At 31.2% G+C, this 56659-nt stretch carries 62 protein-coding genes, 4 tRNA genes and 2 pseudogenes (1 of these 68 cut by a window edge); 47 read left to right on the top strand and 21 right to left on the bottom strand.

The annotated features are described in order from the left end of the window. Positions 1-593, bottom strand: the beginning of a protein-coding gene (gene ilvD, locus AJN70_RS04495) for a dihydroxy-acid dehydratase (RefSeq protein WP_052949447.1). Its footprint begins 1084 nt before the window's first position; the window shows 593 of its 1677 coding nt (coding positions 1-593); the start codon lies at positions 591-593; its stop codon lies beyond the left edge, outside the window. 158 nt (positions 594-751) lie between these two features. Here ilvD and AJN70_RS04490 point away from each other — a divergent pair, with 158 nt between their 5' ends. The 3 genes from AJN70_RS04490 to AJN70_RS04480 all read left to right on the top strand — a co-directional run bounded on the left by AJN70_RS04490 (position 752) and on the right by AJN70_RS04480 (position 2311). Continuing rightward, positions 752-1399: a ferritin family protein gene (locus tag AJN70_RS04490; protein ID WP_002855562.1), complete on the top strand. Its 648-nt coding sequence runs from the start codon at positions 752-754 to the stop codon at positions 1397-1399. A 64-nt stretch (positions 1400-1463) separates the two neighbouring features. Continuing rightward, positions 1464-1703, top strand: coding sequence for a ComEA family DNA-binding protein (locus AJN70_RS04485; RefSeq protein ID WP_044778569.1), 240 nt, complete (start codon positions 1464-1466; stop codon positions 1701-1703). 32 nt (positions 1704-1735) lie between these two features. Next, the gene (locus AJN70_RS04480) at positions 1736-2311 is read left to right on the top strand and encodes a ribonuclease HII (protein ID WP_044778570.1); all 576 of its coding nucleotides are present in this window, start codon (positions 1736-1738) and stop codon (positions 2309-2311) included. Here the strand turns inward: AJN70_RS04480 and AJN70_RS04475 are convergent, their stop codons facing one another. The 3 genes from AJN70_RS04475 to AJN70_RS04465 form a co-directional block, all read right to left on the bottom strand. Then, complete coding sequence (locus AJN70_RS04475) at positions 2312-3757, bottom strand: glutamate synthase subunit beta (protein ID WP_070295534.1); 1446 nt, start codon at positions 3755-3757, stop codon at positions 2312-2314. It abuts the gene before it with no gap. A gap of 9 nt (positions 3758-3766) precedes the next feature. After that, on the bottom strand, positions 3767-8257 hold the full coding sequence (gene gltB / locus AJN70_RS04470; protein WP_070295533.1) for a glutamate synthase large subunit: 4491 nt from the start codon (positions 8255-8257) through the stop codon (positions 3767-3769). Between the two features lie 134 nt (positions 8258-8391). Beyond that, a complete protein-coding gene (locus AJN70_RS04465; protein ID WP_070282612.1) occupies positions 8392-9699 on the bottom strand; it encodes a Na+/H+ antiporter family protein in 1308 nt (435 codons plus the stop codon). A gap of 203 nt (positions 9700-9902) precedes the next feature. On the opposite strand from AJN70_RS04465, the gene AJN70_RS04460 reads away from it, so the two are divergent. Both AJN70_RS04460 and AJN70_RS04455 read left to right on the top strand, forming a co-directional pair. After that, positions 9903-11141, top strand: coding sequence for a sulfite oxidase (locus AJN70_RS04460; protein WP_070282614.1), 1239 nt, complete (start codon positions 9903-9905; stop codon positions 11139-11141). Positions 11142-11146: 5 nt separating this feature from the next. Further along, on the top strand, positions 11147-11488 hold the full coding sequence (locus AJN70_RS04455; protein WP_002853099.1) for a monoheme cytochrome C: 342 nt from the start codon (positions 11147-11149) through the stop codon (positions 11486-11488). Between the two features lie 25 nt (positions 11489-11513). Here AJN70_RS04455 and gyrB read toward each other — a convergent pair whose 3' ends face one another. The 3 genes from gyrB to dnaA form a co-directional block, all read right to left on the bottom strand. Beyond that, a complete protein-coding gene (gyrB, locus tag AJN70_RS04450; protein WP_070295532.1) occupies positions 11514-13823 on the bottom strand; it encodes a DNA topoisomerase (ATP-hydrolyzing) subunit B in 2310 nt (769 codons plus the stop codon). Positions 13824-13851: 28 nt separating this feature from the next. Next, entirely contained in the window at positions 13852-14919 is a 1068-nt protein-coding gene (gene dnaN, locus AJN70_RS04445) for a DNA polymerase III subunit beta (protein WP_002855594.1), read from the bottom strand. Between the two features lie 159 nt (positions 14920-15078). Continuing rightward, positions 15079-16401 carry a chromosomal replication initiator protein DnaA gene (gene dnaA, locus AJN70_RS04440; protein ID WP_070295531.1) on the bottom strand — a complete coding sequence of 441 codons (1323 nt, stop codon included), beginning with the start codon at positions 16399-16401 and terminating at the stop codon, positions 15079-15081. A 95-nt stretch (positions 16402-16496) separates the two neighbouring features. On the opposite strand from dnaA, the gene ruvC reads away from it, so the two are divergent. From ruvC to AJN70_RS04415, 4 genes are all read left to right on the top strand, one after another. Next, a complete protein-coding gene (gene ruvC, locus AJN70_RS04435; protein WP_011050020.1) occupies positions 16497-16979 on the top strand; it encodes a crossover junction endodeoxyribonuclease RuvC in 483 nt (160 codons plus the stop codon). A 203-nt stretch (positions 16980-17182) separates the two neighbouring features. After that, positions 17183-19759, top strand: a complete 2577-nt coding sequence (gene flgE / locus AJN70_RS04430; protein WP_070295530.1) for a flagellar hook protein FlgE — start codon at positions 17183-17185, stop codon at positions 19757-19759. A gap of 248 nt (positions 19760-20007) precedes the next feature. Next, on the top strand, positions 20008-20391 hold the full coding sequence (gene queF, locus AJN70_RS04420) for a preQ(1) synthase (protein ID WP_070209957.1): 384 nt from the start codon (positions 20008-20010) through the stop codon (positions 20389-20391). Between the two features lie 137 nt (positions 20392-20528). Next, a complete protein-coding gene (locus AJN70_RS04415; protein ID WP_070295529.1) occupies positions 20529-21176 on the top strand; it encodes an outer membrane beta-barrel protein in 648 nt (215 codons plus the stop codon). Positions 21177-21211: 35 nt separating this feature from the next. Here AJN70_RS04415 and AJN70_RS04410 read toward each other — a convergent pair whose 3' ends face one another. After that, the gene (locus tag AJN70_RS04410) at positions 21212-21841 is read right to left on the bottom strand and encodes a hypothetical protein (protein ID WP_002860843.1); all 630 of its coding nucleotides are present in this window, start codon (positions 21839-21841) and stop codon (positions 21212-21214) included. Positions 21842-22303: 462 nt separating this feature from the next. On the opposite strand from AJN70_RS04410, the pseudogene leuD reads away from it, so the two are divergent. Then, positions 22304-22691 (top strand): annotated as a pseudogene (leuD, locus tag AJN70_RS04405) (3-isopropylmalate dehydratase small subunit); the annotation flags it as partial. Here leuD and AJN70_RS04400 read toward each other — a convergent pair. The 3 genes from AJN70_RS04400 to AJN70_RS04390 all read right to left on the bottom strand — a co-directional run bounded on the left by AJN70_RS04400 (position 22671) and on the right by AJN70_RS04390 (position 23383). Then, complete coding sequence (locus AJN70_RS04400) at positions 22671-23201, bottom strand: GNAT family N-acetyltransferase (protein ID WP_070295528.1); 531 nt, start codon at positions 23199-23201, stop codon at positions 22671-22673. The pseudogene leuD and the gene AJN70_RS04400 sit on opposite strands and share 21 nt — an antisense overlap. Positions 23202-23228: 27 nt before the next feature. Then, positions 23229-23304, bottom strand: a tRNA-Val gene (locus AJN70_RS04395). Positions 23305-23307: 3 nt separating this feature from the next. Continuing rightward, positions 23308-23383: transfer RNA gene (locus AJN70_RS04390), tRNA-Ala, on the bottom strand. A gap of 118 nt (positions 23384-23501) precedes the next feature. Here AJN70_RS04390 and AJN70_RS10055 point away from each other — a divergent pair. The 6 genes and pseudogenes from AJN70_RS10055 to AJN70_RS04365 all read left to right on the top strand — a co-directional run. Next, positions 23502-23783: pseudogene (locus AJN70_RS10055) on the top strand (DNA topoisomerase); the annotation flags it as partial. Next, positions 23760-24239, top strand: a complete 480-nt coding sequence (locus AJN70_RS04385; protein WP_410002268.1) for a topoisomerase DNA-binding C4 zinc finger domain-containing protein — start codon at positions 23760-23762, stop codon at positions 24237-24239. The pseudogene AJN70_RS10055 and the gene AJN70_RS04385, both read left to right, overlap by 24 nt. Then, a complete protein-coding gene (locus AJN70_RS04380) occupies positions 24236-26587 on the top strand; it encodes a hypothetical protein (RefSeq protein WP_070295527.1) in 2352 nt (783 codons plus the stop codon). Before AJN70_RS04385 ends, AJN70_RS04380 begins: the two co-directional genes overlap by 4 nt. Before the next feature lie 167 nt (positions 26588-26754). Further along, a complete protein-coding gene (locus AJN70_RS04375) occupies positions 26755-27093 on the top strand; it encodes a hypothetical protein (protein ID WP_070295526.1) in 339 nt (112 codons plus the stop codon). Then, positions 27090-27437 (top strand): hypothetical protein, encoded by a 348-nt coding sequence (locus AJN70_RS04370; RefSeq protein ID WP_070295525.1) that lies wholly within the window; start codon positions 27090-27092, stop codon positions 27435-27437. Before AJN70_RS04375 ends, AJN70_RS04370 begins: the two co-directional genes overlap by 4 nt. Continuing rightward, positions 27425-27718 (top strand): hypothetical protein, encoded by a 294-nt coding sequence (locus AJN70_RS04365; protein WP_070233456.1) that lies wholly within the window; start codon positions 27425-27427, stop codon positions 27716-27718. The genes AJN70_RS04370 and AJN70_RS04365 overlap by 13 nt, the downstream gene beginning before the upstream one ends. A 95-nt stretch (positions 27719-27813) precedes the next feature. Here the strand turns inward: AJN70_RS04365 and AJN70_RS04360 are convergent, their stop codons facing one another. The 5 genes from AJN70_RS04360 to AJN70_RS04345 all read right to left on the bottom strand — a co-directional run bounded on the left by AJN70_RS04360 (position 27814) and on the right by AJN70_RS04345 (position 30587). Next, the gene (locus tag AJN70_RS04360; protein WP_053872655.1) at positions 27814-28203 is read right to left on the bottom strand and encodes a hypothetical protein; all 390 of its coding nucleotides are present in this window, start codon (positions 28201-28203) and stop codon (positions 27814-27816) included. Position 28204: 1 nt separating this feature from the next. Continuing rightward, the gene (locus tag AJN70_RS04355) at positions 28205-28999 is read right to left on the bottom strand and encodes a Fic family protein (RefSeq protein ID WP_004305857.1); all 795 of its coding nucleotides are present in this window, start codon (positions 28997-28999) and stop codon (positions 28205-28207) included. Positions 29000-29208: 209 nt separating this feature from the next. Continuing rightward, a complete protein-coding gene (locus tag AJN70_RS09855; RefSeq protein WP_079729000.1) occupies positions 29209-29367 on the bottom strand; it encodes a hypothetical protein in 159 nt (52 codons plus the stop codon). A 173-nt stretch (positions 29368-29540) separates the two neighbouring features. Continuing rightward, positions 29541-30041 carry a glycosyl transferase family 90 gene (locus AJN70_RS09850; protein ID WP_250540855.1) on the bottom strand — a complete coding sequence of 167 codons (501 nt, stop codon included), beginning with the start codon at positions 30039-30041 and terminating at the stop codon, positions 29541-29543. A gap of 458 nt (positions 30042-30499) precedes the next feature. Further along, positions 30500-30587 (bottom strand) — tRNA-Ser (locus AJN70_RS04345). Positions 30588-30722: 135 nt separating this feature from the next. Between AJN70_RS04345 and AJN70_RS04340 the strand changes: the two genes are divergently transcribed. Further along, positions 30723-30799 (top strand) — tRNA-Met (locus AJN70_RS04340). 13 nt (positions 30800-30812) lie between these two features. On the opposite strand, the gene AJN70_RS04335 is transcribed toward AJN70_RS04340, so the two are convergent. From AJN70_RS04335 to AJN70_RS04325, 3 genes are read right to left on the bottom strand one after another with little or no spacing between them, the layout of a single operon-like run. Beyond that, positions 30813-30911, bottom strand: coding sequence for a hypothetical protein (locus AJN70_RS04335; RefSeq protein WP_002869298.1), 99 nt, complete (start codon positions 30909-30911; stop codon positions 30813-30815). Then, positions 30908-31978 (bottom strand): 23S rRNA (adenine(2503)-C(2))-methyltransferase RlmN, encoded by a 1071-nt coding sequence (gene rlmN, locus AJN70_RS04330; protein WP_070295524.1) that lies wholly within the window; start codon positions 31976-31978, stop codon positions 30908-30910. Before rlmN ends, AJN70_RS04335 begins: the two co-directional genes overlap by 4 nt. A 22-nt stretch (positions 31979-32000) precedes the next feature. Next, positions 32001-32537, bottom strand: coding sequence for a purine-nucleoside phosphorylase (locus AJN70_RS04325; RefSeq protein WP_002870453.1), 537 nt, complete (start codon positions 32535-32537; stop codon positions 32001-32003). A gap of 79 nt (positions 32538-32616) precedes the next feature. On the opposite strand from AJN70_RS04325, the gene rsmA reads away from it, so the two are divergent. The 24 genes from rsmA to secY all read left to right on the top strand — a co-directional run bounded on the left by rsmA (position 32617) and on the right by secY (position 46120). Further along, the gene (gene rsmA, locus AJN70_RS04320) at positions 32617-33417 is read left to right on the top strand and encodes a 16S rRNA (adenine(1518)-N(6)/adenine(1519)-N(6))-dimethyltransferase RsmA (RefSeq protein WP_002870454.1); all 801 of its coding nucleotides are present in this window, start codon (positions 32617-32619) and stop codon (positions 33415-33417) included. After that, positions 33386-35380 (top strand): ribonuclease J, encoded by a 1995-nt coding sequence (locus AJN70_RS04315; protein ID WP_079861334.1) that lies wholly within the window; start codon positions 33386-33388, stop codon positions 35378-35380. Before rsmA ends, AJN70_RS04315 begins: the two co-directional genes overlap by 32 nt. A gap of 34 nt (positions 35381-35414) precedes the next feature. Then, on the top strand, positions 35415-36176 hold the full coding sequence (locus AJN70_RS04310) for a pseudouridine synthase (protein ID WP_070295523.1): 762 nt from the start codon (positions 35415-35417) through the stop codon (positions 36174-36176). A 197-nt stretch (positions 36177-36373) separates the two neighbouring features. Beyond that, the gene (rpsJ, locus tag AJN70_RS04305; protein WP_002779353.1) at positions 36374-36685 is read left to right on the top strand and encodes a 30S ribosomal protein S10; all 312 of its coding nucleotides are present in this window, start codon (positions 36374-36376) and stop codon (positions 36683-36685) included. Positions 36686-36694: 9 nt separating this feature from the next. Continuing rightward, positions 36695-37270, top strand: coding sequence for a 50S ribosomal protein L3 (gene rplC / locus AJN70_RS04300; protein WP_002779987.1), 576 nt, complete (start codon positions 36695-36697; stop codon positions 37268-37270). Continuing rightward, positions 37267-37881, top strand: coding sequence for a 50S ribosomal protein L4 (gene rplD, locus AJN70_RS04295; protein WP_002791636.1), 615 nt, complete (start codon positions 37267-37269; stop codon positions 37879-37881). Before rplC ends, rplD begins: the two co-directional genes overlap by 4 nt. Before the next feature lie 2 nt (positions 37882-37883). Next, positions 37884-38165 carry a 50S ribosomal protein L23 gene (locus tag AJN70_RS04290; RefSeq protein WP_002856384.1) on the top strand — a complete coding sequence of 94 codons (282 nt, stop codon included), beginning with the start codon at positions 37884-37886 and terminating at the stop codon, positions 38163-38165. A gap of 1 nt (position 38166) precedes the next feature. Next, a complete protein-coding gene (rplB, locus tag AJN70_RS04285; RefSeq protein ID WP_002825501.1) occupies positions 38167-38997 on the top strand; it encodes a 50S ribosomal protein L2 in 831 nt (276 codons plus the stop codon). 1 nt (position 38998) lies between these two features. Further along, positions 38999-39280, top strand: a complete 282-nt coding sequence (rpsS, locus tag AJN70_RS04280) for a 30S ribosomal protein S19 (protein ID WP_002851509.1) — start codon at positions 38999-39001, stop codon at positions 39278-39280. A 10-nt stretch (positions 39281-39290) separates the two neighbouring features. Beyond that, the gene (rplV, locus tag AJN70_RS04275) at positions 39291-39716 is read left to right on the top strand and encodes a 50S ribosomal protein L22 (protein ID WP_002860832.1); all 426 of its coding nucleotides are present in this window, start codon (positions 39291-39293) and stop codon (positions 39714-39716) included. Further along, the gene (gene rpsC / locus AJN70_RS04270; protein WP_002851138.1) at positions 39716-40417 is read left to right on the top strand and encodes a 30S ribosomal protein S3; all 702 of its coding nucleotides are present in this window, start codon (positions 39716-39718) and stop codon (positions 40415-40417) included. The genes rplV and rpsC overlap by 1 nt, the downstream gene beginning before the upstream one ends. Positions 40418-40419: 2 nt before the next feature. After that, entirely contained in the window at positions 40420-40845 is a 426-nt protein-coding gene (gene rplP, locus AJN70_RS04265; protein WP_002779441.1) for a 50S ribosomal protein L16, read from the top strand. After that, positions 40832-41017, top strand: coding sequence for a 50S ribosomal protein L29 (gene rpmC, locus AJN70_RS04260; protein WP_002851566.1), 186 nt, complete (start codon positions 40832-40834; stop codon positions 41015-41017). The genes rplP and rpmC overlap by 14 nt, the downstream gene beginning before the upstream one ends. An 11-nt stretch (positions 41018-41028) precedes the next feature. Continuing rightward, positions 41029-41280 carry a 30S ribosomal protein S17 gene (rpsQ, locus tag AJN70_RS04255; RefSeq protein WP_002851549.1) on the top strand — a complete coding sequence of 84 codons (252 nt, stop codon included), beginning with the start codon at positions 41029-41031 and terminating at the stop codon, positions 41278-41280. Further along, positions 41280-41648: a 50S ribosomal protein L14 gene (rplN, locus tag AJN70_RS04250; protein WP_002779438.1), complete on the top strand. Its 369-nt coding sequence runs from the start codon at positions 41280-41282 to the stop codon at positions 41646-41648. The genes rpsQ and rplN overlap by 1 nt, the downstream gene beginning before the upstream one ends. Next, on the top strand, positions 41648-41881 hold the full coding sequence (rplX, locus tag AJN70_RS04245) for a 50S ribosomal protein L24 (RefSeq protein WP_002779437.1): 234 nt from the start codon (positions 41648-41650) through the stop codon (positions 41879-41881). The genes rplN and rplX overlap by 1 nt, the downstream gene beginning before the upstream one ends. A gap of 3 nt (positions 41882-41884) precedes the next feature. After that, on the top strand, positions 41885-42430 hold the full coding sequence (gene rplE, locus AJN70_RS04240; RefSeq protein WP_070284951.1) for a 50S ribosomal protein L5: 546 nt from the start codon (positions 41885-41887) through the stop codon (positions 42428-42430). A 1-nt stretch (position 42431) separates the two neighbouring features. Further along, positions 42432-42617, top strand: coding sequence for a type Z 30S ribosomal protein S14 (locus tag AJN70_RS04235; protein ID WP_002851478.1), 186 nt, complete (start codon positions 42432-42434; stop codon positions 42615-42617). Between the two features lie 9 nt (positions 42618-42626). Beyond that, on the top strand, positions 42627-43022 hold the full coding sequence (gene rpsH / locus AJN70_RS04230; RefSeq protein ID WP_002860830.1) for a 30S ribosomal protein S8: 396 nt from the start codon (positions 42627-42629) through the stop codon (positions 43020-43022). A gap of 78 nt (positions 43023-43100) precedes the next feature. Next, a complete protein-coding gene (rplF, locus tag AJN70_RS04225) occupies positions 43101-43637 on the top strand; it encodes a 50S ribosomal protein L6 (RefSeq protein WP_002851302.1) in 537 nt (178 codons plus the stop codon). Between the two features lie 9 nt (positions 43638-43646). After that, complete coding sequence (rplR, locus tag AJN70_RS04220) at positions 43647-44003, top strand: 50S ribosomal protein L18 (protein ID WP_002860829.1); 357 nt, start codon at positions 43647-43649, stop codon at positions 44001-44003. Positions 44004-44014: 11 nt separating this feature from the next. After that, positions 44015-44458, top strand: a complete 444-nt coding sequence (rpsE, locus tag AJN70_RS04215; protein WP_002779428.1) for a 30S ribosomal protein S5 — start codon at positions 44015-44017, stop codon at positions 44456-44458. A 4-nt stretch (positions 44459-44462) separates the two neighbouring features. Next, complete coding sequence (gene rplO / locus AJN70_RS04210; protein ID WP_044778600.1) at positions 44463-44855, top strand: 50S ribosomal protein L15; 393 nt, start codon at positions 44463-44465, stop codon at positions 44853-44855. Continuing rightward, positions 44855-46120 (top strand): preprotein translocase subunit SecY, encoded by a 1266-nt coding sequence (gene secY, locus AJN70_RS04205; RefSeq protein ID WP_002860827.1) that lies wholly within the window; start codon positions 44855-44857, stop codon positions 46118-46120. The genes rplO and secY overlap by 1 nt, the downstream gene beginning before the upstream one ends. A 27-nt stretch (positions 46121-46147) precedes the next feature. Here the strand turns inward: secY and AJN70_RS04200 are convergent, their stop codons facing one another. Beyond that, on the bottom strand, positions 46148-47419 hold the full coding sequence (locus AJN70_RS04200) for an MFS transporter (RefSeq protein ID WP_002892040.1): 1272 nt from the start codon (positions 47417-47419) through the stop codon (positions 46148-46150). 174 nt (positions 47420-47593) lie between these two features. Between AJN70_RS04200 and topA the strand changes: the two genes are divergently transcribed. The 6 genes from topA (at position 47594) to AJN70_RS04170 (ending at position 54725) form a co-directional block, all read left to right on the top strand. After that, positions 47594-49696, top strand: coding sequence for a type I DNA topoisomerase (gene topA / locus AJN70_RS04195; protein ID WP_070209939.1), 2103 nt, complete (start codon positions 47594-47596; stop codon positions 49694-49696). A gap of 1 nt (position 49697) precedes the next feature. Continuing rightward, the gene (locus tag AJN70_RS04190; protein WP_002855968.1) at positions 49698-50534 is read left to right on the top strand and encodes a biotin synthase; all 837 of its coding nucleotides are present in this window, start codon (positions 49698-49700) and stop codon (positions 50532-50534) included. Further along, positions 50515-51690 (top strand): cation:proton antiporter, encoded by a 1176-nt coding sequence (locus tag AJN70_RS04185; RefSeq protein WP_070273944.1) that lies wholly within the window; start codon positions 50515-50517, stop codon positions 51688-51690. Before AJN70_RS04190 ends, AJN70_RS04185 begins: the two co-directional genes overlap by 20 nt. Before the next feature lie 114 nt (positions 51691-51804). Next, positions 51805-53073 carry a citrate synthase gene (locus AJN70_RS04180; RefSeq protein ID WP_070240235.1) on the top strand — a complete coding sequence of 423 codons (1269 nt, stop codon included), beginning with the start codon at positions 51805-51807 and terminating at the stop codon, positions 53071-53073. An 80-nt stretch (positions 53074-53153) separates the two neighbouring features. Then, the gene (locus AJN70_RS04175) at positions 53154-53918 is read left to right on the top strand and encodes a 3'(2'),5'-bisphosphate nucleotidase CysQ (RefSeq protein WP_070295522.1); all 765 of its coding nucleotides are present in this window, start codon (positions 53154-53156) and stop codon (positions 53916-53918) included. 39 nt (positions 53919-53957) lie between these two features. Then, on the top strand, positions 53958-54725 hold the full coding sequence (locus tag AJN70_RS04170) for a hypothetical protein (RefSeq protein ID WP_083262317.1): 768 nt from the start codon (positions 53958-53960) through the stop codon (positions 54723-54725). 3 nt (positions 54726-54728) lie between these two features. Here the strand turns inward: AJN70_RS04170 and AJN70_RS04165 are convergent, their stop codons facing one another. Next, positions 54729-56483: a hypothetical protein gene (locus tag AJN70_RS04165; protein WP_070295520.1), complete on the bottom strand. Its 1755-nt coding sequence runs from the start codon at positions 56481-56483 to the stop codon at positions 54729-54731. Between the last annotated feature and the right edge of the window lie 176 nt (positions 56484-56659).

The raw sequence follows: 56659 nt of genomic DNA, 5'->3' as shown, positions 1-56659 counted from the left end.
GCCGTAAACATTCCCGAGCAAGATCCACCACTTGGACAGGCTGAACATTCTATGTCTTTAAATTCTTCTTCGCTAATTTTTTTGGCTTCATAAGCCCCTACAGCTTCAAAAACAGAGCTAAGACTGATCTTTTCTCCTTTTTTGGTTACTCCTGAAGCCATAGGCCCACCACTTACAAAAATGGTTGGAACATTAACCCTTAAAGCTCCCATTAACATACCAGGAGTGATTTTATCGCAGTTTGGGATACAGATTAAAGCATCAAGTTGATGAGCATTCATCACTGTTTCAATGGAATTTGCGATAATTTCACGACTTGGTAAAGAATAAAGCATACCTTCATGCCCCATAGCTATACCATCATCTACACCTATGGTATTAAACTCAAAAGGCACACAACCATTTTTGCGTATCTCATCTTTAATGATTTTAGCATAATCATTTAAAAAATAATGCCCTGGGATTATGTCTATATAGCTATTTGCTACACCTATAAAAGGTTTGTCAAAATCTTCATCTTTCAAACCACAAGCACGAAGTAAAGAACGATTAGGTGCTTTTAAATGTCCTTTTTTTATCGCATCGCTTCTCATTGTAACTCCTGATAATAATTTTTTAAAATTATATTTAGCAAAGCTTAATTTTTGTGAAATTTATTTTGATATACATTTTCATAAATGATAAAAATTATTAATTGACAAAAATATTTTTTTATAATACAATGCTTTTTGATAATCAAAAAGGAGTCAAAATGAGACAATATGAAACCTATAAATGCCAAAAATGTGGCAATGAAGTAGAAGTTCAAAATGTAGGCGGTGGTAAACTTAGTTGTTGTGGTGAAGAAATGAAATGTATCACTACAGATTTAACTGCAGTAAATTTGATGAAAGCTTTTGCAGGCGAATCTATGGCAAGAAACAAATACGATTTGTTTGCTGATGTAGCTGAAGAAGAAGGTTGGCACGCGGTTGCTAGACATTTTAGAGAAGCAGCTGAAAATGAAAAATGGCATGCAAGAGCAGAATTTAAAGCTTATCATGAAATCGTTGATGGCAAACCTTTAGAGGTAACTACAAAAAATCTAGTAAGTGCTGCAGAAGGTGAAAACTATGAGCACACAACTATGTATCCAAATTTTGCAAAAATTGCTGAAGATGAAGGCAAAAAGGCTATAGCGAGATTATTTACAGCTATTGGCAAAGTAGAAATCGAACACGAAAGAGAATATCTAGCGCTTAAAAAAATGCTTGAAGAAGAAGAATTTTTTAATAGCGAAGTAGAAGAATTATGGGTTTGTGAAGTATGCGGACATATACATCGTGGTAAAAAAGCTCCAGCAGCCTGTCCTTTATGTAAAGCACCAAAAGAGTATTTTAAACGCGAATTTTTGGGTTAAGTTAAGAAATTCTTATCCTTTTTAAGATAATATTACAATTATTTTTTAATAAAAGGATAATAAAATGAAAAAATTACTATTTTTATTTTTTGCTTTAACGGCTTTTCTCTTTGGTGCTGTAAATATCAACACTGCAACGCTAAAAGAATTAAAAAGTTTAAATGGTATTGGCGAAGCTAAGGCTAAAGCAATTTTAGAATACCGCAAAGAAGCAAATTTTACAAGTATTGATGATCTTAAAAAAGTTAAAGGCATAGGTGATAAGCTTTTTGAAAAAATCAAAAATGATATCATAGTAGAATAAAAGGGCATTTTTGCCCTTCTTTTTAGAAAAATTTGAAAACTTTATTTGACACAAAAGAACTTTTAAACGAATTTGACATAAATTTAATTGGTATTGATGAAGCAGGACGCGGTGCTTTGGCAGGTCCTATGATGATGGCAGCTTGCAAACTGAACAAAAAACTTCATGGGTTGTGTGATTCTAAAAAACTAAGCGAAAAAAAACGCGAAGAACTTTATGAAATCATCATCAAAAATTCAAACTATCTCATACTTGCTTTTTCTTCAGAGCAAATCGACGCACTAGGCTTAAGCACTTGTTTAAAAACAGGCTTAAAGCTTATAAAAAAGCATTTTAAAACAGAAAATAACTTCTTATATGATGGAAAGACCAACCTAGGTATAAATGGGATAAAAACACAAATCAAAGCCGATACTAGCATTTTGCAAGTAAGTGCAGCTAGCATACTTGCAAAAGTTAGTAAAGATAGGGTGATGAATTTCTTAGCTAAAGACTTTCCTTGTTATGAATTTGAAAAAAACAAAGCCTATGGCACAAAAGCTCATAAAGAACTTATAGCTAAATTTGGAATTTGCAAACTCCACCGAAAAAGTTTTAAACTTTTATGATTATTTTGCTAAATTTTGATGCAAACTCAAAGCACATTCTATACCATCTTTTATAGCCCAAACAACTAAAGATTGTCCTTTTCTAGCATCTCCACAAGCAAAGATTTTTTTATGAGTGGTTTGGAAATTTTCTGTGCTTATGTTGTTTTTCTCATCTAATTTCACTCCAAAATTTTTAGAGATAGCTTCTTCGCACCCGCTAAAACCCATAGCTAAAAGCACTAAATCCGCTTTATAAGTTTTTTTAGAATTTGAAAATTCGACATTTATAGCTTTGCCTTCTTTAAACTCGCGTTTTAAATCATTTGCTTCAACGCCTTCTACATGAGTTTTTCCTAAAAATTTCTTTGTCATTTTTTGATATTCCCTAGGATCTTTGCCATATACAGCAATGGCTTCTTCTAAACCATAATCAGTAGTAAAAATGTCAGCTTTTAAAGGCCAAGGATTGTTTTGGCTTCTTTGCAAAGGTCTTTTTGGACTTCTTTCAAAACGCACTATAGATTTAGCCCCTTGTCTTGTCGCTACAGCGATACAATCCACACTTGTATCCCCACTTCCTATAACCAAGACATTTTTACCTTTGGCCGTATCTGCACCCTTGCCTGTTTTTAACAAAGTTTTGGTATTTTGCGTTAAAAAATCAAGGGCAAATTCAACCCCTTTTAGCTTTCTACCTTCTATATCAAGATCTATAGGCTTACTTGCTCCTGTACAAAGCACCAAAGCATCAAATTCTTTTAGAAGTTTTGAAACCTTATCTTTGCTGTCTATATTTTCATTCACTTTAAATTCAATCCCGCTTTTTTTAAGCAAATCCACCCGTCTTTGAACTATACTTTTATCAAGCTTCATATCAGGGATGCCATACATCAAAAGTCCGCCTATTTTATCGCTTCTTTCAAAAACACTTACTTTATAACCTAGTGAATTTAAAGTATTAGCACAAGCAAGTCCAGCGGGTCCACTTCCTATGATAGCGATTTTTTTGCCATTGTATTGCTTAGGTTTATTTACTCTTACTAAATTTTCTTTAAAAGCATTTTCTATAATGGATAATTCATTATTTTTGATACTCACACTTGTACCATTTATCGCACACACACAAGAATCCTCACAAGGAGCAGGGCAAACACGACCGGTAAATTCAGGAAAAGGATTAGTAAGTTCAAGTCTTTCATAAGCTTCTTTCCATAAAGAATGATAAATAAGATCGTTCCATTCAGGAATGAGATTGTTTAAAGGACAGCCTATATCTTTTCCTTCGCTCATCACGCCCGTATGACAAAAGGCCACACCACAATCCATACATCGTCCGCCCTGAATTTCTTGTTCTTTTTTATCCAAAGGTATAGTAAATTCTTTGTAATTTAAAATCCTTTCTTTAGGAGCAATTTTTTTAAAATCCATTCTTTTAAAGTCTAAAAAACCTCTTGCATTTCCCATTTTTACTCCTTATTTTTGCGTGATTTTCAAAAATGCTGCTAAATTTGGATCTTTTTCATTTTTACAAAGATCAAGCATTTTTAACATCTTTTCATAATCTCTTGGCATGACTTTAAAAAAGTCTTTTTTATCGAATTTTTCTAAAATATCTTTAGCCTTTTTAGAATCTGTATAAGCGATATGTTTTTCTATCACAGCTTTTAATTCTTTTTCATCCTTAGCATTAAGATCTTTAATATCCACAAGCTCGGTATTTACATGAGCTTCATTGTGTCTTCCAAAAATATAAACAACGCCCCCACTCATACCAGCAGCGAAATTCGCACCCACATCTCCAAGAACTACAACTTGCCCACCTGTCATATATTCACAACCATGCACGCCTGTTCCTAAAACCACAGCTAAAGCTCCTGAATTTCTTACACAAAATCTTTCCCCTGCTATACCATCTAAATACACTTCACCTTTTGTAGCTCCATATAAACAAGCATTTCCTGCGATGATATTTTCTTCAGGCGAAAAAGTAGCTTCATTTGAAATTTTTGCTATGATTTTACCACCACTTAAACCCTTGCCTAAATAATCATTGCTATCGCCTATAATCTCAAGTTTAATGCCCTTTAACAAAAACGCTCCAAAGCTATTGCCTGCATTGCCTATAGCTTTGATATGGATACTATCTTCATCTAAAGCATCTTTTCCATAAGTTTTTAAAATTTCACTTGAAAGCATAGTTGCAAAAGTACGACTTTGATTTCCTACTTCTAAAGAAAGTTTGATAGGCTCTTTTTTCTCCACAGCATTTTTACAAAGTGGTAGTAAAATTCTATAATCAATCGTTTTTTCAAGTTTATTGTCTTTATAATCTTTAAAATGCACAGCAGTTCTATTATAAGTAGGCAAGGATTTTAAAATTTTATCTAAATTTAGCTTTCCTGCTTTACCTTGCACACTTTTTTGGCGGAGTTTATCCACACGACCTATCATATCATCTAGGCGTTCAAAACCAAGCCTTGCCATGTATTCTCTAAGTTCCTCGGCTATAAAATACATGAAATTAATCACATCATCCACTTTGCCTTTGAAACGATCTCTAAGTTCTATATCTTGAGTAGCTATACCAAAAGGACAGGTATTTAGATGACAAACTCTCATCATCGTACAACCTAAAACAATCAAAGGCGCGGTTGCAAAACCAAATTCTTCAGCTCCTAAAAGTGCCGCTATGGCTAAATCACGCCCATTCATAAGCTTTCCATCAGTTTCTAATCTTACCCTATCTCTAAGCTTATTTAAAATCAAAGTTTGATGTGTTTCAGCCAAACCTAACTCCCAAGGAATTCCTGCATGCGGTATAGAAGTTCTAGGACTTGCACCTGTACCTCCATCATAACCTGAAACAAGGATTAAATTCGCTCCTGCCTTAGCCACACCTGCAGCAACCGTTCCTATGCCATTTTCGCTTACAAGTTTTACTGAAATTTTAGCGTCTTTGTTAGCATTTTTTAGGTCATAAATAAGTTGAGCTAAATCTTCTATAGAATAAATATCATGATGAGGAGGTGGGGAAATAAGCGTCACACCTGCAGTAGAATGTCTAGCCTTAGCTATCCAAGGATAGACTTTAAAGCCCATTAATTGTCCGCCTTCACCTGGTTTTGCGCCTTGAGCGACTTTGATTTGAATTTCTTTTGCATGACTTAAGTAGTTTAAATCCACGCCAAAACGCCCACTTGCTACTTGCTTAATGGCTGAGTTTTTATCCACACCCTCTTTGATTTCATAGCGTTCTTCATCCTCGCCACCTTCACCTGAATTTGATTTAGCACCTATTTTATTCATAGCCTGTGCTAAACACTCGTGTGCTTCTTTAGAAATAGAACCATAACTCATCGCTCCTGTTCTAAAGCGTTTAACTATACTTTCTACGCTTTCAACCTTATCTATACTGATAGCTTCACTAAAATCAAATTCCATCAAAGAACGCAAATTAACTTGTTTTTCATCTACTAAAGCCGAGTATTTTTTAAAGCTTTTATAGTCTTTGTTGCGGCAGGCTTGCTGAAGATTAAAAATCACAAGCGGATCGATTAAATGTTCTTCTTTAGCACTTCTAAAACCATGAATTCCTTTAGAATCTAAAGCCTTATGTGTATCGTTAAAAGCATATTTGTGTAAAGCAATGAGCTCTTTTTCAAAATCTTCTAAATCCATACCTTCAATGCGTGAAGTTGTAGAAGTGAAGTATTTATCAATCACCTTAGAGCTTAAGCCCAGACATTCAAAAAGTGCAGAGCCATTATAACTTTGCAAGGTAGAAACTCCCATTTTAGAAGCAATTTTGACTATGCCACTTGAACTTGCCTTGATGAAATTTTCTACCGCCTTTTCATAACTTAAATTTAAATCTTTATTGGCAATGAGTTTTTGTATGCTCTCATAAACCAAATAAGGATTAATAACAGTCGCACCATAGCCTAAAAGACATGCAAAATGATGAATTTCTCTAGGTTCACCACTTTCGATGATAAGACTTGTGTGTGTTCTTAAATTTTTTCTTACTAGATGATTATGCACTCCAGAAACAGCAAGCAAAGCGGGGATATAAGCGTTTTTTTCATCCACTCCTTTATCGCTTAAAATGATAATAGAAACACCTTTTTTAACCTCATCTTCTATCTTAACACAAAGTTCATCTAAAGCCTTTTCTAAAGTTTTTTTAGAATAATCATAAAGTATAGAAAATTCTTTAACTTGAAATTTATTTAAAGCCTTAACTTCAAAAAGTTCTTCATTACTTATCACAGGCAAGGCTATTTTTACACGTTTTGCATTGTTTTCATCGGGTTTTAATAAATTGCCTTCACTTCCTAGATAAATCCTTGTAGAAGTAACGATCTCTTCTCTTATGGCATCAAGAGGAGGGTTAGTTACTTGTGCAAAAAGTTGTTTAAAATAATTATACAAAGGTTGATAAGTTTTAGAAAGTATAGCCAAAGGAGTATCTACACCCATAGCTGCTATAGCTTCTTTACCATTTTGAGCCATAGCAGCCACACTCATTTTAAGCTCATCATAACTCCAACCAAAAGCTTTTTGGAGTTTTAAAACCTCATCTTCTTTTAAAAACTGATGTTTATAAACTCCGCTTTTTTGTTTTTCAAGTTCAACTAAATTTTTAAGCCATTTTTTATAAGGCTTAGCATTAGCATAATGCTCTTTGATTTCATTATCAGCTATAACCCTACCTCTTGCTGTATCAACGAGTAAAAGTTTTCCAGGTTCTAAGCGTTTTTTAGCTTTGATATTTTTTTCATCAAGTTTTAAAGCCCCTGTTTCACTTGAAAGTATGAGCATATCATCTTTTGTAAGATAATACCTTGAAGGACGAAAACCATTTCTATCCAAACTCGCCCCCATAATCACTCCATCAGTAAAAACTATAGCAGCAGGTCCATCCCAAGGCTCCATCAATAAAGAATGATACTCATAAAAAGCACGCTTTTTGCTTTCCATATTTTCATTTTTATGCCAAGGTTCTGGCACCATCATCATAAAAGCTTCTTCTAAAGTGCGACCATTTAGAGCTAAAAATTCTAAAGTATTATCAAACATTGCAGAATCACTGCTAGGTTTAGCTATGATGGGAAAAATTTCATCTAAATTTTCAAAATACTCACTTTGCATCAAGCCTTCTCTAGCTCTTATGCTATCAACATTTCCGCGTATGGTATTAATCTCTCCATTATGCACCATATAACGGTTTGGATGGGCTCTTTCCCAACTTGGGAAAGTATTAGTCGAAAAGCGAGAATGCACCAAAGCAATGGCTGATTTCATATTGACATCTTTAAAATCAAGATAAAAATCGCTCAATTGAGTTGAAAGAAGCATTCCTTTATAAACTATGGTGCGTGAAGAAAAACTTGAAAAATAAAATTTTGGCACATTAATAGCTCTTTTTTCTATAAGTCGACGCGTACTATAAAGCACTCTTTCAAACTCAAGTCCTGCACTTATTTTACTTGGTTTTTTCACAAAGGCTTGTAAAAAATAAGGCATAGCTTTTAAAGCACTTGCACCTATATCGCTAGGATTAAAAGGCACTTCTCTAAAACCTAAAAATTCAAGTTTTTTATCCTTTAAACCTTGTAAAAATATTTCTTTTGCTTCTTCTTTTGCATCAGTATTGGGTGATAAAAACATCTGTGCTACACCATAATCACCCTTTTTAGGAAGTTCAAAACCCAATTCTTGAGTTTTAAAAAAATCATGTGGAATTTGGATCAAAATCCCTGCCCCATCACCTGAATTTTCTTCAGCTCCTGCACCACCTCGGTGTTCAAGATTCATCAAAATTTCTAAAGCATCACAAATAACCTTATAAGAGGCAATACCGCGTATATTAGCAATTGCAGCGATACCGCAGGCATCATGTTCGTTCTTTGGGTGATATAAACCTATGCTTTGATTATTTTCTAGGATATTTTCTAAATCCATTCTGCTCTCCTTATAAGACTGATTTAAATTTTGTTAGCTTTATAAAGGATTATAGCATATATTTTTTTAAAATCGATATAATTTTTATCTTAAAAATAAATAAATTAAAAAATATTTTGATAGATTTGTAAAAATTATAAAAACATGGCGATAATACTACCTAAAATCAATAATGGGCCATTATAAAAAATAAAAGTTGGTATGCAAGTATCTTTAATGTGATCGTGTTGTTTATCAGCATTTAATCCTACAGTAGTTCCCATGGTTGTTTCACTAGCTGGACTTCCTGCATCTCCTAAAGCTCCTGCTACTCCTAAGATAAATATAATAAGTGCTGTACTAAAACCAAGTTCCAAACAAATAGGACAAAAAAGCGTAGCTATGATAGGTATAGTTCCAAAAGAAGTACCTATACCCATAGTGATGATAAGTCCTATTAAAAGCATAAAAAATACTGCTAAAAATTTACTTTGTTCCATCCAAGGAACGACTGAATTTACAAGCTCTACTACTGATCCACTTTCTTTTAAAACTTCTCCATATCCTGCAGCAACAAGGATAACAAAAGCTATAAAACCCATCATTTTAAGCCCATCATCAAAAACTTCATTGACTTTTGAAAATTCAACTCCACCCAAAATAACCATTAAAACAAAACCCAAAAGCCCTGATAAAGGTAAATTCATAGTCAAAATTTGCAAAATTAAAGTTAAAACAAGCCCAGCTAAAACGCCCCATTCCTTACGAGTCATTTCAAGATTTTCTAAATTTACTTTAGCAATTTCTACTTCTTGATATTCTCTTGGCTTACGATAAAACACAAAAAGCGCTAGAAAAAGTCCTGTTATCATACAAATAGCAGCAAAATACATAGTATTTGTAACATCATTTAAAGATACACTTACATTATTTGCATTTAAATTATCTTTTAAAAGATCTTGAAAAGTAAGTCCAAAGCCTACTGGCAAAACCATATAAGGCGTAGTAAGTCCAAAAGTTAAAGCACAAGCAACCGCTCTACGATCGATTTTAAGTTTATTAAAAAGACTTAAAAGAGGTGGAATTAACAAAGGTATAAAAGCCACATGAATAGGAATTAAATTTTGAGAAAAACAAGAAATCAAAGCTATAAACAAAAGCAATAAATATTTTTTATGAGATATAAAATGGCTTACTATCTTAATCAAATATGCAGTTAAATTTGTCTTTGAAATCGCTGCGGCAATGGCTCCTAAGAGTATATAGCTAAGAGCTGTTTTTAAATTTTCTTTCATTCCGCTTATAAGTATATTCATAGTATCTACGAGTTCAAGATGAGAAAATACACCTGCAACAAGAGCTGAAATCAAAAGACTCAAAAGCACATTAAAACGAAGCAAACAAAGTAAAGTCATCAAAACAACACTGATAATGATAGGATTAGTAAGTAAAGTCAAAATCATTCCTTAAATAATTTTAAAAATTTAATTGTAGAAAAAACTTAGTTAAAATGTAATAAAACTCGAACATATGATGATTTTATTTAATATGTAAAATTATAAAAATAATTAATTTTTTTAATTTAAATAATTAATATAATTAATTATTTAAATTTTTAAAATTTATAATAAAATAAAAGATTATATACATATTTAAGGATATTTCAATGAAACAGAACGATCAAAAAGAAAATCGTAGAGACTTTCTAAAAAATATAGGACTTGGTTTATTTGGCATTAGTGTATTGTCAAATTTTTCTTTTGAGAATTTTTTAGGAAGTAAGGCTTTGGCAAAAGAATTACCTGATTTTAAAATAGAAGGTAAAAAAGATCTTATCTATCATGGTGAAAAACCATTAACAGCAGAAACTGAAATTTATGCTCTTGATTCTGATTTTACAAAACCTGAAAATTTCTTTGTTAGAAATAATGGCTTACCACCAAGCCTAGAAACGATAAAAGAAAGACTTCATAAAGGTTGGACTTTAGAAATCGATGGAGAAAGTATTATCAATAAAAAATCTTACACCATAGAGGATTTAAAAAATAAATTTAAAACCTATACTTATGCCTTAACAGTTGAATGCGGTGGAAATGGTAGATCTGAAGTTATACCTAGCACAAAAGGAACTCAATGGGGTTATGGTGCAGTAGCTTGTGGTAGATGGACAGGAGTGCGTTTAAAAGATATTTTAAAAGATTGTGGCATCAAAAATGATGCGGTGTATATCGGATATTATGGTATAGATACAAAATTAAACGGTGAAGAAACTTCACCTATTAGTAGAGGGGTTCCTATTTCTAAAGCTTTACAAGATGAAACTTTAATTGCTTGGGCTTATGAAGGTAAAGATATTCCTTTAGTTAATGGCTATCCGCTTAGACTTGTTTGCGGTGGTTATCCTGCAAGTACAAGCGGTAAATGGCTTTATAAAATTTCAGTAAGAAATAAAATTCATGATGGTGAAAAAATGGAAGGTTCTTATAAAGTTCCTGTAAATCCAGTAAAACCAGGAGATTTTAACTATAAAGGCGAGATGAAAATCATAGAATCAATGCCTATAAGATCTGTAATTACCAATATCAAAAATGGTTCTGAAATAAAAGCAAATAAAAAATTTGAAGTTAGAGGTAAAGCTTGGGCTGGCGAACTTGAAGTTAGTGAAGTTTATGTAAGCAATGATTATGGCGTAACATGGACTAAAGCAAAAGTAGAAAAACCATTAAATAGATTAGCATGGCAAAAATGGAGTGCTCAAATATCAATACCGACAAAAGGATATTATGAAATTTGGGCAAGAGCTATCGATAGTCAAGGTAACAGTCAACCTATGGTTTTAGCACAGTGGAATCCAGGAGGATATATCAATAATGCATGCCATAGAGTTAATGTTTATGGAGTTTAAGTATGGTGAAAAAAATTATATTGATCTTAGCATTGTTTTTAAGTGCAAGTTGGGCTCAAAATCTTGAAATTAACCCTGATACAGGATTGATTATCGATCCTGATTCACCTTTAGTGGAAGCAAATTGTTTAGCTTGTCATGGATCCAATCTCATTACCAACATGCACGCAAGTAGAAAAGCTTGGTTAGCAGCTATAAGATGGATGCAAGATAGTGAAGGACTTTGGGAAATAGAACCTGAAGATGAAGAAAAAATTTTAAATTATCTTGAAAAATATTATGGAGAAAAATACGATACAAGAAGAAGAATTCCTCTAGCTATACTCTTACAAAACAAAACTCATTGAAGAAATCATTTCTTCAATGATAAATTTACACATCCAAATGTTTTACATCTTTAGCGTGTGCTTGGATATAATCGCGTCTTGGTTCAACCTCATCACCCATAAAGAGATTAAAGGTATCATTTGCACTTTGTGCATCTTCAATAGTAATTTTTAAAAGTCTTCTTACACTTGGATCCATTGTGGTTTCCCAAAGTTGCTCAGGATTCATTTCCCCTAAACCTTTATAGCGTTGTATAGTAGCGCCTTTTTTAGCATTGGTTTCAACATCTTCAAGAACTTCTAAAATATCTTTATCAAATTTCAAGCCTCTGTCTTTAATCTTATCAAAAATATAATTTGCTTCTTCATATAATGGATGAGTGAAAAGTTCTTCGTTGATCACAAGTTCTTCTAAGCCATTTTGAGTTTGAACGAAAGCTCGAATTTCATTTTCATTGATATAATGATTTAAGATATTGTGTCCTTGTGTTTCTAAAAATTGTTTGATTGCACTAAATAATTCTTCATTATTTCCTTTGACTAAATTTGAATTTTCTATCATATAGCGTATTACAGAAATTACATTAAAACGCTTTTCAAGATCTTTTAAAATCACACGATAAGCTGCGACGATTTTTAAATAATCTTTTAAATCATTCATTCCTATACCTTCATAGTTTAAACCTTCTATTCCCGTTTCTATCAGGTATTCACTCAAAGCTTTTTCATCTTTTAAATAAATTTGCTTTTTAGCTTTTTTATAAAGATATAAAGGTGGTTGTGCTAAATAAATATGTCCATTTGCCACAAGTTCATTCATAAAACGGAAGAAGAAAGTTAAAAGCAAAGTTTGTATATGTGATCCATCAACATCCGCATCTGTCATGATGATAATTTTATGATATCTAAGTTTTGAAAGATCAAAATCTTCACCTATACCACAGCCAAAAGCGGTAATCATATTTTGAATTTGCTCAGATTTTAAAATTTTATCCAGTCTTGCTTTTTCAACATTTAAAATTTTACCACGCAAAGGCAGTATAGCTTGGAAAGATCTTTCTCTACCTTGTTTTGCAGAACCTCCTGCAGAATCCCCTTCCACAAGATAAATTTCACTTTCACTTGGATCTTTACTTTGACAATCAGCTAATTTCCCTGGTAAAGTTCCTACGCTTAAACTTTCTTTTTTACGCGTTAATTCTCTAGCTTTTTTCGCTGCTTCTCTTCCACGTGCTGCCATTAAAGCTTTGTTCATTATAGCTTTAGCTTCGATAGGATTTTCTTCAAAATATTTAGTCAAATACTCAAAACTTGCTTTTGAAACTATAGGACGCACATAAGTTGAACCAAGTTTTCCTTTGGTTTGTCCTTCAAATTGTGGTTCAGGCACCTTTACACTTACAACAGCGATCAAACCTTCACGCACATCTTCACCCGTGATTTTATTATCCTTTTCTCTAGCACTTGCATTTGCTTCTATATAGTTACTTATCACACGAGTTAAGCCCATTCTAAAACCAGCTTCGTGTGTTCCACCATCTGGGGTTTTGATATTATTTACAAAAGAGAGTAAATTTTCACTATAAGTATCATTGTAAAGCAAAGCTATTTCAACATTCACATCTTCTTCATCTACGCTAAAGAAAATTGCTTTAGTTAAAGCTTCTTTTTTATTTAAGTCTGTAACAAACTGAGAAATTCCACCTTCAAAGTGAAAACTTTCATGTTTGCCTACGCGGTTATCTTTAAAATTTATAGTGATTTTTGGATTTAAGTATGCAAGTTCACGAAATCTTTTAGCCAAAATTTCATAATCAAATTCAGTTACTTCAAAAATTTGATCATCAGGCCAAAATTCTATAGTTGTTCCTGTTTTTTTACTTTTTCCTATCACACCAAATTCACTGATAACTTTACCTTCTGAAAATTCTTGACGATAAATTTCTCCATTTCTTTCAACTGTAGCTACAAGTTTTTTAGAAAGTGCATTTACAACCGAAACCCCAACACCGTGCAAACCGCCTGAAACTTTGTAAGTATCTTTATCGAATTTTCCCCCTGCATGAAGGACAGTTAAAACAACAGTTAAAGTTGGCATATTTTCAGTTGGGTGCATATCAACAGGAATACCACGACCATTATCACTAATTATACAGCTTCCTTCAGTAGTGATTTCTACATCTATAGTATCACAATGTCCTGCCATAGCTTCATCGATAGAATTATCCACAACTTCATAAATCATATGATGAAGTCCGCCTATGTTTGTATCTCCTATATACATACCTGGGCGTTTTCTAACAGCTTCTAAGCCTTTTAGGACTTTAATATTACTCGCACCGTAATTTTCTTGCATATTTTTCCTTTATCTTTTACTTGTTTTATTACAAAATCATAGGCATGATAATCATTGATAGTCCTTGGGATTTGACTATAAATGCTGAATTAGGTTCATTTACACTTAAAGTGAATTTTTCTTCTTCTATAGAAGTTAAGAAATCAAGTAAATATTTGATTTTTATAGTAAGATTAAATTCTTCACTTACTCCTGTTTGAATTTCAAGCTCTGTTTTTGCTTCCATATTGTCTAAACTTATACCTTCAAAGATGATTTTATCTTTGTTAAAATGAAGTTTCATTTTTTCAGTTACAACGCTGATTTTTTTAAGACTATCTATAAAATCTTCAGTTGAAAAACTGAGTTCTTGTTTGAAAGTTTTTGGTATAACTTTTTCATAATCTGGAAATTTATCGTTAATAAGTTTTGTAAAGAATTCGAAATTTTCATTTTTAGCGATAAGCATATTTTGATCATAAAAAATTTCTATTTTTTCATAGAAAAGTTTTTGCATTTCCATGATAGCCTTTTTAGGGATACTAAAACTAAATTCTTGATTATTTGCTTTTTCTAAAGTATAGATTGCAAGGCGTTTTGTATCAGTTCCTACGAAGTTAATTTTATCTGTTTTTATATCTAAAAATGCACCATTTAAGGAGTATTTTGGATTGTTTGTATCAATACTTGGTAATATCTTTTTAAGAGAACGACTTAAGTCACTTGAATCAATGTCAAATTGGTTTTTTCCTTCTGTATTTGGAAAATTTGGAAAATCTTCATGATTAAACATAGGAAGTTTGTATTTTGTGCTTTTTTGTCTTATAAATAAGAAATTATCAATGGTTTCTAAAACAACTTCTTCATTATTTAAGCTTTTAATAACATCTGCAATACTTTTTGCGTTTGCAGTAGCAAAACCACTTGATTCTACGCGGATTTTTTTTATTTTATAGTTGATACCTATTTCATAATCACTAGCTCTAATAAGAAGTTTATCTTCATCAGCATGAAAAAAAAGATGAGAAGTAATGGTGCTTGAGTCTTTTTTTTCTACATAAGCATTACATAAAATCACTGCAGATTCTAAAGTATTTTTATTGATACTTAACTTCATTTTTTCTCCTTGGTTTATTTTAATTTTAAATTCGTTGTAATAATAAGCTTGTTGAAATTGTGAAATTCTTCAAAGCAAAATAATCAAATTTGTATTTTATCATACTTTGCTTAATTTCTTTTTTTCACACCCTAGAATTTATTTTTCACATCCTTTCACTTAACTTTGACTTTTAACAAGAATTTTGTTTTTAAGTTCTTCGATTTTTGCTTTTAAAGAAGCATCATTTTCTATCATTTCTGTGATTTTTTTAACATTATGTGAAATAGCCGTGTGATCTTTCATTTCAAAATAATTTGCAAGTTGTGGCATAGTCAAAGCTGTAAGTATCCTAGCTAGGTAAATCACAATGCGTCTTGCTGTGACTATATTTTGAGTTTTTTTATTGGATTTCACATCACTTGGTTTGATGTTAAATTCCTTACATACCAAAGATAAAATGTCATCTATAGTGATATTTTCTTTCTTTTCTTTGATATGATCTTTCATCACACTTTTGGCAAGTTCGAGTGTGATTTCTTGTCCTAGTATGGTTGCATAAGCATTTAAACTTATAATGATACCTTCGATTTCTCTTATATTATCCCCTAAAGAAGTGGCGATATAGTTTATGATATCATTAGAAAGATTGATATCATTAAATTCACATTTTTTTCTTATGATGGCTATTTTTGTATCTAGTTGAGGTGGAGTTATATCAGCTATGATCCCATGTGCAAAACGACTTTTTAAGCGTTCGGTTATACCTTTTAGCATGTTGGGTGGATTGTCTGAAGTCATGATGATTTGTCCATCGTTATTTTTGATTTCATTAAATATAAAGAAAAATTCTTCTTGAATTTTATCGGTTTTTCCTAAAAACTGCACATCATCTATAAGCAAAACATCGCAGTTTCTATACTTTTCATGAAATTTATCTAAAGAGCCACTTTTTAAATTTGAAGTAAAATCATTGATAAAATTTTCACTGGTAGCGTAAATAACTTTTTTTCCCATTTCTAAGCTTGCATTTCCAACTGCTTGAAGTAAATGTGTTTTTCCAAGTCCTGTAGGCCCATAAACAAAGATAGGATTATAAAGTTTTCCAAGCTTGTCTTTATGTGTTATAGCTTTACATGCTCCATAAGCGTATTTGTTAGAATCCCCCACAACAAAACTTTCAAAAGTAAAAGAAGGATTTAAAATCGTGCTTTGTGCCTTTATATGAGCTATGTCGATTTTTGTGCTTTTGTTACTTTGTTTAGCACTTTGTGCTTGTATGTTTATGATAGCTTTATTTCCGCTTTGCACTTCATAAAAATGCGCAATTTTTTTGCCGTATTTTGTTTGTATGAATTTAGCCATGAGTTCATTTGGAGCGTTAAAAACCAAAAGATCTGCTTTGCTTTGCTTTTCGTTGAATTTTAAATTTGATAGGTAGTTTTCGTATTCATTTTCGCTTAATTCTTTTTTTAAATTTTCAAGTATTTGGCTTGGATTCATAATCTCTCTTTAAATTTTGCATAATGTATAAATTTTATCTTAAATTTCATAAAAAAAGGTTAAAATCCGCTTTTGTATTTTATTTTTCAAAAGGTATGAATTTGAAAATTTTAGGTATAGATCCAGGTTCGAGAAATTGCGGTTATGCTATCATAGAAGCCAACAAAGGAAAAAACATTCTCATAGAAGCAGGACTTATAAAGATAAAGCCGAGTACCTTACAGTATCAAATCACAGAGCTTTGTGAGGGTTTGGATTTAATTTTTAAAAACCATTCTTTTGATGAGGTAGCCATAGAAGATATCTTTTTTGCTTACAATCCAAAGACCGTTTTAAAACTCGCACAATTTCGTGGAGCTCTATCTTTAAAAATTCTTCAAATTCATGGAGATTTTGCAGAATACACTCCCTTACAAGTGAAAAAAGCCGTTACAGGAAAAGCTAAAGCAACCAAAGAACAAGTTGCTTTTATGGTAAAAAGACTTTTAGGACTTAGTAAAGATATCAAGCCTTTAGATATCACAGATGCTATCGCAGTGGCTTTAACCCATGCAGCAAATTTAAGAGTTAGGGTATGATTTTGGTAATTTTCATTACATAAAAGTCCAAAGCTTCATAAACTCCTAAAATACCTTTAAATTTTTTCTATATTTTTTATAAAATTTCCTAAAAAATTTTAAAAGTTGGAACAGAACTTGCTTGTAAAAATTCACATAAAACGCAAAAGTTTTTTAAAGCCAAAGCGTTAAAATTTAAAGCAATATTTTATAAAGGATTTAAGATGATGAGATCACTTTGGTCTGGCGTAAGCGGACTACAAGCACATCAAGTTGCGATGGATGTTGAAGGTAATAACATTTCAAATGTTAATACCACTGGTTTTAAATACTCTCGTGCAGATTTTGGGACTATGTTTAGCCAAACTGTGAAAATCGCTACAGCGCCAACTGACGGAAGAGGTGGATCAAACCCACTTCAAATCGGTCTTGGTGTTTCAGTAAGTTCTACAACTAGAATTCACTCTCAAGGTTCAGTTCAAACTACAGATAAAAACACTGACGTTGCTATCAATGGTGATGGTTTTTTTATGGTAAGTGATGATGGGGGTCTTACAAACTATCTTACAAGAAGTGGGGACTTTAAGCTTGATGCTTATGGAAATTTTGTAAATAATGCAGGCTTTGTGGTTCAAGGATGGAATATAGACTGGGGTACTCAAAGTATAGATAGTTCAAGAAGCCCACAAAATATTTTCATCGATCCAGGTATGCATATCCCTGCAGCACAATCAACCGAAGTGGCAATAAAAGCAAATTTAAATAGTGGGCTTAGTATAGGCACAGCTAGCACCCCTTTATATGCACTTGATTCTGTTCATGGATATAATGTAAAAACAAGTGAAACTAAAGATGAAAACGATACAGGAACAACTCAGTTTTATACTACTTCTAAAAATTCAGTTGAAGTAACTGAAAAAGGTGTGGATGCGGCTTCTTTATTTAATTCTAATGGTCAAGGGCTTAATCTAAGAGATGGACAAGGAATTTGGGTTTCGTATTCAGATGCAAAGTATTCAACTAATCAGGCAGGTTTAAATGCTTTTGATTCAAATTTGCATCAAAATCAAACTGCAGCTTTTTGGGGAAATGACAATCAAAAAACAAAATTAAGCATAGTTCTAAATGGTGTTAAAATAGAAAATGAAAATATAACAAGTATAGATGAAGCTATAACTTATATTAATACTTTTACAGCTTCTAATGACACAAGAACAGGAACTGGAGTAAAAGCGGTTAAAAATAAAGATGGAAGTGGAATTGATTTTGTCAATACAAATTCTGATGGTACCACAGATAGTATGAAAAATATCAATCTTGTAGTAAATGCTGACAATACTGCAGGTGAAATTTGGACTGTTACATGGGATGATAATAGTAGCAGTTTTAGTAAATATGAAAATAAAAAAGAGGGCAATAAAACTTTATGGACAGCTACTGAAATGGATACAGGTCAAAATGCTGGGAAAATAAAAACAGGTGGAGAAACAAATAAACAAATTATCACTGCTCATAAATATATTTATAGTTCTTCAGCCCAAACTCTTCCTCCTATGTATAATCCTGATGGAGGTTATTCCTATATTCAAGGAACAACAAATGGTGGAAATACTACTTGGAATGGTACAGATACAGCTAGTGTGGGTTCACAAAATTATTATAATGCAGTGATGAATGGATCTTTGTTAAATACCAATGTAAGGACTTTTCATACTACTGAGGATTTAAGAGAGCTTTTACAAAGAGATGCAAGATATGGGGTTGATTATGATGGAAGTGGTTCTTTTGCTGCAGCAGATGTAAATGAAAATGTAAAAGTGGTGGTAAATTCTTCAGGGGCTTTTTCTATAACTAATGTCAATGAAACTAAAACCAGTCCAGCTCTTACAAATACACAAGGAGCATTAACCTTTAACGCTCATAACATGAATTTTAATATTACTGCTTATACAGACGAGAAAGGCACTGTAAGTACCAATGATGCTTTTACAAAGATCTTTAAAGGTCTTGATGGTTCTTTTCCTGCAGGAAATCAAGTTAAACAAAGTGAACTTTTAAAACTTTCTGCTTTTTCAGCTGGACTTGAAATTTATGACTCTTTGGGTTCAAAACATACTTTAGAAGTGCAGTTTGTCAAACAAAGCACCACTCAAGATGGGGGTAATGAATGGCAAATGATTATCCGTGTGCCTGAACCTGCAGAGATTAACACTACAGGAGAAGGTCCGAACAATATTATAGTAGGTAGTGCAAGATTTAATAATGATGGATCTTTATCAAACTACACTCCAAGAACTATAAATTTCTCACCAAACAATGGTGCCGCACCAAATCAACAAATCAAACTTTCTTTCGGAACAAGCGGAAGTAATGACGGCCTTGTGAGTTCAAATTCAGCTTCAACTTTAACTTCTCAAGCAACTGATGGTTATACTTCAGGAAACTTAAAACCTGATGCAATCCGCGTTGATGATAAAGGTAATATCTTAGGCGAATTTACCAATGGTAAAACTTTTGCAGTAGCAAAAATAGCTATGGCTTCAGTGGCTAATAACTCAGGTCTTGAAGAAATAGGTGGAAATCTTTTCAAAGTCACTGCAAATAGTGGTTCTATAGTAGTAGGTGAAGCAGGAACAGGTGGTCGTGGTGAGATGAAAACCTCAGCTCTTGAAATGTCAAATGTGGATTTAAGCCGTTCTTTAACTGAACTTATCATCATTCAAAGGGGTTATCAAGCAAACTCTAAAACCATTTCAACGAGTGATCAAATGCTTCAAACCTTGATCCAGCTTAAACAATAATTTAAGCTTAGTATTCTATAAAATATTGTTTTTTGCTCCCTTAAAGGGAGCAAGCCTTGCTTTACAAGCCTATCTTGGTAGTCTTGTAATACTAGGCTTAGGCTTGAACTGCCTTCAATTTATTGCTAACTCACTCTTGCTAGGGGTGAGTTGCAATAAAATTGCATTTTCTTATCTGTATCATAATCGTTTTAAAAACTTATTTTGTTATAATTTTTGCTCGAAATTTAAATTTTTAAGGAAAATCTATGCGTTATGGTGAAAAAGAAATCAAAGAATTTGATGTAGAAAATATGGAAATTTGGCCAAATGATGCGAAAAATGACTATATCATTAAAATCACTTTGCCTGAATTTATGTGTACTTGTCCGCGTTCGGGTTATCCTGACTTTGCAACGATTTATCTTGAATATATGCCTGATAAATTTGTGGTTGAGCTTAAGGCGATAAAGCTTTATATCAATACTTTTATGTATAGAAATGTTTCACATGAAGCAAGTATCAATGAAATTTATAATACTTTAAAAGATAAATTAAAACCAAAATGGATTAAAGTTGTAGGGGATTTTAACCCGCGTGGAAATGTGCATACGGTAATAGAATGTCGTAGTGATATAGTTGTTCCAAAATAATATTTGAGTAAAATATTCACATATTTTTATGTAAAGATTAAATATTTTATAAAAAATTCTTATTTAATCTTTGAAGAATATATAATATAAAAAGATCTAAAATTTTTAGATCGAATTTTATTATAAGGAGTTAGGTTATGAATAAAAAATTATTAAGCATTGTCGCAAGTGCTACTTTGTTTTCAAATTTGGCTTTAGCAGATGAGAATTCCGGTTTTTTTATAGGTGCTGATGCAGCTTGGATGCATGCTCAAGTAAAAAGTGAGTTAAAGCATAATAAAACAACTAAGCAAATTTTCAATGGAGATATTTCAGGCAATGTACCATCGTTTGGTCTAAAACTTGGATATCGTTTAAATGAAAATCATAGAATTTATGCTGGTTATAATTATTCTGATGAATTTAGTGATTTTATCAAAACTCCTAAAATTCAAATCGAAGGTGATTTTACTACACATAAATTTTTAACAGGTTATGATTTTACTCCTAAGCTTTTTGAAAAAACCAGAGCTGTTTTAGGTGTGTATGGAGGATATGCAAGAACAGATCTTACCTTAAAAACAAGCTTTTTATCTTTGTCGCAAAATTTTGACGGTTATTTTTATGGAGCGAAAATAGGTGCTTTATATGATTTGACACCACATAATGAAATAGAATTAGGCTTTAAAGCAGAGCAAATTCATTATAATTCTAGAAATTTTTATCAAAATAAAGTGGGTTCAAACTTTTACGATCCTAAACAAACAAATTATGGTGTATATTTAGGATATAATTATAAATTTTAATCTAATGCAAGTTTTTATAACTTGCATTAATGAAATCAACCTCCACCGATAAAGTATTTTTCTACATCATCAAGTAATTTTTCACAAATTTGAGAATCTGTATTTTTTTCTACTATAAGATTTATATAAGTTTTAGTATCTCTAAAGCTTCCTGCTGATTTTGAATTTTCGCGAGTGAGTTTTTGGGTGTCTCTAGTGTATTCTATATTGATGTTAAATTTTAGTGCAGCGCTTGCTTCTCCTAAATTTGTTTTTACTACTACATTCATTTTAGAAGCTTTAGCGAGTGTGGCTTGGGTTTTATTTATGATTTCTTTAAAGCGTTGGCAAGATCGTATGAGTGTAGCGATAAATTTGTTATCAAGCCCCTCATAAGCTACTTTAAGTTTGTTTTTGATATCTTTTGTACTTTCTTTTTCAGGGGCGACAAAAACCATATAAAAACCATTTTTTATAGCTACATTGTCTGTTTTTACATCGCGTCCACTTGACATAACTTTAACATAAATGGCATTATCAAGATAAACACGATCTACCATAGGGCCATAAATTTCGTATTCTTTTTTTCGGACTATGACTTCACGGGCTAGCATATTTAATTTTACATTGGCTTCGTGAATAACAGGTTCCATTTCTTTTTTAATCTCTAAGAGTTCTTTTAACATCAACATCCTTTTTGTTACTTAAAATTACAATTATATCAATAATTTTCTTAATTTAAGAATTTTACAAATACATTTACTAAAAATATGATACATCAAGGATTAGTTTTAACAAAGGAGGAAAAGATGAAGCAAATTTGTAAAATTTCAAATCCAGTCCAATAAAAAAGTAAAGACAATACTTTTAATCTGCTACTGCAACTCTCACTTTAAAACTCAATTTTATTTTTAATCATTTTTTACATTTTTAATTTTTTATCATTGTTGTTAAGTTTTTGAAATTTTATTCATTTAGTCTATTTGGTTTTAAAGGATTAAATCATGAAAGATAATAAAACATAATCTTTGATACCACTTTGCGTGATGTAGAAAATGCGATTTAGAAGAAGTGGTTATGGCGATAAAAACTTGCCTTGAAAATTTAGACTACGATGAAAATATTTATAATTTAGATGATGTTTATGTTTGGTGAGTTTTGAAAATTTTTGTAGCGGCTCTTCAAGAAAGCATGCGCCTTGGGCTTTGGTTGATTATGGTATTAGAGTTATTATCGCACCTTCTTTTGCAGATATTTTTAAAAACAATGCCTTAGGAAATGGTTTGCTTACCATAGAACTTACTAAAGATGAGGTTTTGGAAATAGTTGATGAGTTAAAAAAATCCCAAGATAAAAATATAGAAATTTCTTTGTTGGAAAAAAAGAGTATTTTTTAAAGATAAGATTTTTTCTTTTGATTTAGATGATTTTCACAGAATTTGTCTTTTGGAAGGACTTGATAATATAGCTTTGACTTTAAAACATGAAGCACAAATCAAAGCCTATGAGAAAAACTCAAAAAGCTTTTTGATTTAGAATTTTTTCATAAGCTAAAAAAGGATCTTGGTAATTAGGTATGTTAAAATTTCCACAAAAATTAAAATCAAGCTTTTTAAAAAGCGAATTCATAGGAAAATTTTTACTATGAGTATCTGCTCTTAAACTTGCCTTGTGATTTTCCAAGGCAAAATTTTCGCAAAAATTTAAAAGTTTTTGTGCTACGCCTTTGCCCTTTGCTTTTTGTTTGACGGCTAAACGGTGTAGATAAAAAGCTTTATCATCATATTTTTTGTTAAAAATAACTTGTTTGTAAAATTCAGGTTCAAATTTTTCATTGATACAGATAAAGCCTAAAATTTCATCATTTTCTTTAAACACATAAAGTTCTTGTACTTGTATATCTTCTTGAAAAACTATTTCATTAGGATAATTCTCATCCCATTGATGAAAATTCATAGCTTTCATAGCATTTAAAGCATCTTTTGTGATTTCAAGTATAGAATTTAAATCTTTATGGATGGCTTTTTGTATGATAGTGTTTTGCATGATAATCCTTTGTATAAGGAAGGGCGATGGTGGCTCCGATTGGACTTGAACCAACGGCCACTACCATGTCAAGGTAGTGCTCTACCAGCTGAGCTACGGAACCATATGGTGGAGCATAGCGGGTTCGAACCGCTGACCCCAACGCTGCCAGCGTTGTGCTCTCCCAGCTGAGCTAATGCCCCTTTGTAAGTCTGAGATTTTATCGCAATATTACTTGTTTTTGGCTGAAAACTAAAATCAAATTTTTAATTTATGATGTAATATACTACTTTATTAAAAGATTTAAATCAAGTTTCTAAATATGTTAAAGATGAAAAAATTAAAAAACTTTTAATAGAAAAAGATAAAGATAAAAAAGGCGAAAATGGCGGAATAGGAATTCCAGCAACAAGAAGTAATCACATAGAAACTTTAATAAACAGAGGCTATATTGTAGTTTCAAAGGATAAAAAGCAAGTTGTTAATGCTACAGAACTTGGAATTAATTTAATCCAAAATTTAGATCCTATATTGACAAATCCAGACATGACAGCTTTATGGTTTGAATCTCAAAAAGAGATACAAGAAGGAAAACTAAAAAGAAGCGATTTTTTAAATTCAATTAATGATTTTATTTTAAAAATAATTGATAATGAAAAGAGTTTAAACAAAAAAATTGTTTCTAATGAAGAAAAAGAAAAAATAACTTGTCCTAAATGTCAAAAAGGTTTTTTAAGAGAAATAAATGGAAAATTTGGAAAATTCTTTTCTTGTTCTGAATATTCTAATGGTTGTGATTTTAAGGCAAAATCTGTTAATGGAAAACCTGAATTAGAAAATAAAAGCACTAATTTAAATACATCTTTTAAATGTCCTCAATGCAATCAAGGAAACTTAATAAAAAGAGAAAGTAAAAATGAAAAAAACAAATTTTGGTATGGTTGTTCTGAATGGAAAAATGGTTGTAAATTTATGTGTCCTGAATTAAATGGCGAACCTAATTTAAATGCTAAAAATAATTTTCAAAACAATTATAAGCAAAAGGTTAAATACAAATGAAAAAAATAATTTTATTTTTATTGCTGTTTAATTTCTTATTTGCAGAAGGAACAAATAATGGGCAAGGAGTTGTTTCTGAAACTACTAAAGAAGAAATGCAAAAAATATTTTCTAATAGAAATGATGACATAGAAACTAATGATGGATGTAGTTGGGAGTGTAGAAAGGTTAATAGCGGATATGGAACTCAAATCATAGGATTTGATTTTAAAAATGGGACAACTTTTTGTAGAGTTTATAAAAATGAAAATTTTGATTTAGATTTAAAATTTAATGCTTCAAAAACTAATTTATCTTGTGCTAAACAAGTGTATACAGGACTTGATACTGAATTAAAAAATTATGAAAATATAGATAGAAAAATTAATTTAGAAAGTATAATTAAATGGACGCCAAGCGATACTAAAATTAATTTTGCAAAATATTTAGTTGCTTTAGCAACTTTAAATCCAAATATTATTGATAGAGAAAAAACTTATAATTTAGGAGAATTAACCTTAAAAGATGGTATAGATAATTTTAGCATTAAAACTATACAAAAAAATCAAAGTTTTATGGATTTTTTGATAGCTCCAAATTCTGTTTTAAATCAAAATAAAGGATTTTCTACTTCAAGTATAAGTTTGCAAGAAGCTTCAGCTGTAGATGGTTTTAATAAAAACAATATGGCGTATTTTTCAAATCTATTTTTAACCAATGAAAAAATTTATCAACATTTACAAATTCTAATTCTTGTTTTAGTTGGCGGATTTTTTCTTACTTCAATTAGTGCAGAAAAAATTCAAGCTTACTTAGAAAATAAGGGTGAAAGCGAAGGAAAACAAAAATTTTTACATAAATTTTATATTCCAATGATTATGATGGGAATATTTTTTATGCCTATACCTGAAGGAAATGGTTTAGCTCACTCAACAATTATGCAAAACGTCATTAGATATTTTGCATTAAAATCAACAGATATTGCAGATATGGCTAGTGCAATTGGTGGAAAAACCTATATGGATAAAATTTATAAAAGTATAGGTGGAGTAAATATTCAAGGTATTAAAGCCTTATTAGAAAAAAAGAAAGAAAATGAGTTTCTTATAAGTCAAGGAGATGAAATTTATAAAAAAACTTGTTCTTTAAGATATAAAAACCAACTATCTGCCATTAGAGAAAGCTATATCACTTCTTTAACAGATGAAGATAAAGAAAAAATAAAACGATTTTTAGCTGAAGATAGTAATGATATGGCAGGAAAAAATGGCGATATTTCCTTGGAAGCTTGTATAGCTTTAGAAGCTGATATTTTAAAAGCAAGAAATGAAATAACTAAAATAAATTCTCAAATGGAAAAAATTGATAAATTAAGAGATAACACTCAAAAAATCAATGAAATGAAAAATCTTGATGCTTATTTTGCAGTAAGAGAAATGCAACTTGGATGGATAAATTCTTTATTTACGCCAAGTAGTGCAATTTTAGCAGAAGTAACTATGTTTAAAGAAGAGCAAGGTGATGAAGATGAACAAAAAGAAAGGATGATTAAAGCAACTAAAAAAAATATTCAAAACACTAAAGAAAATATAAATAAAGGAGATATTGAAATTAGTAAAGATGATATTACAGATAGCTCTTTAGGATGGATAGCAGGTAAATTAGTATGGATGATGTTACCAGGAGCTTCAACTATAAAAGATTTTGTAATGGAAAATACTGGAAAATTCATGGCTGTAATTCAAGCAGCAGCAGCTTCTACTGTGCCAATCATAGGAACAGTAGGTGGAGCTATCGTTGGATACATAACAGGAACAGTTGCCTCAACAATTACAGGATATGCTATAGCTATAATGTTAATAGAATGGACTTTTCAAAAAATACCATTATTTGTTTGCACTACAGCTTCTATTATAATATTTGTATCTTATTTAGTTTCTTTGATAAAATATTTTTATATTTCACCATTCGTTGTAGCTTTCTCCTTAGCAACTAAAAGAATGGATAAAATTATTGAATTCTTAATTAATGGCATGGCTATATTTTTAAAACCCGTATTAATTATTCTCTTTATATATTTATCATTATTTATAAATGTTTTAGTAGACGAATTTTTCTTATTTGTTTCTGTAGAACAATTTACAGGAATTAAAACTAGCGTATATAATTTTCACACTAACTTTATTATAGGTGCAATCACAGGCTTATTAACTATATTTGCAAAAATTGCTTCAGCGGTAATTATGTGGAATTTAATTATTAAAGGGTCTTCATGGGCTTTATCATTGGTAGGTATTGATGGAAAACAAAGTGAAATGATTTTTCAAGGTATGGAAAACACTTTAAACAAGAGAGCAAATATTGTTTAAAGAAATCTCAACTAAACCAAATATATACAAAGGAATAAAATGGAAAATAAAATGAAAAAAAATATATAGAACTTGAAAGAAAAGAAGGACAAATCAATGACATTCCATATGTTATTTTGAAAGTTGAATATCCTAATCTAAAAGAATTAAAAGATAAGGATTTATTAATGCAAAATGACAAAGGACAATGGCTTTGTGGCTATATTGGCTTAAAACACGAACAAGAATTAGATTTTAATAAGTTGGAAAATGAAGTTTGTATAGCCCCTATTTATTTAGAAAAATTTGACACTGATTTATTTGAAAAAGACGAGAATGTTACTAAAATCATATTTTTTGATCAAAATCATTCTTGGAATAAAAGTAGGATAAATACTCAGTTAGATGAAGATTTATGCTTAAAAGATATTGAAAAAGTAGTAAATCACATTATTGATTTTAACAAAAATAATATAAAAGAAGAAAATTCCAATAAAGAATATAAATTTCAAAGGAGAAGAAAATGACAAAAATAGATTATTATAATTTTTTAGATGAAGCAGATTGCTTAATGAAAAAATACAAAGAAGAACAAAAGGAGCTTACAGAAGAAGTATTTTTAAATTTTTTAAAAGAAATGGTAGAAAAATACAATCTTAATAAAAGAAAATATGATTTTTTTGTGCTTCATAATAATTTTCTCTTTGTAACAAAAAACAAGCAATGTTACACAATAATCAGCTTTGAAAAAGACAAAGATAGAAAAATAGATTTTTCAGGATATAGCCTTGAAACAAAAGAACAAGGAGAAAAATATTTTGAAGAAAATTTTAAAGAATATGAGAAAGTTGATTTTTTATGGAAAACATAAAATTTGAGAAAAAATTAAAAGAATTAGAACTTACAAAAAAATATGGAAAGAGTAACTATGTTAAAATTACAAATCCAAACGCAACAAAAAAAGATATAGAAAAGGATAAAAAGAAAATGGTAGAAGAGAAAGAAAGTAAGGGGAGCAATCCTATACAATTAAGAATTAGCGATAAGACGAAAGAATACCTTCAAGAGAGAGCTGACAGCTTAGGTTTTCCTTTAAATACATATATTTACCATCTTATTATGAAAGATATGGAAACTTTTAATCAAAAGTGATTAAAAGTTTTTTCGAAAAATGCTAAACTCAAAGAAACACTAGATAAAAAAGCTGAAGAGTTAGGCATTAACGCAACTCAACCCATAAAAACATTTTAATTATCAGAAATATCACAAAATTTCCTTCGCAAATTACACTCAACGCTAAGTATACTATAATGATCATTATAATTTATAATCATTATATCAGCATATTCATATCTTCCATTTTCAATTTCTTTTTTAGATTCTTTTTGTGAATTTAAAAGAAAATTATAATCTCTTTCTTTAAGTGTTTTAATATTTTTTATTTCGCTTAAATCAATTAAAGAATACTTTCCACTTGTTTTATACTCTTCATCAATTTTTTTAAGTGCAAATTCATATCCTTCTTTACTTCCTTGCTCTGAATTATAAGTATATTCTTTAAGTTTAGGTTCTCCACAACCTATAAAAATTAAAGATAATCCAAAAATAATTAAATGCAAACTTTTTTCTTTTTTCATTTTAGTTCCTTCTTATTTTATCTTTTAAATTTTCTTGATATTCATTTTTTTCATTTTTTAGAGCGAAATGTTTTCTTTTTTCTAGTTCATTTTTAACTTCTTTTATTACTATTGTGTCAAATTTTTCAAAGTTTTTATAATAACAAGCTTCTTCCAAAGCTTGAAAGTATTCTTCTTTTGAAGAATACTTAATATTGATAGGTGGATAATTATTTTTAACAAGCTCATAATTCATTAAAAGCCTTGACATTCTTCCATTACCATCAATAAATGGGTGTATTCTAACAAAGTCAATATGTATTCTTGAAGCTCTAATAATAGGGTGTAAATTTTGTGCTTCATTCTCATACCAATTTAAAAAGTTTTTCATTTCAAAATCAATACTCAAATAATCAGGTGGAATATGTTTTGCACCGCTAATCACTACATTAGCCTTTCTATATACTCCAGCATTCTTTATATCAATTGTTTGTAAAATAATTTGATGTAAAGATTTAATATCAAATTCATTTAAAATTGTATTAGCATTTGCAAGTTCTAACATAAAATCAATAGCATGTGAATGGTTTATGGTTTCTAAGTGTTCTTTTACACTTTTTCCTGCAATAGTCATACCTTCAAGCACTGCTTTTGTTTCAAATAAGGTAAGTGTATTTCCTTCGATTGCATTAGAATCATTTGTATATCTTAATTTAAAATCTTCTTCTAGTGATTTTTTAGTTTCAAAAGCTAGTTTGTGTTCTTTCAAAAAATCTTTTAGAATATCAATTTCCTTTAGAACATCTTTTAAATTCATTTTCTTTTCCTATTTTTTATAATGATAGAATATTTTTTTATTTTATCAATTTTTCTATTAATTTAACCATCCCAATACAAAAAACAGATATTTCTCCATATAAGACAGAAATTCCCTAACTTTTCTTTTGTTATTCATTTTTTTCTCCTTTTATTCCAAAGATAATCAATATTATATTATATAGTATTATATTATAAAATTTTCACTCCTTAACTTCTAAATAACTCCTTGTTTTCGTAGATATTGCCTACGATTTCAAAATTATAATAATATTTTTCATAATAAGTTATTTCTCCACCTTGTTCCGCATCTTCATCTATATTCGATGTAAGCACAAAACCATTTTTCCCAAATTTAACAATACCCATATATTTTTGCCAAAAATGATAAGCTGTGATAAATGTATAAAAAGATTTATTTTTTATGAAAAATTATTTGATTAATTCTAAAATATCTCTTTTTTTGTTAAGTTCAAGTTGTCTAGAATAATAAAAATATTTGGTCAAAACCAAAATTCCTATATGGAATTCTTTTTTCTTATCTAAAAATTTCTTAATATATTGATGAACATTATTAATAATTTCCAATGCATCTTTTGGGCGACTTTAAAATATTCAATTACTGCTGACAAATTCTCATTATCAATCAAAGCAAAGTGATAATTTGGTTTTAAAGTTCCTTCCGTAAACCAAGTTTCGCAAGTTATTTTTGGAGCTAAAACTAAAGAATTAGAATTCATAGCCCATTTTAAGTTGCTTGCTGCATCGTTACCCTCTAAAGAAATTATAAATTTATATTTCATTTGTTCTTTTTTGTTTAAAAAGTTTTTTTTCCATTGGCTAGGTTGTTTTGAAGTATCTCCTATATCGCAAAAAGTTCTACCAAAATAAGAATCAAAAAATTCTTTTCTATGTTTTTGATATACTGCTCCTCTAAATATTGCTATATCCTTTTTATTTTCATAGTTTATGTTATCTTTTAAAAAGCAAAAGTGCCTATTTTTATCAAGTTTTAATAAAATATTATTTATATTATTTTCCAAAGATCTCGATTTGCAAATAGTTGCTTCTTTAAAAGTATGTCTTACATCGCCAAATTCTTTATTCCATAAAAATTCATCTTTAAAGTATTTACTGATTTCATAAGCATCAAAAGCATAAGAGGTGTCTTTAAAAGGAAATTTTCCTATTTTTTCCTTTGCTGTAGGTGTAAAAAATTCATTTATTTGATTATAATATTTAACTCGAGTTTGTATTTCTTCTAGGTCTTTAATATTGTATTTTAAAATATCATTAAAAATTTTATCTAAATTTATTTGAAAAAAAATATCTTGGTATAAAAGATATTCCTATTCCTTTTAAATTCATCAAAAGTCTTGATTGTAGCATTATAAAAAACCTAATAAATAAAATTTTTAATATCTTATCAAAAATTTAAGAATTTGTAAACAATAAAATAACTTTTGACAAAACAATAATTTTTAAATATTAAAAATAAGAATGGCAGACAGGAAGGGATTCGAACCCTCGAAAGCTTGCACTTTACACGCGTTCCAGGCGTGCTCCTTCAACCGCTCGGACACCTGTCTATGAAATAAAGCGTTCATTATATCTATAAAAGCTTTAAAAATAAAGAAATTTTTTAAATATTGAAAATAAAATTATTTTTTAAAAAAATCAGAAAATTTTTAGTAAAAAGTAGTATAATTATATTTTTATTTTTAGTCAGGGTAGCTCAGCTGGTTAGAGCGCTGGTCTCATAAGCCGGAGGTCGGGAGTTCAAGTCTCCCCCTTGACACCATTAAATGTAATAATTATTTTTTTTCTTTTGTTACTACAAAAACAATTCCACCAAAACCTATAATCACAACAGCTGTTATAAAAACGATTTCAAAAATATCTAGCATTGTCATTGTTCTTTTGCCCTTTCTTTAAGCTGTCCACAAGCAGCTGAGATATCAAGCCCTTTACTTTCTCTTATAGTGCAAGTTACACCTTTATTGCTGAGTAAATCTTGAAATTTAATCACATTTTCTAAACTAGGGCGTTTATATAAACTTCCTTCATGTGGATTAAAGAGTATTAAATTCACTTTGGCTTTAATACCATTCAAAAGCTTGACTAATTCTTTAGCGTGTTCAAGCTTATCATTGATACCATCAATTAAAAGATATTCAAACATCACCCTTTTTCTTTGATCTATAGGAAATTCACGCACCGCATCCATAATCGCAGCGATATTATAAGCTTTATTGATAGGCATAAGTTCGGTTCGAAGCTCATCATTAACCGCGTGCAATGATATAGCAAGTAAAACACCTAAGTTCATTTGACCTAATTCTTTGATTTGTTTTGCTAAACCACTAGTGCTGATGGTTTGACGGCGGGGACTTATGGCAAGCCCCTCATTTTGTGCTAAAATTTTTACCGCTTTAGAAACATTTTTAAGATTATCCAAAGGCTCGCCCATACCCATATATACTATATTTACACGGCGTTCATAAGGGATATTATTTTGTTTTTTGATCCATAAAATTTGTCCGACTATCTCCCCTGCGCTTAAATTTCTTTTCAAACCACCCTTGGCAGTAAGACAAAAACTACATCCGCTTTTACAACCTACTTGAGAAGAAACACAGATAGTATATCTCGCATGAGAAATTCTTTTGCCTTCTGTGTCTATTTTTTCTTCTTTCATAGGCAAAAGCACACTTTCTACCCTTAAACCATCGATAAGTTCAAAAAGATATTTTATACTTCCATCTTTACTTTGCTCATTTTTAACACATTTTATAGGAGAGAAATGAAAATTTTGCGCAAGTTCTAAACGTAGATCTTTTGGTAAACTTGACATATCGGAAAAATTATTGGCGTATTTTTGATAAATCCATTGATAAATTTGTTTCACGCGAAACATCGGTTTGATTTTTTCTCCTAATTCTTCAGGTAAAAAATCTAAAATATTAACAAGCTCTTTCAAAATTATTTTCCTTTTTGAATTTTTAAATATAATGATATTTTTTTAAGTATTCTTCTAATTTTTCTTTTGCCTTTTGATGATTTTTTATAAAATCTTCGTGAGCGTTTTCATTACAAAAATTTGTTGCACACAAAATACACTCTGCATCAATATTTAAATTTTTAGCTACACTTAAAACAGAAAAGGCTTCCATATTTTCTGCAAAAAAACCTAATTTCGAAAATTCTTTTGCTGCTTTTGAATTTTGACAAATATAATTTGAAGAATTGATTTTGATTGTTTCACGAGAAACATTTTCTTTTTCTAAGCAAATTTCATATTTTGCAGGAGTATAAAAAGCATGTGAAATTTTAGAAAATTCTACATTAAAAGCACATGAACTTCTATAAATTTCTAAAATTTCCCCCTTATCATAAAGCCCACAAGTTCCTATAAATATGAGTTTTGATGGTTTTTCTTTTAAGCAAAGTTGACCCAAATGAAAAGCTGATTCAACCAAACCTATACCTATAGCTTTTGCAAAAGAAAAATTTTCATTTCCACCCGCACAAACAATCATTTTGATCCTTATGAAATTTTACAAAAATAATTCTACCTAAAAAGACTTAATTAAGAATTTTTAGATAAAATTATTTCTTATGGTTAAAGCAAAAAAACAATACGGACAAAATTTTTTAATCGATAAAAGCGTATTAGCAAAAATCATCCAAGCCATACCCAAAGAGATGAACAATATCATTGAGATTGGGCCTGGCTTAGGTGATTTAACGCAAGAACTTTTAAAAATTTCTCAAGTAAAAGCTTATGAAATCGATAATGATCTCATACCTATTTTAAAAAAGAAATTTCAAAAAGAACTTGAATGTGGAAAATTTAACTTGATCCATCAAGACGCAAGCGAAGCTTTTAATCCTAGTCTTGATGAAAAACCATATTTTTTGGTTGCAAATTTGCCTTATTATGTTGCAAGTCACATTATATTAAAAGCTTTAGAAGATAAAAATTGTCTAGGGCTTATTGTAATGGTGCAAAAAGAAATGGCTGAAAAATTCTGCGCTAAAGAAGGAAATAGTGAGTTTTCTTCCTTAGGTGTTTTAAGTGCAATGATTTGCGAAAGAAAAATACTTTTTGATGTTGATCCACAATGTTTTAATCCTCCACCAAAAGTTATGTCAGCGGTGATGAGTTTGATTAAAACTAAGGATTTTGATGAACTTTGCGAAATAGAAAATTTCAAAAATTTTCTAAAAGACTGTTTTAAAGCTCCTAGAAAACAACTCTTAGGAAATTTAAAAACATATAAAGCAAAAGTTTTAGAAGTTTTAAGCACCCTTGGCTTAAAAGAAAACATCAGACCACATGAAATTTGCGTTGATTCATACCTTAAAATTTATGACAAATTAAAGGATGAATATGGACGAAAACAAAGAGATAAATAAAAACGAACAAAATCCGAACTCAAATTCAAAAAACAATAAACGCTATAAATATAAAAATCGCAGAAAAAAATTAGCCGATTCTTTGCAAAATGAAAATGATACTCCAAAAATTGATCAAAATTCTAACAAGGAAATTTCTGAAAACTCAGAGAATAAAACTGAGAAAAAAAAGAAAAAAAATCGCAATCTTCCTTCAAAACTCACAGGCAATGAAGATTGGCAAATCGCTCTTGCAGAATGTATAGAAGCTAACCGTGTTTCACATGAAAGCCGCTTACACCCTTTAAAATATAATAATTCTAGCGAACATAAAATCCGCATTACTCCTTTAGGAGGCTTAGGAGAAATCGGTGGAAATATTAGCGTTTTTGAAACCAATAAAGATGCAATCATAATAGATATAGGTATGAGTTTTCCTGATGGAACTATGCATGGGGTAGATATTATCATTCCTGATTTTGATTATGTAAGAAAAATTAAAGATAAAATTCGTGGTATAGTGATTACCCATGCACACGAAGATCATATCGGTGCGGTGCCTTATTTCTTTAAAGAATTTCAATTTCCTATCTACGCTACACCTTTGGCTTTAGGAATGATTTCAAACAAATTTGAAGAACATGGCTTAAAAGCAGAACGTAAATGGTTTCGTCCTGTAGAAAAACGCAAAGTTTATGAGATAGGTGAATTTGATATAGAGTGGATTCACATCACGCATTCTATCATTGATGCTTCAGCACTTGCGATCAAGACAAAAGCAGGAACGATTATCCACACAGGTGATTTTAAAATCGATCAAACTCCAATCGATGGCTATCCAACAGACTTAGGGCGTTTGGCGCATTATGGAGAAGAAGGGGTTTTATGTCTTTTAAGCGATAGTACAAATTCCTATAAAGAAGGCTATACAAAAAGTGAAAGCTCCGTAGGACCAACTTTTGATCAAATTTTTGCACGCACCAAAGGCAGGGTGATCATGAGCACCTTTAGTTCTAATATCCACCGCGTTTATCAAGCTATCACTTATGGTTTAAAATACGGTAGAAAAGTTTGTGTGATCGGTCGTTCTATGGAAAGAAATCTTTATACCACTATGGAATTAGGCTACATCAAACTTGATAGAAAAATTTTCATCGATGCTGATGAAGTAAGCAAATATAAAGACAATGAAGTGCTTATCGTAACTACAGGAAGTCAAGGCGAAACCATGAGTGCGCTTTATAGAATGGCAACAGATGAGCATAAATTTATAAAAATCAAACCTACAGATCAAGTGATCATTTCAGCTAAAGCCATACCAGGAAATGAAGCAAGTGTTTCTGCGGTGCTTGATTATCTTTTAAAAGCAGGAGCTAAAGTAGCGTATCAAGAATTTAGTGAAATTCATGTAAGCGGACACGCTAGTATAGAAGAACAAAAGCTTATGCTAACCCTTACTAAGCCTAAATTTTTCCTACCAGTTCATGGAGAATACAATCACATCACCAAACACAAAGAAACAGCGATGAAATGCGGTATTCCTGAAAGAAATATCTATCTTATGAGTGATGGTGATCAAGTAGAACTTTGCCAAAAATATGTTAAACGCATAAAAACCGTAAAAACAGGTAAAGTTTTTGTGGATAATCAAATCAACAAACAAATCGCCGATGATGTGGTTATAGATCGTCAAAAACTTGCAGATAGTGGTATAGTGGTTATTATCGCACAAATTGACAAAACTACAAAAACACTGATCAACAAACCAAGAGTATTTAGCTATGGGCTAGTAGCTGACAAACACGATCATGCTTTTAGCAAAGATATGGCTGAAGTTTTAGGACAGTTTTTCATTAATGTTAAAGATGAAGTACTCAATGATCCAAGATTTTTAGAAAATCAAATCCGCCAAGTTTTAAGAAAGCATATCTTTAGAAAGATTAAAAAATACCCAACCATAGTTCCAACTATTTTTGTAATGTAAAAAGGGCAAAAATGCCCTTTTTAAGGAAGATCAAATGAGAATTAATAAATTTATATCCCATAACACTTGTTATTCACGCCGTGAAGCTGATGAACTTATCAAACAAGGCTTAGTAAAAATAAACAACAAAATTGCCCTTTTAAGCTATGAGGTTAAATTTGATGATAAAGTCTTTGTTAAGGGTAAAAGAGTGCAAAAAAGAACGCAATTTAGCGTGATAATCTACCATAAACAAAAAGGTGAAATTGTCAGTAAAAAAGACGATCGTGGAAGAAAAACTATATACGATACCTTGCCAAGACAATTTAGTACTTGGCTTAGTGTAGGCAGACTGGATTATGCAAGTGAAGGCTTGCTTTTGCTTACAGATTCTCCTGTGATTGCCGATGCTTTAATGCATAGCGATTTAGAAAGAGAATACTACCTTAAAGTTAAAGGTACGGTGAGCAAACAAGTCATCGAAGCGATGCAAAATGGACTTGAGATTAAAAACGAAAAAAAAGGCGCACATGCAAAAACTAAAATTACCTCTATGAGTTTTGCTCCTTTTATAGACTTTGAAATTTTTGGATCAAGTGGAGGCTATACTAAGCTTAGAGTGGTTATAAATGAAGGTAAAAATAGAGAGCTTAGACGCTTTTTTGGACATTTTGATCTTGAGGTTATGGATCTTAAGCGTGTTGCTTTTGGGGCTTTAGATCTTGGTATGTTAAAGGCGAGAAAACACCGTTATTTAGAAAATGGCGAATATGAAAAATTAAGAGATTTTTTGAAATTTAATGAAATAAGATATTGATCATTATATACAAAAATTTAAAAAATAATGATAATTTTTAAATTCTAAAAATTCTATTATTATCCTTTTTAAAAGGAAAATAATAGAAAAATTTCATCAAATTCCTTGACTTTGAAAACAAGATTTTATATACTCTCATTTCAATTTTTATAAATTGGTTAGTTTTTAACTAACGAGTTCTTTTTAAAGGAAATATTATGGAAAGAATTAGGCTTAAGCTAAAAGCTTATGACCATCGAGTACTAGACAGAACAGTTGCAGCAATCGTAGAAGCTGTTAAAAGAACAGGTGCGGATATCAGAGGTCCGATACCAATGCCTACTAAAATCAAACGCTATACAGTTTTAAAATCTCCACACATTAACAAAGATTCTCGTGAGCAGTTTGAAATAAGAATTCACGCGCGTATGCTAGATATAGTAGCAGCGACTCCAGATACAGTTGATTCTTTAACTAAGCTTGATTTAGCGCCAGAAGTAAGCGTTGAAGTAAGAGCTATGGGTAAGTAAGGATAAGATATGGAATATATTGTAGAAAAAATCGGAATGAGTAGAACAATTACTAATCCAAGTATCGCTGTAACTTTACTAAGAGTTGTAAATGCAAAAGTATGTGAAGTTGAAGGCGGAAAGGCTTTAGTAGCATATCCAAAAGGTAAAGCAAGTAATAAATGTGTCGCAGGACAACAAAAAAAGTATAATCTTTCTGCAGAATACAATAGATTTGCGACTTTAGAAGTAGCAAATACTGAAGCAGGAGATTTAGATGAAACTCCATTAAATGAAGCAAAAATTTTAAAAGTAAGCTTTAACACTAAAGGTAGAGGTTATAGCGGTGTTATGAAAAGACATAACTTCGCAGGGGGTCCAGCAAGTCACGGTTCTAGATTTCACAGACGCCACGGATCTATTGGTAATAGAGAATGGCCAGGTCGTGTTCAACCAGGTATGAAAATGGCAGGACACTATGGAAATACTAAAGTGACCGTTAAAAACGAAGTTGTATCTTATGATGCTGAAAACAAAATTTTAGTAGTTAAAGGTGCAGTACCAGGTTATAATGGTGCTATGGGTAAAATAAGGATTGCAAAATGAGTAAAGTAGTTGTTTTAAATGATAAATTAGAAAAAGCAGGTGAACTTGATTTACCTTCAAAATATGCGGAAGTAAATCCACACAATCTTTACTTATATGTAAAATCTTACCTTGCAAGTTTAAGAGCAAATACAGCTCATACTAAAGGTAGAAGTGATGTAAGTGGTGGTGGTAAAAAACCTTGGAGACAAAAAGGTCGTGGCGGTGCTAGAGCGGGTTCAACAAGAACTAACGTTTGGGTAGGCGGTGCGGTTGCTTTTGGTCCAACAAATGAAAGAAACTACTTTCAAAAAGTAAATAAAAAACAAAAAAGATTGGCGCTTGAAAGAGCTTTAGCAGATAAAGCAGCTAAAGGTGCGTTATTTACTGCTGATTCTTTGGCTATTGAAAGTGGTAAAACAAAAGATGCAAACGCTGTGATTAAAAAACTTGGCGTCAAAGATGCTTTAATCGTTAAAGATTTACTAGATGAAAAAACACTTTTAGCTTACAGAAATTTAGCAAATTGCTATGTAGTTGATGTAACTGAAGTAAATGCTTATTTAGTATCTGTATTTAATGCTGTTATCATAGAAAAATCAGCATTAGAATCTATTACAAAAGAGGGATAATTATGGCAGATATTACTGATATAAAGACTATACTTTACACAGAAAAAAGTTTGAATTTGCAAGAGCAAGGTGTCGTAGTTATTCAAACTTCACCAAAAATGACTAAAACAGGTTTAAAAGCGGTTTTAAAAGAGTATTTTGGTGTAACTCCAAAAAGTATCAATTCTTTAAGAATGGATGGAAAAGTTAAGCGTTTTAGAGGTCGTTTAGGTCAAAGAAACGATTATAAAAAATTCTATGTTAAGCTACCTGAAGGTGTTAGCTTAGAAAATACGGAGGCTTAAGATGGCAATTAAAACTTATAAACCATATACTCCAAGTAGAAGATATATCACAGGTTTAAGTTCTGAAGATATTACAGCTAAACCAAGTGTACGCTCACTACTTGTTAAACTTCCAGCACACGCGGGTCGTAACAGCTATGGAAGAATTACAAGTCGTCATAAAGAAGCGGGTGCTAAAAAACTTTACAGAATTATTGATTTTAAACGTCGTAAATTCGGTATAGAAGGTAAAGTAGAAGCAATCGAGTATGATCCATATAGAAATTGTAGAATTGCTTTGATTGCTTATAAAGATGGGGAAAAAAGATATATTCTTCAACCACGTGGATTAAGCGTTGGCGATATTGTTGCAGCTGCTGAAAGCGGACTTGATATTAAACCAGGTAATGCAATGAAACTTAAAAACATTCCTGTGGGTACTATTGTTCATAATGTTGAGTTAAAGCCAGGCAAAGGCGGTCAAATGATCCGTTCTGCAGGTGCTTATGCACAACTTATGGGTAAAGAAGAAAAATATGTTATCTTAAGACTTGCAAGTGGCGAAATGAGACAAGTTTTAGCTGAATGTATGGCAAGTATCGGCGAAGTTGGAAATGAAGAATGGGCTAATGTAACTATCGGTAAAGCAGGTAGAAATCGCCATAGAGGTATCCGTCCACAAACTCGTGGTTCTGCTATGAACCCAGTAGATCACCCGCACGGTGGGGGTGAAGGTAAGAAAAATTCAGGCCGTCATCCAGTAACTCCATGGGGTAAACCAACCAAAGGTGCGAAAACTCGTCGTAAAAAAGCTAGCGATAAGCTAATAATTTCAAGAAGAAAAGGAAAGTAAGATGGCTAGATCACTAAAAAAAGGTCCTTTTGTTGATGATCATGTAATGAAAAAAGTCATCGCTGCTAAAAAGGCTAATGATAATAAACCAATTAAAACTTGGTCAAGAAGAAGCACAATTACTCCTGATATGATAGGACTTACATTTAATGTTCATAATGGTAAAAGCTTTATTCCAGTTTATATTACTGAAAATCATATCGGTTATAAGCTTGGTGAATTTGCTCCAACACGCACATTTAAAGGGCATAAAGGCTCTGTGCAAAAGAAAATTGGTAAGTAAGGGATAAGATATGAGTAAAGCATTAATTAAATTCATAAGATTATCTCCAACTAAAGCAAGATTGATTGCTAGGGAAGTTCAGGGGATGAATGCAGAATTAGCTATGGCTAGTTTAAAATTTATGCCAAATAAAGGTGCAAAATATATCGCAAACGCAATTTCAAGTGCAGTAGCAAATGGTGGCTTTGAAGCAAACGAAGTGATTGTAAAAAGTTGTCGCGTGGATGCAGCTGCGGTGTTAAAAAGATTTAGACCAAGAGCTAGAGGAAGTGCAAGTCGTATTAGAAAACCAACTTCACATATTTTAGTAGAAGTGGCAAAAGCAGAAGTGAAAGCTGAAGAGAAAAAAACAGTAGCTAAAAAAACTACTACAACAAAAGCTCCAGCTAAAAAAACAACAAGCACTAAAAAAGCAACAGCGAAAAAGGAAAGCTAATGGGACAAAAAGTTAATCCAATTGGTCTAAGACTAGGAATCAATAGAAACTGGGAATCAAGATGGTTTCCAACTAAAGCAAATTTAGTAGAAAATATCGGTGAAGATTACAAAATCAGAGCTTTCTTAAAAAGAAAACTTTATTACGCAGGAATTAGTCAAATTTTAGTAGAAAGAACTGCTAAAAAACTTCGCGTTACTGTAGTTGCCGCAAGACCAGGTATCATCATCGGTAAAAAAGGTAGTGATGTTGATAATTTAAGAAAAGAATTGCAAGATTTAATCGGTAAAGATGTAAATATCAATATCAAAGAAGAAAGAAAAGCAGGAGCTTCAGCTCAACTTGCTGCTGAAAGTGTTGCAACTCAACTTGAAAAAAGAATTGCTTTTAGAAGAGCAATGAAAAAAGTAATTCAAGGCGCGCAAAAAGCAGGTGCTAAAGGGATTAAAGTTTCAGTTTCTGGTCGTTTAGGCGGTGCTGAAATGGCAAGAACAGAATGGTATCTTGAAGGACGCGTTCCACTTCATACTTTAAGAGCAAAAATCGATTATGGTTTTGCAGAAGCTAGAACTACTTATGGAAACATAGGGGTTAAAGTATGGATCTTTAAAGGTGAGGTATTACACAAAGGTATGCAACCTGAAAAAACTGAAGAAAGTGCTCCAGCTAAAAAGCCAAGACGCACAAGAAGGGGTAAATAATCATGTTAATGCCAAAAAGAACTAAATATCGCAAAATGATGAAAGGGCGTAACAGAGGTTATGCTAATCGTGGAACAGAATTTACTTTTGGTGAATTTGCATTAAAAGCAACTGAAGCAGGACGCATTAACTCACGCCAAATCGAAGCAGCGCGTATTGCTTTAACTCGTTTCGTTAAAAGACAAGGAAAAACTTGGATTAGAGTTTTCCCAGATAAGCCTTTGACAAAAAAACCTTTAGAAACTCGTATGGGTAAAGGTAAAGGTGCTGTTGAGGAATGGGTAATGAATATCAAGCCAGGCCGTATCATTTATGAAATGGCAGGAGTAAGCGAAGAAATGGCAAGAGAAGCATTGACTTTAGCAATGCATAAACTTCCATTTAAAACTAAGTTTGTTACAAGAGAGAGCCAAAATGAAATATACTGAGATTAAAGATAAAACAGCAGCTGAGCTTGCAACAATGCTAAAAGAAAAAAAGGTGCTTTTATTCACTTTAAAACAAAAGCTAAAAACAATGCAACTTACTAATCCAAAAGAGATTAGCCAAGTAAAAAAAGACATTGCTAGAATAAATACAGCAATTAACGCTTTAAGATAAGGATAGAGAAAATGGCATTTAAAAGAGAAATTCAAGGCGTTGTTGTTAAAATCGCTGGTGAAAAAACCGCAAGTGTTTTGGTTGAAAGAAAAGTGGTTCATCCAAGATATAGAAAAATTGTTAAACGCTTTAAAAAATATCTAATTCATGATGAGAGAAATGAAGTTAAAGTGGGTGATACTGTTGTTGCAGTAGAATGCAGACCACTTTCAAAAAGAAAATCGTTTCGCTTAAAATCTGTATTAGCTACAGGAGTTGAGTAATGATTCAAAGTTTTACAAGACTTGCAGTTGCTGATAATAGCGGCGCAAAAGAATTAATGTGTATCAAGGTTTTAGGGGGTAGCAAAAGAAGATACGCTACCGTAGGTGATGTAATCGTTGCATCTGTTAAAAAAGCTTTACCAAATGGAAAAGTTAAAAAAGGTCAAGTGGTAAAAGCGGTTATCGTTAGAACTAAAAAAGAAATTCATAGAGATAATGGTTCTTTGATTCGTTTTGATGAAAATGCTGCGGTTATTCTTGACAACAAAAGAGAGCCTATCGGAACTCGTATCTTTGGGCCAGTGGGCAGAGAAGTTAGATATGGTGGCTTTATGAAAATCGTTTCACTAGCACCGGAGGTATTATAATGGCGGTTAAATTAAAAATCAAAAAAGGTGATAGCGTTAAGGTTATCACAGGCGATGATAAAGGTAAAACAGGTAAAGTTTTAGCGGTATATCCAAAAACACTTAAAGTGGTAGTTGAAGGATGTAAAATCGCTAAAAAAGCTATTAAGCCGAGTGAGAAAAACCCAAATGGTGGTTTTATCAATAAAGAAATGCCAATGGATATTTCCAATGTGGCAAAAGTTCAGGAGTAAGCGATGATGAGATTAAAAGAAAAATATAATCAAAGCATTAAACCTGCATTGGTTAAAGAATTTGATATTAAAAATCCTATGCTTATCCCTGTGATCGAAAAAGTAGTTATCAGCGTAGGTGCTGGTGAGTTGGCTAAAGATCAAAAAATATTGCAAAATGTTGCAGATACTATTTCTTTAATTGCAGGACAAAAGGCTGTAATTACTAAAGCTAAAAAATCAGTTGCAGGATTTAAAGTTCGCGAAGGTTTTCCTGTGGGTGTAATGGTAACTTTAAGAAAAGAAAATATGTATGCTTTTCTTGATAAATTAATTTCTATTGCTTTGCCAAGAGTGAAAGACTTTAGAGGTTTAAGTAGAGATGGTTTTGATGGACGCGGAAACTATAACTTCGGTCTTGATGAGCAGTTGATGTTCCCAGAAGTGGAGTATGATAAAATTTTAAGAACTCATGGTATGAATATTTCTATAGTTACAACAGCACAAAATGACAAACAGGCACAAAAGTTATTAGAACTTATCGGTGTGCCATTTACAAAAGGAAAGTAAGATGGCTAAAAAATCAATGATTGCAAAAGCGGCACGCAAGCCTAAATTTAAGGTTAGAGCTTATACGAGATGCCAAATTTGTGGGCGTCCGCATTCGGTTTATAGAGATTTTGGAATTTGCAGAGTTTGCTTAAGAAAAATGGGCAATGAAGGTTTGATTCCAGGTCTTAAGAAAGCAAGTTGGTAAGGATAAAATATGATAAATGATATTATTTCAGATTCACTCACTCGTATCAGAAATGCAGGAATGAGAAAGCTTGAAACAACCAAGCTTTTACATTCTAAAGTTGTAGAAGCTTTAGTTGGAATTTTTCAAGCTAAGGGCTATATTGAGAGTTTTAACGTTATTGAAGAAGATAAAAAGAAATTTATCAATGTAGTTTTAAAATACGATGAAAAAGGTAAGAGTGTTATCAATGAGCTTAAAAGAATTTCTAAGCCCGGTCGTCGTGTTTATAAAGGTAAAGATGAAATCAAGCGTTTTAAAAATGGTTATGGTACTATTGTAGTTAGCACAAGTCGTGGCGTTTTGGCTAATGATGAAGCTTATAAAGCAGGTGTTGGCGGCGAAATTTTATGTACTATTTGGTAAAAAATCTGCTTTTTATGGCATTGGGTATCCATTCTTTTAAAAAAGTAGAAATATCCTAGACAAATAAAAAGGAAAAATATGTCTCGTATAGGTAAACAACCGATTGCTATTCCAGCAGGAGTAGAAGTAAAATTAGAAGGAAATTTGCTTAAATTTAAAAAAGGAAATTTGGCAAAAGAACTTGATACTAAAGCAAATGTAAATGTTGAGATTAAAGATAATAATATTCTTTTTTCTCCAAAAGGTGAAGATAGACAAAGTAGAGCTTATTGGGGAACTTACAGAGCTTTAGCTTACAATATCGTTGTAGGTTTAACTCAAGGTTTTTCAAAAACTCTTGAAATCAATGGAGTTGGTTATAAAGCAGCTTTAAAAGGTAAAGTTTTAGAACTAAGCCTTGGTTTTTCTCATCCTATTAATTATGATATTCCAGAAGGAATTGAAATTGTAGTGGATAAAAATACTATTGCAGTTAAAGGAAGTGATAAACAAGTTGTAGGTCAAGTTGCTGCTCAAATTCGTGAATTTAGACCACCAGAGCCATATAAAGGAAAAGGCGTTAAGTATTCTGATGAACGCATTATCCGCAAAGCTGGTAAGACATCTAAGAAGTAAGGGTAGAATATGAGAGCAAATGTATTAAAAAGAAAACTAACTTTAAGAATCAAAAGAAAAAAAAGAATTAGAGCGAAAATTTCAGGTTGTGAAAATTTTCCAAGAATTTCTGTATTTAAATCGAACAGAACTCTATATATCCAAGCGATTGATGATGCAAAAGCTGTAACTTTAGCAGCAGTTGATGGACGCAAACTTGGCGTTAAAGCAAATAAAGAAGGCGCTAAAAAAATCGCTGCTGAATTTGCTAAAACTTTAAAAGCTAAAAAGATAGAACAAGCTGTTTTTGATAGAAATGGTTATGTATATCATGGTGTTATTGCAGTTTTGGCTGAATCTTTAAGAGAAAATGGCATTAGGCTATAAGGGGTAAATCGATGGAAAAATATAATAGAGAAGAATTTGAAGAAGTAATCGTCGATATCGGCAGAGTTACTAAGGTTGTTAAAGGTGGTAGAAGATTTAGATTTACTGCTTTAGTTATCGTTGGAAACCGCAAAGGTTTAGTAGGTGTTGGTTATGGTAAGGCTAAGGAAGTTCCAGATGCTATCCGTAAAGCTGTTGACGATGCGTTTAAAAATATCGTTGAAGTTAAAACTAAAGGCTCAACTATCGCTCACGATGTAGAGGTAAAATATAATGCAAGTAGAATTTTACTTAAACCAGCTAGTGAAGGTACAGGAGTTATCGCAGGTGGTTCTACACGCCCTATCGTGGAACTTGCAGGTATTAAAGACATCTTAACCAAGTCTTTGGGTTCAAATAATTCAGCTAATGTGGTTCGTGCTACAATCAAAGCTTTAACAATGTTAAAAGGATAAGAAGATGAATTTAACAAAAGCAGCGGGTTCAACGCATAAAACTAAAAGAATTGGTCGTGGTCAAGGTTCTGGCATGGGTAAGACTGCTACTAAAGGGGGTAAAGGTCAAACTGCTAGAAAAGGCTATAATGAAAAAAGAGGTTTTGAAGGGGGTCAACAACCACTTCAAAGAAGACTACCAAAAGTAGGTTTTACTTCTAAAATTCAAAAACCTTATGTAATCAATGTTGAAAAAATCACAGCTGTAAAAGAGCTTAATGAAATTACATTTGAGAGCATTAAAAGTGTTCACAAAATTTCAAAATCTGTGAATAAAATCAAATTAATTGGTGCAAGTGCAAAAGACTTAGTATCAAAAATCAAAGACGAGAATATTAGCGTCACCGGATCAAAATAATGAATAGAGCATTGACGAATAAGATTTTAATCACCTTAGCATTTTTGTTTGCTTATAGGGTTCTGGCTTATGTGCCAGTTCCTGGCGTCAATGCTGATGTGATTGCGGAATTTTTTAATAACAATCAAAACAATGCTTTGGGTTTATTTAATGTTTTTAGTGGTGGAGCGGCTGAACGCTTTTCTATCATTTCTTTAGGTATTATGCCTTATATTACTGCTTCTATTATTATGGAGCTTCTTGCAGCAACTTTTCCAAATATTGGTAAGATGAAAAAAGAGCGTGATAGTATGCAAAAATATATGCAAATTATCCGTTATGCGACTATTGTGATTACTTTGGTTCAAAGTATAGGCGTTGCTATAGGTTTGCAAAGCTTACATGGTCGTGGTGGCGCAGGGGCTATAATGGTGGAAGATTTAAATATGTTTATCGCACTTTGTGCTATTTCTATGCTTGCAGGAACTATGCTTTTAATGTGGCTTGGCGAACAAATTACACAAAGAGGTATAGGAAATGGTATTTCTTTAATCATTTTTGCAGGTATTGTTTCAGGTATTCCAAGAGCGATTTCAGGAACTGTAGGACAAATTAATTCAGGTGAGATGAATTTCTTAACCGCTTTTGCAATTTTTGCTTTGATTTTAATCACTATAGGCGTGATTATTTATGTAGAACTTGGAGAAAGAAGAATTCCTATTTCTTATTCTCGTAAAGTTGTAATGCAAAATCAAAACAAACGCATTATGAATTATATTCCTATTAAACTCAATCTTAGTGGAGTTATTCCACCGATTTTTGCTAGTGCGATTTTGATGTTTCCAACAACGATTTTACAAACTAGTACAAATCCTTATCTACAAGCCATTAATGACTTTTTAAATCCAAATGGTTATTTGTTTCATGTTTTAACTTTCTTGTTTGTAATTTTCTTTGCTTATTTTTATGCTTCTATTGTATTTAACGCTAAAGACATAGCAGAAAATTTGAAAAAGCAAGGCGGTTTTATCCCTGGAATTCGTCCAGGTGAAGGAACTTCAAATTATCTTAATGAAGTGGCTTCTCGTTTAACTTTATCAGGTTCTATTTATTTAGGGCTTGTTGCAACCTTGCCTTGGGTTTTGGTGAAATTTATGGGTGTGCCTTTTCATTTTGGCGGTACTTCTGTACTTATTGTAGTTCAAGTAGCGCTTGATACAATGAGAAAAATTGAAGCTCAAATTTATATGAGTAAATACCAAACTTTAAGTGCAGTAGGTTTGTAATAAATAAAATTAGCAAGATTTTTCTTGCTAATTTATCCTAGGTTTTTGCTTTAAAAATAAAAACACAATGCACACTATAAAAATTACTATTGACCATATTAAAAAAGCATCTACAAGACCCATTTGCCTAACGATAGGTTGAGAGATAATAGGACTTAAAAATTGTCCTAAAAATATACAACTTGCTAAAATTCCATAAGCCCTAGCGCGAGCATTTTCAGGACAGATTGAAAAAAGATAAGCCGTATTATTTACAAGCATAATACCTCCGCCCATTCCAAGCAAAGCTAAGGCGATTAAAACTGTGAAAAAGCTATCTACTAAAAAAAGCAGCAAAAAAGAACAAGATACGATAAAAAGAGTTAAAACATAGATAGTTTTAATACTTAAGAATTTTATAATATATCTATAGCTTAGAGAGAAAAAACCATAACATAGTGCAGACACAGACATCGAAATACCTATATATTTGGGATCCAATCCTAAATGTTCTTCTATATAGTAAGGAAGTTGAGTTGGCGAAATATAATAAACTACCATGATAAAAAAACCTATAAAATAGATAGGAAAAAATTGCCAATAATTTGTTTTTGCTTCTATTTTTGTATGATTATAGAATTTAAATTTTCTAGGTTCAAAAAGATAAATGATAGCCATTAAGGTAATTAAAATTCCAAGTCCATATACCAAAAAAGGATAACGCCAAGAATAACTTGAAACAAATCCCGCAATAGAAATAAAAACAGCACCCCCTACCGCACAAAAAAATCCTTGAAGACTTAAAGCATTTTCTCTGCGATTAAAGCCACCGCGACTATAATAATCTCCAAGTAAAGCCGAAGCGCCTGTCATTATAAAAGCAGTTGCCATACCAAAAATAGCTCTTGAAGTCAGTATAGCATAAATATCATTTAAGAAAAAGCCACTTACTCCAGAAATAGTCCAAACCACCATAGCTGGAAGAATGAATTTTAATTTGCCAAATTTATCCATTAAAATACCAGCGAATGGAGATAAAATGACAACAAAAATAGCAGGAATGGTTAAAACTAAGCGAACAAGTATATCAAGATGAGCTAATGTGAAACTTGAAGCAAGAGTAGCACCACTTTGGGTTAAAAGTTCTTCAAAATGTCTGTTGATAGCAGGTAGAGCAGATGAAATGACTACACTTCCTAGCATAGTCATAGCGGCCATAGAAAACACAGCTGCTTTAAATCCGGATTTTTCGGTAATTTGAATTATTTTTTTATCCATTTTTGTATCATTTGGATGAAATTTATAAGTTTTGCCATTCATAATTTTGCCTTTTTTATTTTATTATACTCCAAAAATTATGATTTGTATTTAAAATTACTTAAAATTATATTTTATTTATTTTGTTATGATAGTTTTGTTTTTAAAATATATTTTATAAGTAGAATTTTAAATAATTTTAGCTAAATTCAGCTTTTTATTTAACAAGGGTGTAAAATGAAGAAAAATTTAATCATAGTAGAATCTCCTGCAAAAGCTAAAACCATAGGAAATTTTTTGGGAAAAGATTATGAAGTGATTGCTTCTAAAGGACATATTAGAGATTTACCTAAATCAAGCTTTGGGATTAAAATAGAAGATGATGAATTTATCCCTGAGTATAGAATCACAAGCGATCATAGCGCCTTAGTTAAAGAACTTAAAAGCAAAGCCAAAGATGCCAAAGAAGTCTATCTTGCAACGGATGAGGATAGAGAAGGAGAAGCCATAGCTTATCATATTGCAAAAGCTATAGGAAAAGATGAAAACACCTTGCCACGCATCGTTTTCCATGAAATTACTAAAAGTGCTATAGAAAATGCTTTAAAAAATCCAAGAAAATTAGATATGCACTCTGTAAATGCCCAACAAACTAGACGCCTTTTAGATCGCATTGTAGGATATAAACTCAGCCCCTTATTGGGGCAAAAAATTCAAAGAGGACTTAGCGCAGGGCGTGTTCAAAGTGCGGCTTTAAAGATCATAGTCGATCGTGAAAAAGAAATTCGTGCCTTTGTACCACTGGAATATTTTAGCATAGATATGATTTTTCAAAAAGATTTGGATGCAGAACTAGTTGAGTTTGACAAAGCTAAGATAGAAAAACTTACCATTATCAACAAAGATCGTGCCAAACTTGTACTGGAAGCTTGCAAAAATGAAGCTTATACTATAAGTGACATTGAAAGCAAAGAAAGAAAAATCGCTCCACCACCTCCTTTTATGACTTCAACTTTACAGCAAAGTGCTAGCAATCGCCTTGGTTTTAACCCTAAAAAAACCATGATGATAGCTCAAAAACTCTATGAAGGAGTAAATACTCACGAGGGCGTGATGGGGGTTATTACCTACATGAGAACTGATAGTTTAAATTTGGCCAAAGAAGCTATAGAAAATGCAAGAAAATTCATACAAGCAAATTTTGGCCAAGATTATCTTCCAAGCCAAGCAAATGTATATACTACAAAGGCTAAAGGTGCTCAAGAAGCTCATGAAGCTATACGCCCTACAAATTTAAGTTTTACTCCAGAAATTGCGGCCAAATTTTTAGACAAAGATGAGTTAAAACTTTACACACTTATTTACAATCGCTTTTTAGCCTGTCAGATGAATCCTGCTATCTCTCAAACTCAAAATGTATTTGTAAAAAATGATAGAGCAGTTTTTAAAATAAGCGGTAGAAAAATCCTTTTCGATGGATATTATAAAGTTTATGGTGATATGGATAAGGATAAAATTTTACCAAATTTTAAAATAGGTGAAAATTTAAAAATACAAAATTTAGAAATGAACTCACATTTTACCGAACCACCTTCAAGGTATTCAGAAGCAGGACTTGTAAAAAAACTTGAAAGTTTAGGCATAGGTCGCCCTTCTACTTATGCACCAACCATTTCTATACTTACAAGCCGTGATTATGTAAAAATAGACAAAAAACAACTTATTCCTAGTGAGGTTGCTTTTAATGTAACCGAAGTGCTTGAAAAAAATTTTAGCGATATAGTGGATAGTAAATTTACTTCAAATCTTGAAAACACTTTAGATGAAATCGCAGAAGATAAGGCAGATTGGCAAGAAACTTTAAAAGAATTTTACTATCCTTTTATGAGAAAAATCGAAGAAGGAAAAACAAAAATCGCCAGTCAAAAAACTGTTACAAAATTAGGTGAAAGTTGTCCTGATTGTGGTGGGGAACTTGCTATTAGAAAAGGGCGTTTTGGAGAATTTGTAGCGTGTTTAAATTTCCCAAAATGTAAGTATTCAAGAAATTTAAAAAGTGAAAGTAAAAATGAAAGCGAAAATACTGCCGCAAAAGCTAAAGCTAATGGTACAGGTATTACTTGTCCAAGTTGTCAAAAAGGTGAAATCGTAGAACGCTTTTCAAAACGCGGTAAATTTTATGGCTGTAGCGCTTATCCAAAATGCAATTTTATAAGTAAATACAAACCAAGCGAAGAAAAATGCGAAGAGTGTGGCGAAACTTTAGTGATAAAAGAGCTTAAAAAAGGTACATTCTTAGAATGTTTAAAGTGTAAAATTAAAAAAGAAATGAAGGATTAAAATGCAAATCATGCTTTGTGCTATTTCAAATATAGCGAGTGGAAATTGTTCAGAAGACTGTAAATACTGTACCCAAAGTGCCCATGTAAAAACAGATATTCAAAAATATCGTCGTAAAGAACTTTCACAAATCGTTTTAGAAGCAAAAATGGCAAAGAAAAATGAAGCCTTGGGTTTTTGTTTGGTTACAGCAGGACTTGGGCTTGATGATGAAAAGCTTGAGTATGTTTGCGAAGCTGCTAAGGCCGTGCAAAAAGAAGTGCCTAACTTGCTTTTAATTGCCTGTAATGGCATGGCAAGCGTGGAACAACTCAAAGAACTTAAAAAAGCAGGAATTTTTTCTTATAATCACAATCTTGAAACTTCTAAGGAATTTTTTCCACAAATTTGCACCACGCATACTTGGGAAAGTAGATTTCAAACCAATTTAAACGCTAAAGAAGCAGGGCTTATGCTTTGTTGTGGTGGAATCTATGGTATGGGTGAGAGTGAAGAAGATAGGCTAAGTTTTAGAAAATCTTTGCAAGAATTACAGCCTTTTTCAACGCCTATTAATTTTTTTATAGCAAATGAAAATTTAAAACTACAAGTTCCAAGACTGAGTGCCGATGAAGCCTTAAAAATTGTTCGTGATACCAAAGAGGCTTTACCGCAAAGCGTGGTAATGGTAGCAGGTGGGCGTGAAGTGGTATTACGAGAAAGACAATATGAAATTTTTCAAGCAGGTGCTGGGGCTATTGTTATAGGGGATTATTTAACCACTAAAGGTGAAGAACCAAGTCAAGATATAATAAAATTAAAAGAAATGGGATTTACTTTTGCATCAGAGTGTCATTGATCTGCAAGGTTTAATTGATTTAAAAATTCTTATTGTTATAGCTTTATGCTTACTTTTTTCTCCGCATATTGCAAAAATTTTACGCTTGCCTCTTTCAGCTACTGAAATTATTTTAGGGGCGATAATAGCGTATTTTGGCTTCATAGGAAAAAGTGAAAATTTTGCACTTTTGGCAAATGTAGGTTTTTATTATCTAATGTTTATAGCAGGCATGGAGGTAAATTTAAGAGCCTTCTTTAATATGGATAAAGAAGTTGTCAAAAAAAGTTTTTTTTATATTTTTTTACTTTATGCTTTATCTTCTTTTATAGTATGGATTTTTGGACTTTCTTTAGTATTTGTTATCATTATACCTGTGATGAGTGTAGGGCTTTTATCTTTACTTTTTAAGGATTTTGGAAAAGAGTGTTACTGGTTAAATATTGCTATGATAGTAGCTACTTTAGCTGAGGTGATTTCTATTGTGCTTTTGACTATAGCGGGAGCTTTTTTACGAGAAGGAACAGGTATTATTGATGTAGCACAAAGTATTTTATATCTTAATATCTTTTTGGGACTTTGTTTGCTTGGGTTTAAAATGCTTGGTGTGCTTTTTTGGTGGTATCCTCAGCTTAAAGTTGTGCTTATGCCATGGGAAGATAAAAATGAAAAAGATGTAAGATTTTGTATGGCGATTTTTATACTGATCATTGTTGCTATGGTTATTACAAAACTTGAAATCGTTCTTGGTTCTTTTATAGCAGGTTCATTTATAGCTACTTTTTTTGATCATAAAAAAGATCTTGAGCACAAGCTTTCTACTTTTGGACACGGGTTTTTGATCCCTATTTTTTTTATCCATATAGGTTCAACCTTTGATCTTAAAATGATTTTAGATTATAAAATCGTTTTACAAGCATTTTTGCTTATGTTTGTTATGGTGGGTTTAAGAATTTTATGTGCAAGTGTTTTTTTAAAAAGAATTGGTTTTAAAAATATGATTTTATTTGGTCTTAGTCATTCTATGCCTTTAACCTTGCTTATAGCAACAGCTACTTTGGGTTATTCGGGCAAGGTTATTGATGAGAAGCTTTATTCAGCGCTTATTTTAACAGCGTTATTTGAGGCTATTATTGTTATGAGTATGATTAAATTTCTTTCTAATTCTAAAAAATGAAAGTTACTTTTTTACTCAAAAAAACAAACAAAATCTTAAAAATTTAATAATAAAAAAACTCATAATCGTCCTTTTTTGTTAGAATTAATAAAAGTAACAATAAAAGGAGCGAAAATGTCAAATTCCGTTACTATAACTGATAATAGAAATGGAAAAAGCTATGAATTTCCTATATATGATGGTACAACTGGACCAAGCGTTGTAGATATGTCAAGTTTTTATAAACAAACAGGAATGTTTTCTTATGATGAGGGCTTGACTTCTACGGCTACTTGTAAATCAAAAATCACTTATATTGATGGAGAAAACGGAATTTTAATGCACCGTGGCTATCCTATAGAGTGGCTTGCTGAAAACAAACTTTATTTAGATGTGGTTCATCTTTTACTTTATAAAGAATTACCTGATGCTACGCGTCTTGAAGCGTTTCGTTATGAAATGAAAAAGCGTTCTTTTATCCATGAAGGTATGCATCGTCTTTTTGATTCTTTCCCTGATAATGCTCATCCTATGGCAGTTTTACAAGGTGCTGTTTCATCGCTTAGTGCTTTTTATCCTGATCATTTAAACATGAACGTAAAAGAAGAATATATGGAAATGGCAGCTAGAATAGTGGCTAAAATCCCTACTATAGTCGCCACCGCTTATAGATATAAACATGGCTTTCCTATGGCTTATCCAAATTTAGATCGTGGTTTTACAGAAAATTTCTTATATATGTTAAGAACTTATCCTTACGATCATGTAGAGCTTAAACCTATAGAAGTAAAAGCACTTGATACAGTTTTTATGCTTCATGCAGATCATGAGCAAAATGCTTCAACTTCAACGGTTCGTGCTGTGGGTTCAACTCATGCTCATCCTTATGCCTGTATAGCAGCAGGTATTGGTGCACTTTGGGGTCATGCACATGGTGGAGCTAATGAAGGTGTTATTAGAATGCTTGAGCAAATAGGTAGTGTTGATAGGGTAGATGAATTCATCAAAAGGGCTAAGGATAAAAACGATCCTTTCCGTTTGATGGGCTTTGGGCATAGGGTTTATAAAAATTTTGATCCTAGAGCAAAAGTACTTAAAAAACTTCGTGATCAACTTATTGATGAATTGGGTATTGATACCAATCTTATTAAAGTAGCAACGCGTATAGAAGAGATTGCTTTAAATGATGATTATTTTGTTCAAAGAGGGCTATATCCGAATGTTGATTTTCATAGTGGACTTATTTTAAAAGCCTTAGGTATTCCAAATGAAATGTTTGCTACTTTATTTGTTATAGGACGCACCCCAGGATGGATAGCTCAGTGGATAGAACAAAAAGAGCAAGAAAGTCTTAAAATAGTCCGTCCAAGACAACTTTATTTGGGTGAAACTAGTAAAATTTAATTAAAATTTTTGTGGAAATTAAAAATTCCACAAAATCTTCTTGTATAATTTTAAAAAATCTTATAGAAAGTCTTATAATCATGCTTAATCTTGATAAATTTTTAGAAATTGCTATAAATGCTAGCAATCAAGCTTCTAAAGCTATTTTAGAAGAGAGAAAAAATTTTAAAACTTGGGAAAAAGAAGATAAAAGCCCGCTTACATCAGCAGATCTTGCTTCTAATAAAATTTTAAATGATATTTTAGGTTCTACGGATATTAAAATTTTATCAGAAGAAAAATTACTCAGCAAAGAAGAATGTGAAGAATTAAAAACTTTTTGGCTTATTGATCCTCTTGATGGAACAAGTGGTTTTTTAAAAGGCAGTGATGAATTTTGCGTTATGGTAAGTTTGGTTCATGATAATCGCCCTGTTTTATCGCTTATACAAAATCCATCAAAAGGTGATATATTCTATGCTCATGCAAAAACTAAGGTTTATAAAAACGATAAACCTTTGCAAATTGACCAGCAAGAATACGAGAAAAATAAATATAAAGCCTTATTGAGTGTTAATCATCTTAGCAAAGAAGATGAAGACTTTGCAAAAGAGCATCAATTAGAAGCTATTAATATAGGCTCTGGATTAAAATTTTGTGCTATTTTAGAGGCTAAGGCAGGAGTTTATAAAAGATTTGAAAAGCTTAATATTTGGGATATTGTAGCAGGAGATTTTTTGATTAATCAAAATGGAGGATTTATGGGAGATTTTTCTAAAAAATACATTTTATATAACCCTTTAAATTATAAATCCAGTCCTTTTATTTGTGTTTCATCTATGAATTTTTTACAAGATTTTTTATAAAATAAAGAGTATAATTTTATATTTAAATAATTTACAAGGATGAAAATGAGGTATTGTTTCATTTTGTTTTTAAGTTTAGTTTTAAGTTCTAATCTTTTGGCAAATAATTTTTCTCAGAAAAAAGTTATTAAAATTGAAAAAAGCACAGATAGTTTTGAGCTAATAGATCTAAATCAAAATGTTGCAAATCCAAATCTAAATCAACAAAAAGCATTGTTTGATAGTTCTACTTTGATTGAAAAAAAATCACAAATCACCAAAGATAAAGATATTGATTTTGCTATTGTATTAACTTTTAGGAAAAATTTTGGTTATTTTTTAGATGGTTTTAGAGTGAGTGATAAGGAGTTTTCTACATTATTTGCTAAAAATTTGATTCAAAGTTTAAAACTTAATTGGGTTAATTCTGCTGCAAATGGTATTTATCAAAGTTCTAAAACTTTGTCACATTTTAGTCCTAAAGATGCAAAACTTATAAATGTAAGTCCTTTTTTAACACAAGAAAAAGACAAGGCTAAAATGTATGCTAAATTTACAGATTATGTTGTGGTGGTAAATTTGCAAGATTTTTATGTAAATATTACAAATTATTTTATCACAACGAGTAAGGAAGGTGTGGCTAGTATTAATTTTAAAATCATTTCTACAAGTAATGGAAAAATTCTTGCAGCAAAAAATGCAAAATTAAATTTGACATTAAAAGGTCAAGATGCAAAGCAAAATTATCAAGATATTATAAACCAAATGCCAAAAATGCTAGCTGATGTTATCAAAAACCAAATTTTCCACCTAAAGCTCTTAAACTAAGCTTTAGTTTAAAATATTTTTAATCAGTTTTTGCAAATTCCTTTTTGTTTCTTCTTGTTCTTTTATGATAAAACATTTTGCTTTTGGCCAAAAATAACTTTTAGGATTTTCAAATTTTCCCCAACGCCAATCAAATCTAGGATGTAAAAGAACTATAGTAGGAATATCCATAGCTAAGCTTAAATGCGCTATAGCACTATCAATACTAAGCATACAGTCAATATCATATAAATAATTTAGAGTATCATTCCAATTTTTTATAAGCTTACTTCTATCTTCTATTGCCTTAGGTAATTCTTCTTTTAATTGCATTTGAAAAGAAATGATTTCATAATCTAAGTCTTTTAATATATCAAATAAAAATTCAAATTTTACATTTCTTAATAAATCAGAATTTTCAGCATTAGGAGTAGCATAAAAAATACCAAGTTTTTTTCTTTTATTATGCGGTTTTTTCTGTGGCAATATAGGTGTTTTTAATCGTGAAATCTCGTCAAGCTTAATATCAATAAAAAAAGGCAAAGAACAAATAGGAATAGCATAATCAAAATTTGTAGGTAGATTTTTTAAAACCTTTACATTTTTAAAAATATCATCATTTTGATTTAAAAATTTGATTTGATTTTTAAACATTTCATACATGGCACTTTGAGGAGCAAATAAAACCTTTGAAGCGATTTTGCAAAGTTTTTCTAAGCATCTTGCATACATTATAGTATCGCCAAAGCCTTGCTCGCAAAATACTAAAACTTCTTTATTTTTAAAAGCATCAACGCCAAATTTATTAAAAGCTTTTAGGCTTTCATTATAATGATAAGTAGAAAAAGTTTCATTATGAGCATAAAATAATCTGCTTTCATAATATTTCTTGCCCTCTTCAAAATTATCATCCACTCCCATACGCATCAAAAGATAAGCCAAATCAAATTGATAGGTTGCATGAGAATCCAAGCTAAGACATTTTTTATAAGCATAATAAGCTTCTTGATAGTTTGAATTAAATTCTAAGACCTTAGCATAGTTTTGCCAAAACTGTGCATGGTGTTGATTGGCTTCTTGTAGCGATTGAAAAAGTTCTAAAGAATCAGATATTCTAAAAAGCTTAAAAAGCAAGTATGCTTTTTGGGGTAAAATTTGATGAGTTAAAAAATCTTCTATTTTAGAAATAGTAAGATTTTCTTTGGTTTTACTGTGAAGCCTATCTTCGAGTTTAATTAAATTAAGATTGGTTTGTTCAGCAATGATTCCTTTTTGTAGTTTATCAATCAAATCTTGCATAAAATGACACAAGTGTTCATGTGCATTTAATGCCTTGGTAAAATCATGTTTAAAATAAATTTCTGCATAATTTTTCCATAGATTAAGATTATACATATCTTTAGAAAGCAATTCTTTGAAAATTTGTTCAGATTCTTCTAATTTATTACTCAGCTTATAAATAAAAGCCAATTCTAACTTAAGTTCATCTTCTAAATCATCTTTGCGAGTTAAAAGTGTTTGTAATAAATTCAAGGCTTCATCAAGTCTTAAATTTTCAATATAGCTTTTAGCAAGCATAAGACCATTAAAACTTGTAGGATTTAAAGAAAAAAGCTCTTGAGCATAATATAAAGCTTTTTGAAAAAGAGAAAGTTTATAAGAAGAAAGCGTAGCAAATTCTAAAGCAAATTTTGGACTTTCTTTTAAAAATTGCTCACTCAAGTTTAAACATTTTTCATAATTAGCATTAAAATAATAATAATGAATTTTATCAAACATATTTTTCCTTGATAGTTACATTAAAATCTAATATTATCTTATAAGTTGCATAAAAAGATAATTATATTTTTATAAAATTAAATAATAAAACAAAAATAAAAAAATAAATACAATAAAAACATCCATCCCAATAATTTTAAAATTATCAGGATGAAATTTTAACAAGTAGGAGAGTA

Source organism: Campylobacter sp. BCW_4341 (assembly GCF_001764255.1).
GTDB lineage: Bacteria > Campylobacterota > Campylobacteria > Campylobacterales > Campylobacteraceae > Campylobacter_D > Campylobacter_D jejuni.
This window is presented reverse-complemented; position numbering and strand designations above follow the sequence as displayed.

Excerpts from the sequence above, each read along its gene's own strand:
- AJN70_RS04410 (WP_002860843.1), bottom strand. The coding sequence starts at position 21,841 with ATGTTAAAAGAACTCTTAGAGATTAAAAAAGAAATGGAACCTGTTATT.
- AJN70_RS04355 (WP_004305857.1), bottom strand. The coding sequence starts at position 28,999 with ATGAATTTAAAAGATGTTCTAAAGGAAATTGATATTCTAAAAGATTTT.
- rplX (WP_002779437.1), top strand. The coding sequence starts at position 41,648 with ATGGCGGTTAAATTAAAAATCAAAAAAGGTGATAGCGTTAAGGTTATC.
- AJN70_RS04165 (WP_070295520.1), bottom strand. The coding sequence starts at position 56,483 with ATGTTTGATAAAATTCATTATTATTATTTTAATGCTAATTATGAAAAA.
- dnaA (WP_070295531.1), bottom strand. The coding sequence starts at position 16,401 with ATGAATCCAAGCCAAATACTTGAAAATTTAAAAAAAGAATTAAGCGAA.
- gltB (WP_070295533.1), bottom strand. The coding sequence starts at position 8,257 with ATGGATTTAGAAAATATCCTAGAAAATAATCAAAGCATAGGTTTATAT.
- rpsQ (WP_002851549.1), top strand. The coding sequence starts at position 41,029 with ATGGCATTTAAAAGAGAAATTCAAGGCGTTGTTGTTAAAATCGCTGGT.
- rplN (WP_002779438.1), top strand. The coding sequence starts at position 41,280 with ATGATTCAAAGTTTTACAAGACTTGCAGTTGCTGATAATAGCGGCGCA.
- AJN70_RS04485 (WP_044778569.1), top strand. The coding sequence starts at position 1,464 with ATGAAAAAATTACTATTTTTATTTTTTGCTTTAACGGCTTTTCTCTTT.
- AJN70_RS04200 (WP_002892040.1), bottom strand. The coding sequence starts at position 47,419 with ATGAATGGCAAAACTTATAAATTTCATCCAAATGATACAAAAATGGAT.
- AJN70_RS09855 (WP_079729000.1), bottom strand. The coding sequence starts at position 29,367 with ATGGGTATTGTTAAATTTGGGAAAAATGGTTTTGTGCTTACATCGAAT.
- secY (WP_002860827.1), top strand. The coding sequence starts at position 44,855 with ATGAATAGAGCATTGACGAATAAGATTTTAATCACCTTAGCATTTTTG.
- AJN70_RS04380 (WP_070295527.1), top strand. The coding sequence starts at position 24,236 with ATGAAAAAAATAATTTTATTTTTATTGCTGTTTAATTTCTTATTTGCA.
- rplV (WP_002860832.1), top strand. The coding sequence starts at position 39,291 with ATGAGTAAAGCATTAATTAAATTCATAAGATTATCTCCAACTAAAGCA.
- AJN70_RS04170 (WP_083262317.1), top strand. The coding sequence starts at position 53,958 with ATGAAAATGAGGTATTGTTTCATTTTGTTTTTAAGTTTAGTTTTAAGT.
- AJN70_RS04360 (WP_053872655.1), bottom strand. The coding sequence starts at position 28,203 with ATGAAAAAAGAAAAAAGTTTGCATTTAATTATTTTTGGATTATCTTTA.
- AJN70_RS04475 (WP_070295534.1), bottom strand. The coding sequence starts at position 3,757 with ATGGGAAATGCAAGAGGTTTTTTAGACTTTAAAAGAATGGATTTTAAA.
- rplO (WP_044778600.1), top strand. The coding sequence starts at position 44,463 with ATGAATTTAACAAAAGCAGCGGGTTCAACGCATAAAACTAAAAGAATT.
- AJN70_RS04465 (WP_070282612.1), bottom strand. The coding sequence starts at position 9,699 with ATGATTTTGACTTTACTTACTAATCCTATCATTATCAGTGTTGTTTTG.
- dnaN (WP_002855594.1), bottom strand. The coding sequence starts at position 14,919 with ATGAAGTTAAGTATCAATAAAAATACTTTAGAATCTGCAGTGATTTTA.
- AJN70_RS04400 (WP_070295528.1), bottom strand. The coding sequence starts at position 23,201 with ATGCAAAACACTATCATACAAAAAGCCATCCATAAAGATTTAAATTCT.
- topA (WP_070209939.1), top strand. The coding sequence starts at position 47,594 with ATGAAGAAAAATTTAATCATAGTAGAATCTCCTGCAAAAGCTAAAACC.
- rplB (WP_002825501.1), top strand. The coding sequence starts at position 38,167 with ATGGCAATTAAAACTTATAAACCATATACTCCAAGTAGAAGATATATC.
- AJN70_RS04290 (WP_002856384.1), top strand. The coding sequence starts at position 37,884 with ATGGCAGATATTACTGATATAAAGACTATACTTTACACAGAAAAAAGT.
- flgE (WP_070295530.1), top strand. The coding sequence starts at position 17,183 with ATGATGAGATCACTTTGGTCTGGCGTAAGCGGACTACAAGCACATCAA.
- AJN70_RS04310 (WP_070295523.1), top strand. The coding sequence starts at position 35,415 with ATGAGAATTAATAAATTTATATCCCATAACACTTGTTATTCACGCCGT.
- AJN70_RS04460 (WP_070282614.1), top strand. The coding sequence starts at position 9,903 with ATGAAACAGAACGATCAAAAAGAAAATCGTAGAGACTTTCTAAAAAAT.
- rpsH (WP_002860830.1), top strand. The coding sequence starts at position 42,627 with ATGATAAATGATATTATTTCAGATTCACTCACTCGTATCAGAAATGCA.
- AJN70_RS04175 (WP_070295522.1), top strand. The coding sequence starts at position 53,154 with ATGCTTAATCTTGATAAATTTTTAGAAATTGCTATAAATGCTAGCAAT.
- gyrB (WP_070295532.1), bottom strand. The coding sequence starts at position 13,823 with ATGCAAGAAAATTACGGTGCGAGTAATATTAAAGTCCTAAAAGGCTTA.
- AJN70_RS04490 (WP_002855562.1), top strand. The coding sequence starts at position 752 with ATGAGACAATATGAAACCTATAAATGCCAAAAATGTGGCAATGAAGTA.
- AJN70_RS04375 (WP_070295526.1), top strand. The coding sequence starts at position 26,755 with ATGCAAAATGACAAAGGACAATGGCTTTGTGGCTATATTGGCTTAAAA.
- AJN70_RS04235 (WP_002851478.1), top strand. The coding sequence starts at position 42,432 with ATGGCTAAAAAATCAATGATTGCAAAAGCGGCACGCAAGCCTAAATTT.
- rpsE (WP_002779428.1), top strand. The coding sequence starts at position 44,015 with ATGGAAAAATATAATAGAGAAGAATTTGAAGAAGTAATCGTCGATATC.
- AJN70_RS04325 (WP_002870453.1), bottom strand. The coding sequence starts at position 32,537 with ATGATTGTTTGTGCGGGTGGAAATGAAAATTTTTCTTTTGCAAAAGCT.
- rpsS (WP_002851509.1), top strand. The coding sequence starts at position 38,999 with ATGGCTAGATCACTAAAAAAAGGTCCTTTTGTTGATGATCATGTAATG.
- ruvC (WP_011050020.1), top strand. The coding sequence starts at position 16,497 with ATGAATTTGAAAATTTTAGGTATAGATCCAGGTTCGAGAAATTGCGGT.
- rpsJ (WP_002779353.1), top strand. The coding sequence starts at position 36,374 with ATGGAAAGAATTAGGCTTAAGCTAAAAGCTTATGACCATCGAGTACTA.
- rplE (WP_070284951.1), top strand. The coding sequence starts at position 41,885 with ATGATGAGATTAAAAGAAAAATATAATCAAAGCATTAAACCTGCATTG.
- rplP (WP_002779441.1), top strand. The coding sequence starts at position 40,420 with ATGTTAATGCCAAAAAGAACTAAATATCGCAAAATGATGAAAGGGCGT.
- rsmA (WP_002870454.1), top strand. The coding sequence starts at position 32,617 with ATGGTTAAAGCAAAAAAACAATACGGACAAAATTTTTTAATCGATAAA.
- rpsC (WP_002851138.1), top strand. The coding sequence starts at position 39,716 with ATGGGACAAAAAGTTAATCCAATTGGTCTAAGACTAGGAATCAATAGA.
- rplD (WP_002791636.1), top strand. The coding sequence starts at position 37,267 with ATGAGTAAAGTAGTTGTTTTAAATGATAAATTAGAAAAAGCAGGTGAA.
- rplR (WP_002860829.1), top strand. The coding sequence starts at position 43,647 with ATGAGAGCAAATGTATTAAAAAGAAAACTAACTTTAAGAATCAAAAGA.
- AJN70_RS04190 (WP_002855968.1), top strand. The coding sequence starts at position 49,698 with ATGCAAATCATGCTTTGTGCTATTTCAAATATAGCGAGTGGAAATTGT.
- rplC (WP_002779987.1), top strand. The coding sequence starts at position 36,695 with ATGGAATATATTGTAGAAAAAATCGGAATGAGTAGAACAATTACTAAT.
- AJN70_RS04415 (WP_070295529.1), top strand. The coding sequence starts at position 20,529 with ATGAATAAAAAATTATTAAGCATTGTCGCAAGTGCTACTTTGTTTTCA.
- queF (WP_070209957.1), top strand. The coding sequence starts at position 20,008 with ATGCGTTATGGTGAAAAAGAAATCAAAGAATTTGATGTAGAAAATATG.
- rpmC (WP_002851566.1), top strand. The coding sequence starts at position 40,832 with ATGAAATATACTGAGATTAAAGATAAAACAGCAGCTGAGCTTGCAACA.
- rplF (WP_002851302.1), top strand. The coding sequence starts at position 43,101 with ATGTCTCGTATAGGTAAACAACCGATTGCTATTCCAGCAGGAGTAGAA.
- AJN70_RS04370 (WP_070295525.1), top strand. The coding sequence starts at position 27,090 with ATGACAAAAATAGATTATTATAATTTTTTAGATGAAGCAGATTGCTTA.
- AJN70_RS04335 (WP_002869298.1), bottom strand. The coding sequence starts at position 30,911 with ATGACAATGCTAGATATTTTTGAAATCGTTTTTATAACAGCTGTTGTG.
- AJN70_RS04180 (WP_070240235.1), top strand. The coding sequence starts at position 51,805 with ATGTCAAATTCCGTTACTATAACTGATAATAGAAATGGAAAAAGCTAT.
- AJN70_RS04315 (WP_079861334.1), top strand. The coding sequence starts at position 33,386 with ATGAATATGGACGAAAACAAAGAGATAAATAAAAACGAACAAAATCCG.
- AJN70_RS04365 (WP_070233456.1), top strand. The coding sequence starts at position 27,425 with ATGGAAAACATAAAATTTGAGAAAAAATTAAAAGAATTAGAACTTACA.